This window comes from Pseudoalteromonas sp. H71 (genome assembly GCF_001468485.1).
Lineage (GTDB): Bacteria > Pseudomonadota > Gammaproteobacteria > Enterobacterales > Alteromonadaceae > Pseudoalteromonas.
Map to the genome: position 1 here is coordinate 46,566 of NZ_LODI01000001.1, position 57,671 is coordinate 104,236.

A 57,671-nucleotide genomic window follows, 5' to 3' on the forward strand; every position below is an offset into this window, starting at 1 on the left:
TTTCCGATTTAACTTCAACACAATGGCAACAACAATTAAATAGCTCGGCTGTTACGTTAAAAAAACGTGGCTTTAGTGGGTTGTTTTTAGACACCCTTGATAGCTATCAATTATTAGACAACGCACGCTACAACAAATCAGCGCAGCAGGCTGGATTAGTTTCAATAATAAAAGATCTTTCTTTAGTATTTAACAAGCAATTAGTGCTCAATCGTGGCTTTGAGTTACTTCCTAGCCTACAAAACCTTGCAACCGATTTAGTCGCTGAGGGGTTATTTAGCCATTTTAATCCGCTTGATAATAGCTACAAATTTACCACTGAGAGCGATCAAGCATGGTTAGCTGCCCAACTTAAAAAAGCGCAAAGTTTAGGCTTTAACGTGCAAGTTATTGATTATGCAAAACCTGATAAACGTCTTGTAATGGCTGAAAAAATTATTGCTTCAGGGTTTAATGCTTGGGTGACCGATGGGCATTTACAAACCTGGGGAACATCAGCTATTAGCCCCGTACCTAGGCGTGTGCTTATTCCGTACAATAGTGACTTAAAACCTCTAATTTATTCTACGGTTCACTTAAAGCTGGCCACTCTGATTGAGTATCTAGGTTATATTCCTGACTATATTGATATGGCCAAGCGAGATCTGCCATTAGTTGACCCAAGTTTACATGCTGGAATTATTTCGTGGACCAACATGGCCGGCTTCTACTCTGCGACGGTTATAAACTGGCTTGAGAGCAACTTAGGCGTTGTGCCTCAATTAATTGTTGGTGAGCTACCACAATCAGCTAAATTATTAGCAGCATTAGGCGTGCAAACGCTGAACAGCTCCCCCCCTGGCCCTTATAAACTTAACTATTTAACACCATGGTTAGAAGGTGAGTCAGGTTCTTCGCCTGCCATTACCAAACCTTATTTATTAAAATTAGCGCCAGAAGCCACCACCCTTATTGATATAACAGCAACTGATGGCAGCACAATTGTACAAAGTGCCAAAACCAAATATGGTGCAGTTATTGTCGCCCCATGGCTAATTGATACGCTACCAATGGAAGGCAGTAACTGGGTTGTTGACCCACTTACACTGCTTACAAAAGCAATGGGATTACCCGCTATACTAGCACCCGATACAACGACCGAAAGTGGCAGACGAATGCTTACTATGCATATAGATGGTGATGGCTTTACCAGCATTGCACACTTTGAAGGAAGTCCTTATGCCGCAGAGGTCATTCGCGATGACATTATTAAACCTTATAAACTTCCCATAACATCTTCCATTATTCAGGCTGATATTGAGCCTGGAGGAATTCATGCTAAACACAGTAATAAACTAGAAAAAATTGCGCGCAGTATTTTTGAACTCCCCTATGTAGAAGTGGCTTCGCATACTTATAGTCACCCTTACTTTTGGACCGCGCTTTCGGGCCGAAAAGAGATTGACGAAGAAGATACAGACTATGGGTTTCATTTAGATGTACCTGGCTATGACACAATTAGCTTAGAAAAAGAAATTACCGGCACCATTAATTACATTAACGAAAGGCTAGTACCTAAAGGAAAAAAAACAGTACTTATGTTGTGGTCGGGCGATGCTACACCCGGTCCAGACGCATTAAAAATAGCGCGTAATGCTGGTGTACTAAATGTAAATGGCGGCAATACTGATGTAAATAGTGATAACCCTAGCCTTTCACATATATCGCCGATTGCGCGCCCTGAGGGTGATTTACTGTATCAAATTTACGCGCCAATACTGAACGAAAACGTATACACTAATTTATGGCATGGTCCGTATTACGGATTTAAGCGACTAACAGAAACCTTTGAAATAACCGAAAAGCCATACAGGTTAAAGCCCTATACTATTTACTATCATTTTTATTCTGGCGAAGTTCCTGCAGGGCTTGACGCCCTAAAGCATAATATTGACTATGCATTAGAAAGACCTAATACACCGGTGTACTTAAGCCATTATGCAAAAATTGCGAAAGATTTTTACTTTTCTGCTTTAGCTAAAAATAGTAAAGGCGACTGGTTGTTTAGTTCAAAAAACATTCGCACCCTTCGCATACCCAGCGACTTTGATATTGCAAACATATCACAAAGCGATGGGCTGCTAGGGGTAACGCAACAAGGCAACTACGTACACACTATTGAGGGTATCTCGCGTATTAGTTTTGACCACAGCAAAAAAAATAATACCCCTTATTTAGCCTCTGCCAATGTAGTAATAGATACATGGCAAGTAAATGGTGCGGTTAGTTTTAAAGCGTGGATACCTGCAACACTTGATTTAGTGAATGCCCGCTCATGCCAATTTATATCTCACATGGGAAAAAGGTATAAAGGTATCACTCGCGGAAAAATAACCCACTTTAAACTGCCTGCAGGTGATTTTTTTGGTTATTTGAACTGCACAGGGGTTGCTAAGTAATGAATACCAAAAAGCGCCCTCATTTAGTTTCAATAAAAACAATTTTAACAATACTCGCTGTTAGCTGTTTTTCGTTGTATGCGCTATTTCCGCACACCTTATTTTTTGAAGACGATGCACTTTCACAAGACTACACATTCGAAAAGTCATACTTACACGCTGCACTTAATACTGACCCAAACAATGAAAAACTGCGCGCTAAATTAGTTGAACTGCATATTGCATTGAGTGAATATTCAAACGCAACTAGTGAGCTAGAAAGACTAACAAAAAGTCGGCGTAAAACAGAACTTGAAATAAAATTACTTTACTCATTATGGCTTGCAAGTGGTGCCAATGAAGATGATCGATTTGAAGAGCTTTCATTAAAGGTTAGTGCCTATAAACCATGGAACGAAGACGTTCTTAGCATCGCTAAGGCACTCGGTTTGAATGTTAAGCTTGCACATTATTATCAAACACACAAAAAGCCGTTAATTGCCGCTGATTATTGGCTAACCGCAGGCGAGCCTGCAAAAGCGCTGCTGCTTTACAAAAATAACATGAGCGAAACAATAGCTGAAAAAGCCATTGAAACCGCTCTCGGGGCAAACGAAGCGGTGCAAGCTTATGCGTGGTGGAAGCAATATGGGGATCAATCAAACATAAAGCGCACACTTTATCTCGCTGACTTAGCAGGCAATAAAGAAGATGCAATTACTGCAGCTACAAAACTGCTGCGCGAAGAACCTAACAATAATAAATACTTAACACAGTCAATGCAGCTTCACTTAGCTAATGGCGATGCTAATGGCGCTGAAATATTGCTTTCAAAACTACTAAAACAAAAGCCTAACGATAAAGAGCTTCATTTACTTAACTGGAAAGTAAAGCGCTGGCTTAATAAGCCAAAAGAAGCACTTAAAGAATTTAAATGGTTAATGATAAATAAAGCTGTTACCGCATCAATGCTTACAGACAGTATTAACGATGCAACGGCTTTATACTTGTACCAAGACGCTAACGACATTTACGCTTATAAAGCTAAAAATAGGCAACTAAAAGGCAATGGCTTTACTAAATGGATGCAAACTAACGAATTTATTGGCGATGCCAAACAAGAGCTCAGACACATAGAGCGTTTTGAAAGCATAAACGGTAAAAGCGTATTATCGCAATATTGGAAAGCAAAAGTATTACATGACACAGGCAACTTAAACGGTTTACGTAATTTGTGGCCTATTTATCAGGGTCCCAAAAACGAAGAAGATTTAATGTGGCTAGCTCGCGCGTTTTGGTTAAAAAACGACTTTAACACGGCACTAACTATTTTAAAGCAAAAGCAGCAAAGTACCGATGACGAGTTTTGGAGTGCCCGCGTTGACATGGCGCTCAGGGTAAAAAATAAAAAAGAACAGCTTCATGCCCTTGAGCAACTCAAAGCACTGGGTAAATTAGGCGCAGGCGATTTATTGCAGTACCAGCAACTTAGATTTGAAGGCAACCCACATGAATTATTGACGTATTTGTGGCAGCAACCTTCACTGAGCGAAAGTCAGCTAATTGACATTGCTAACTTAAGTACGCAAATAAACGATTCAAACGCCGTTGAACGAATCCACAATGAACTAAACAAGCAGCGCTACAACAAGGCGCTCTACCCTGCTTGGTTAATTATTTCTAACTGGTATCAAAATCAAAGCGATTTGAATTCAGCTTATACAACACTTAACCGTGCCGCAAAACTGAGCGAATACAGCCCCGATGTGGTGCTTACACAAGGCTGGTTAGCACTGCAAATGCATGACAGTATTATGATTTCACGTATTTTAAATAACTATGCAGACAACGACCCAACGTATGCGTGGGGTCAGCTTTTGGCAAGTTTATCAATTTATGAAAAGTCATATAACAGTGCTTATTTTTACCTACGAAAACTAGCGATAGCTGAGCCCAGTGACTTAACCACATTAGTAAATTTAGCCGATGTAATGAGACAACTTGGCTATTACGCTAACGCCACAGAGCTTAATCATTATCTTCTTCAGCATTTACCGAAAGATAAATACGCATACCGAGGACTTATGTTTCGCTGGGCTGGCGCTATGGCTATGCCTCATTTAATGCAGCTAAACACACTCGATGAGTTAGCCCCTGAAACCATAGGCACAGCACAAGCAAATTGGTGGTTATCGCGCCGTGCGGCGCAAAAACTTGAGCCTTGGCAAACACTCCAGTTGTACATGACCCAAGGTGAATTTATTAAAATTAAACAATTAGTTGACACAAATACGCTTAGCGAAAACGATCAATTAAGCGCGCTTTTATACCTAAATCAACCTTATGCAACTATGCAACGTTGGTATGAAGAGCTAATTAACGAACCAAACGAAGCTCAACTAGGCTTTTTAAGAAACACGCGAACAGCTTATTTTCGCGCACTTGAAGTAAACCTATCACCGCAAGCTGGGCTCAATAGTACGCAATACGACATAAATGTGTATTTCCCTTATGCAAAAGGTCAGTGGAAACTTAGCCTTAGCGATCAGCAAAACCTTGGGAATAACGGACTGCTATTCGCAATAGAAAATACCATGACGTTTGGCCGTTGGGCTTTAAATGCAAAAGTTGATACACATCAGGGCGATATTGTTAGCCGACAAGGCTTGAGTTTAGATTCTCGTTATCAGTGGGATGCGCGTACTCAAGTTGGCGTAAACTTACACTACAACGCCGAAAACCGCCAATCTGAAGTGTTACTCAGCTATGCGCAACTTAATAAAGCCACGGCTTATATAAATTATAATATTGATAACAGACAAAGCATGCAGCTATCAGCAGCTGCTATGTCGTTCACGCGTAGAGACAACAACAGCACACTCGTTAATGGACAAGAGTATAACGCACGCTACCAATACAGTATTTTAAAAGATCGCCCTATTTGGAACGCCTACTTTAGTGCGCAATGGCAAGACTTTGAACGAGTAAATACTGCGATTAATACAGACAGAAGACCCAGACGAATAGTTATTGAGCCGTTTAGGCGCTTTGCCCTAGGTACTTCATTTGCATCAACAGGCTCATTAACGCCCCCATACTTGGGTGCCAGTCCGTCTTGGCTATTTGACATAAGTACAGGCTATCAAACACTGAACGATACAATAGATGTGTCTGTTTCCAGTGGGGCCGGGTGGTCTGTCCTTGGTGATGATTTATTTAAATTACAGCTCGGTTACCAAAGTAGTAATAAAGTCGGTAACTCAGATACACAGTTACAATTAGGATATTACATACATTTTTAATGTTAGGAGAGAATATGTTTCGCTTAGTTTTACTTAGTTTAGTTTTGCTCTTATCAGCTTGTACAACAAGCCGAATTGCTGATGACATCGAAATTAGCCCATCAACAACCGTGGCTTTATTACCGCTTGTTAATCATGCACAAACACCACTGGCAGGTGAACGCGCTGAAGATATTTTAGCGAGTATTTGGCAACAAAATAAGCTACCTAAGTTACTTCGTGCGCCAAGAAATAGCAGTAAAGACCTCCCACCTTTAGACGATCAATACCGTTTAAACAATGCAATGCAATGGCTCAATACTCAACAAGCTGACTATGTACTTAGTGGCAGTATTGAAGAATGGCGTTATAAAGCAGGTCTTGATGGAGAGCCTGTGGTTGCACTTACTTTATCGCTTACAAAAAACGGGGAAACAACACCAATTTGGACCGGCACCATTGCAAAGAGCGGTTGGGGACGCGATAGCATTGCAGCAACGGCGCAAGATGTCATTGCCGATTTAGTGTCTTACATTGAGGTTAGTGAGTGAAAACACATTTCTTACGCCCAAGAGACGTTCCTGAGCTACAGATATGGGCTGAGGTATGTTTTTTTACCGCTTTAGCTTTAGGGCTGCCTGTTCTATTTAACGCTGAGGATCCCTATTGGACGCAAGGAGGGTTTTCTTGGCCGGTATTAGGACCGCTACTTGTGGCTCTTCGCTATGGGTTCTCAAAAGGTTTTATTAGTATTTTAACCTTACTCGTAGGGCAATTATTGCTAATACAAAGCACTATATTAGACCCTCAAAGTGAGTTTAATATTAACGCTATGATTGGCTACATTATTGTGGTTATGGTGGCAGGTGAATTTAGAGATGTATGGGAGCGCACTAATCAACAGCAAAGTATTCAACTTGCATATGTATCTGATCGACTTGAAAAATTTACGCGCCAATATCATTTAATTAGCTCATCACATGACCGCATTGAACAAATGCTTGCTGGACATACGCTTAGTTTACGTGAGTCATTACAAGCCGTACGCGAATCAATTGGAAAGTTAAAAGAAAGGCGCTTAGACAGTGCCGCAGAGGTTATTTTAAATTTATTTATAGAATATGGTTCGATTGAAAAAGCAGGCTTGTATAAAGTAGAAAACAATAAAATACGAGAGCCTGCACTAGCTTCTATAGGTAAAATGAGCGAGCCATCTAATTCAGACCCGTTAATAGCTGCCATGTTTGACGAAAAAGAACTGGTGTCACTTAAAAACCCAAAAGCTTCATCGGGTGATAGCAAGTATCATATTGCCATTCCATTGATTGATGTTAACGACACAATTTATGGGGCTATTTTAGTTGAAAAAGTGAAGTTTTTTGCTCTCAAAGAAAACACCCTTACTTTACTTGCAGTCATGGCCGGACACATTGGTGATTTATTGCGTCACGAAATCACTAACCCAATAATGACACGTGAAGAGTCGCCCTACTTTAAGCGCCAAGTTAAACACGCAAACAAGGAAGCAAAGCGTTATAAAATACCTTCATACTTTTTAAAGGTAAACGCGCTAAGTATTAACGATGAATCTCGAAGGCTAATGGAGTATTTAACCGAAGCTCGCCGAGGGTTAGACATTTATTTATACGATAATGAAAAACAAGTTTTATTAATCCTGATGCCGCTTGCCGATGAACTTGAAAAAGACGGTTTTGTAATGCGAATGAACAGCTGGTGTAAAGAGCGTACCGGTAAAATCTTAACAGAACTCGATATTATTATTGAGAAAGAAGTCGCATTTCCGGTCAATAAGGATGAATTATCTAAACTGGTAACCCTGCATGATTAAAGTAGTGATAGCCGCCTTAGTTGCATTTTTATGTGAATATTTTGCACTGCGAGAGATTCTAGACACACCAAACTGGCTTATTGTTATTTTACTGCATTGCATTGCAAGCATACTTTTTACCTTTGTAAGCTACGTTTTTATTCCTAAAAAATATAAAACAACGCTTATAAATGGCTCGCTATTATTCTTCTTGTTACTGTTTAGCCTACCTGTTTTTGGTCTTTTAGGTGTCGTGCTGGCGCTTACGTTCGCGCTATGTAAGCCACTTAAAAATGACGATACTGAAATAATAGAACATGAAATTCCAGAGCTCCCCTTTGAAGTTCGCGATATTTCAATAAACCCTACTTATTCAATTGGTGGCGTAAAAGCTATTTTAAAGTATGCAACAGAGCCCAATAAACGCTTAACCGCGGTAATGGCTGCTCGGCACATGCGCGACAGCCAAGCAATCCCAATTTTAAAACTAGCCCTCAAAGATTTAGAAGACGATATACGCTTACTGGCTTACTCAACACTTGACGCTAAAGAAACAAAATTAAACGAAAAAATTAGTGTTTATCAGCAACAAATAGCCAGCACCACAAAACAACCTGAGCTGAGTAATTTACAGCAACAATTAGCCCAAGTGTATTGGGAGCTTAGTTATTTAGGGCTTGCACAAGGCGCTCTAAAAACATATGTATTAGAAAAAGCTGAAGCGCTCAGTTTACAAAGTATTGAGTACGCGCAAAAACCAGCTAATTATGTATTTTTAGGGCGTGTTTATTTAGCGCTGGGTCATTACGAACGTGCGCTTGATTTTCTTGTACAAGCAACTGAATTAGGTATGGCGCGTCGCCATGTTTTACCCTACAAAGCCGAAGTTGCCTTTTGTATGAGTAAATATGATGACTGTAAACGCTACTTAAGTGAGCTACCTGAACAACCTAAAGGAAGCGAGCTTCGCCAATTACAGGAGTATTGGAATGCCTAAACCCAATGCTGATATATTATTATTGTTAGAAGGTACTTATCCCTATGTGCGTGGGGGCGTATCAAGTTGGGTTCATCAAATTATTGAAGGGCTACCTCATTATAACTTTGAGCTTATTTTTTTAGGCGGTGCTTCTGAGCATTATGGCGACATTAAATATACACTTCCAAAAAATGTCACAAAATTGCATGTTCACTATTTAGTAGAGCAAAATAATACTGATATAAAAGCAAAGCACGGCGTTAAATATAAAAAAGAGTTATTTGAATTTTGGCAGCAACTACAACGTTACTTTAGGGACTCAAAAGAGCCTATTCCTACTGAATTACTTAAATTTGCATTTGAACAACTTGGGCAAAAAAATGGCATAAACGAGGCTGATTTTTTATATAGTGAGTCATCTTGGCAAGTATTAGCAGATTACTATTTAACATTTTGCGACGAATCATCTTTTATTGATTTTTTTTGGTCGTATCGTAACTTGTATAAACCTTTATTTAAAATTGCAGATATTGCCCGCCAATTACCAAAAGTTAAACTCATACACTCTATTTCGACAGGTTATGCCGGTTTTTTAGGTGCTGGTGCAAGTGTAATTAATAACACGCCTTACCTCTTAACTGAGCATGGTATTTATACAAAAGAGCGAAAAATAGACTTAATTCAAGCCGATTGGATAAAAGAGTCTGAAGCAATTTTAGGTAAAAATTTAAATACCGAAATGGGCTTTATTCGCCGAATGTGGATCACTTTCTTTGAACAAGTAGGCCGCACAAGTTATCACCAAGCCGATAAAATCATTTCACTTTACGAAGGCAATAGGCAACGCCAAATTAAAGATGGAGCCTGTGAGGAGCGTGCGTTAGTCGTACCTAACGGTATTAAAACCGCTCATTATGCCAAAGCACTAGCTGCACGTTCTAAAACTATTCCATTAACCGTCGGATTAATTGGCCGCGTAGTACCAATAAAGGATATTAAAACCTTTATTCGTGCCATCAAAGAAGTGCAATCAAGCATGCCCACAATAGAGGGGTGGATCATAGGCCCTTTTGAAGAAGACCCTAAATACTACAAGGAGTGTCAATTATTGGTGGGAAGCCTTGATTTAGAACACCATGTTAAATTTTTAGGTATGCAAAATATTGCCGAAATACTCCCTAAATTAGGCCTTGTTGCTTTAACATCTATTTCTGAAGCGCAACCCTTAGTATTACTAGAAGCAATGGCAGCAGGCGTTCCTGCACTGGCCAGTGATGTGGGTTCATGCCGAGAAATTATTGAAGGTTCAACAGAGCAAGACAAAGCACTGGGTAAAGCTGGTGAAGTCGTCTCAATTGCATCTCCTAGCGAAACTGCATTACAAATAGCAAACATACTAAAGAACAATGAAAAATGGCATGAGTATCAAACCAGTGGTTTAAAACGTGTAAAAACGTTTTATGACGAAAGCCACATGTTTGCCCGATACAACAAGCTGTATAAGGATACAATGTCATGGCCGGAATAGGTTTTGAGATACGGAAAATTCTCAAAAAAAATACCCTCCTCTCTGTTTTTGAAGCCTATAGCTACGCAGGTTTAATTGGCTCGGGCCCTTGGTTATTATCAATTATTGCACTGATGCTGATTGGTATTTTAAGCCTTGGGATTGTACTACCTAAATTACTGATTATTCAGTTTTTAACGCTTATCACTTACATGATGGCGGCCTCGTTAATATTAACTGGCGGCTTACAGCTAATGCTTACGCGGTTTGTTGCTGATTTATTTTTTACAAAAGATGATGACTCGGTACTACCCAATTTACTTGGTGCGCAACTTATTACGACGATAGGTGCATTACTGGTTGGGTTTGCTGTGTGGCCATTTTTGCCTTTACCCGTTGTAACTAAAATTATTATTTTAGGTGGTTTTGTTAGCCTATGTAATCAATGGCTAGGTGCTATATTTTTATCGGGTATGAAGGAGTACCGCCTTATATTAATTACCATGCTCAGCGGCTACGCGTTCATGGTACTACTCGCATTTTTACTACGAGATTGGCAGCTAGATGGACTATTTTTTGCTTTTTTTGCTGGTGAAGCGCTGCTGTTTTTTAGTTTTTTATTCATGATTATTCGCCGCTATCCAGGCAATAAGCTAATCAGCTTTGACTTTCTTAGTCGAAAAAAAGTCTATTACATGCTGTTTTTTTGCGGGTTATTTTACAATATTGGCGTATGGGCTGACAAAATTTTGTTTTGGTTTTCACCAAGCACATCTATTCATATCATAGGTCCCCTGAGGGCTAGCCCAATTTACGATCTTCCCATATTTCTGGCTTATTTATCGATTATCCCCGGGATGGCTGTATTTTTAGTAAGAATGGAAACCGACTTTGTAGAGCAATATGACCGTTTTTATTCTGCAATTAGGGGGGGCTCCTCACTCGAAGAGATATACTTTTTAAAAGATAACATGATCACGACAGCACGAGGCGGCTTGTACGACATATTTAAAATTCAAGGCATTACCGTTGCGTGTTTATTATTATGGGGCGAGCAAATCCTTACCTATATTGGCATTGATCCTAACTATAAAACACTCCTTTTTATTGATGTAGTGGGCGTAGGCGTGCAGGTAATATTTTTATCTATTCTCAATATATTGTTCTATCTTGATAAGCGCTTTACTGTGTTAGTGCTCTCGGGCCTATTTTTAGCATTAAACATTGTGCTTACGTATTTATCTATTGCACTTGGGCCACAGTTTTATGGCTACGGGTTTGCTCTCTCTACAATAATTACCTCTGTAGTAGGCTTGTTTTGGCTATCAAAGCAGTTTGAAGACCTAGAATACGAAACGTTTATGTTGCAATAAAGACACTTACACCTGATAAAAAGGCGTCAATATATTCCTTATTTATCAGGTGTAAACTTTATTTACTTACCCAGCGGGCTTTAAAGCCACGTGTATCAACATGAATAAATGCCCCTCGGTGCGCTTTAGGGCCATAAACGCCCAAACCACCTAATAAGCCTTTAAATGATTCGCGCCTGGCTAACGACTCTACAATATTTGCCATCACTTTTGCGTCTTCAATAGTATATTTGGCATCTTTATTTATATCATCCATACGGTAATTTCCATCGTTATCGATAAAAATATCCGCAGCGTCTCCAAACACATGACGGCTTAGTTTCACATTCCCAATGGCTCTATTGTAATAAGGTGTTCGGTAACCACTCATCACCACCATGTTACTAACTGGAATGCCTTCTAAAATTAGTTCCTTACGAATTATTTCTAGCTTAAGCAGCAGTTTGCTTTGCAAAAAGAGATACTTGGGATGATTACTTTTTTGCTTACTCACAAATTCTTTTAAAGAAAAGTGAGGCGATAATTTGGTACTTTCATTCTCAGGAGTCACTTCAACAAACCCATTAGGCACAATATAATGTTTTGAATCTTTGATTTGCGATGGCTTCGGGTAGTGCCCTATTTGGTAATATTTTAACTTACCCCCCTCTACTTTATCGGCAGGTACTTTTACAAACACATTTATTACCATACGTTGTTTTTTATTTGGCGATTCAATTATTACCGATGTTAAACCGGGAGTATCCGGGGCCTGCCATTGCCAACGATTAGTATCAGTTAGCATGGGCTTTTGATCGCTAATTAATGTGTAGGCGTCAGGTGATTGCGCATAGAGCACTTCAAATTCAACCTGCTCATTGGGCATTACAAACACCGAAAAAAGCGAGTATGGCATGACAATATCGTTAATTTTTAAACTAAATTCTGCGTCCTCAAAAGCAGGCCTGTTTTGTATATCAACAACCTGATGAGCCGTTTTAGCAGGCTGAGAGGCAAATAAATGCGTACTAAGCAGAGTAGCCAACATACTGATTAATAAAAAACCGATTAATTTCATATTACTTCTCATTATTTACTTTCTAATAATGCCGCAATAACCGACTGGTTATCATTTTTAAGGCGTGCTTTTTGATCGCGATTGTAGATATCATCTCTAAAGTTAACGAGCTTATTTTCATCCACCCACGCAGTCCAATAAACTAAATGAATGGGTAATGGCTCGTCCAAATAAAATGTTTGTGTGCTGTCTTCACTGCGTGCATCGTTAACTTGTGCCAATGCATGTTCTTCACCTTGGTGTTTAATTATTTCTTGTGCAAGTGAAAAAGGGTCTTCAATTCTTATACAGCCATGCGATAGCGCACGTCTTGTTTGGCTAAAGCGCTGCTTTGCAGGTGTATCATGTACATAAATTGCCTCAGGGTTAGGGAACAAATATTTTACTTCACCAAGGGGATTTTTTTCACCCGCACGTTTCACTAAAAAATGATCAAACTGATAAGGCTTAATTGAATCCCAATCAATATTACTGGGGTTAACTGTTTGTGAGTCTATGTAGCTGTTTTTTCTGATTTCAATATTGTTTTTAACAAGGTAATCAGGATCTTCTGCTACTTTAGGAGCTATTTCTCTAGTAGCAATTGAAATAGGTATGCGCCACTCAGGGTTAACTACAAATTTTTCTATTTCGTCACTAAACGACGGTGTTTCCCAACTAGGTTTACCAACAATCACGTTGTTTTGAAGCTTTACATCGCCTACCTTTACATAACGCAGTTGATACTCAGGAATGTTTACAAACACGTAGTGCTCATCGCTCGAACCGGCAAAGTTAGTAATTCTATAAAAGTTTAACTTTAATTTATTGAGCTTTTGCTCAGCTGAAATATTAAGCTTGGCAAACGTGTTCTGGCCTACTCGCCCATCAACGTTTAAGCCATGACGATATTGAAACTGCTTTACAGCAAGCTCAATATGTTTATCAAAAAGGCATGGCGATTCACCGCATACGTTAGTGTGTAAATCTTGTTCTTGAAATAAACGCATTGCTAATAAACTCACAGCTCTACTGTTACTGCCTAGTTCTAGCAACTCGCTGGCTGGTAAAGGAATAAACCCACCACGATTCACTATTTCTTGGTACCAATTAATCGCTTTTTCAGTACGCTTTATTAATTGGGCTGAATATTGATCAAAGTAATAACTATCACTTGTTTGCGTGTAATGCTGTGAGCTGTATGTGGTCAGTGAAGTGCTGGCAAGTAAAGCACCGTCTAGATCATCACTCGCTAGTATGGGTGAAGCAAACATACTTACTAAACTCACAAGCAAAGCCCCCTTAAAAGTAGCTTTGTTTGTTTTAGTAAAACATTTTTTTATAGATAGTCCCTTCACGTTGTACCCCTCGCTAAATAGTGTTGATAAATAAATTTGTACTTGCCGTTAATTTATCAACTAAGGGTGCAACGTCAGTGCCAATAACAAAAAATACAGTAAACCGCTGATATTACTTAATTTTAAAAATAAAATTTAATTCATCTACGTTATAATACAACCTGTTTGTGTAATTAATATACTCAAGTGTGTAAAGTTGCTATCCCGATTAATCATTTAAAAATGCTAAAAAACCACGTTCGTAACGGCTTAAATATTTTGTCTTTCGAGGTAAAGTAAGTGACTCACGCCACGCATTTTGTGCTGCTTCATCTTTTTTACATAGGGTAATTAAAGCCGGATGAACGTAAGATTTGCGCGCTATTGCTGGGGTATTGCCTAATTGTTGAGACACACAATCGAGCATGCTTTTTAAGGTAAGTGCGCCTTTGGCCTTAGCGAGCTGCTTAAATGCAATTACGCTTGCTCGCCAAGTTCTAAAATGTTTTGCACTAAACTCCTCTCCCATTATTCGCTGTATGTATTGGTTTATTTCGCTCGATGTTACGTTAGTACGCTCACCTTCACTTATGTACTGAAATAAATGCTGGCCAGGCAAATCTTGTAAGTCTTTAATTACATGGCTTAGCACTCTGTCAGTAATATTAACCTCACGTTCTTTTCCCGATTTTGCCCGGTATTTTAACTGAATATTTTTACCTGTCAGTTTTGCGTGTCGTGTGCGTAACGTTGTAGCGCCAAAGCTTTTATTTTGTTTTACGTTTCGCTCATTGCCAACTCTTAGCGCTCCTAAATCCATAAGCCTAACTACCGCAGCTAATGTTCGCCCTATATTTAGCTCGCTACCTTGTAAATCTGATTCTAAACGGGCTCTCAATAAAGGAAGTTTGTGGCCAAACACACCACAAGCTTGGTATTTTTTAGCCTCTTGCTGTGCTCTAAACTCTGGGTGGTATCGGTATTGTTTTCTTCCTTTACTATCAAAACCTGTGGCTAAAATATGTCCGTTTTCTTCGGGGCAAAACCATGCACTTTTGTAAGCAGGCGGAAATGCTAAGCCATTCAAACGCTCAATAACCGCTTCATCTTTTATTAATTTGCCAATGGGATCGAAATACTGCCATTGCTTATTTTTAAGCTTTCGAGTGATACCTGGTAAATTATCATCCACATAGATTAACTTCATAAGCACTGCACTCCGATTTGATCATGACAACCATAAAAGATTTAAACTAACATATTCAAATAACCTTAAACTGAACAATATTATTGATATACAATCAAAAATTAAGCAATAATGTTTAAAGTGCATACGTTATTGTAACTCTGCTGATATTCCCTTTTTAGGGTATGCTATTTATAAGGAGCATTTAATGGCTTTTGATTACGGATCAATCGATCTTGGACTAAAGAACCCTTTTAAACTGGAGGGAAAAGTAAAGGCCGTAAGAGGACTTATTGAGTCTATTGTTGGTGTCGGCCTTTTGGTCACCGCATCTGGCTCAGTAAAAGAAGATGCAACCGCAGGTTGGATTTTAATGATATTTGGCATGCTGATACTCGCACTCGGTATTCGTACCTTATCGGGCGGCATTTACGCCACACTTAAGTACTTTGTAGGCAGGAACCACCCTACATCGCTGGCATTTAACTTTAGTAAATCACAAACATCGACTGCACAAGAAGAAAAAAACGAAGTAGCCTACACGGCACAAACACTAGAAGAAATGCTTGTTGGGCGCAAAAACAGTACCTTCAAAGAGCCAAATGGCTTTTTATCTCGCTTACTGCACAGCTTAATACCAAAACTATTATTTTTGCCCTATCCAATACGTAATGTTGCACAACGTTTATTTGGCTCATGGGTTAGTACGCTGGTTGCACTTATTGCTTATGCATTAGTTGCGTTTGTGTCATTATCAGGCTTTACAGGCGAAGCAGGAGAACTCGCTTTTCCAATATATAGCGCTATTTTGATGTTTTATGTGCTGTTTTCTTGGCGTTCGTCTGGCAAACCTATTTCTCGTAATGCAGAAAAAAACATTGAAGCATTGGGCACGGGTGCGCTTGCTAAGATCATTTCTTTATCGTTTATATTACCCATTGCTATAGGCCTTTCTATGTCGTGGCTAATGCAGGAGCAACGCATTAGTAAACAACAAATAGACAACTGGCTAGAACAATTACCCAGCCTCAATGCAGGGCTGTATTTAACAGCCATTATTATACTAGCCGCACTGAGTTGTGCTCTTGTATTTGTAATGATTAAAGCACGTTTAAACGTAGTGACCCCCAGTGCAGAAGTATCAGAACTTCGAGAAAACTGGCAAGAGTCTGTTCACCCTGACGAAATTTTTATAAACCTTGATAATTTAGTGATGGCAAACCGTCGTTACAAAGAAGTGCCGAATAGGGTTTACCGTGAATTAGACCCTAAGCTACAAGAGCAAATTGAAGGTAAAGGCGGATTTAAAGGTGAAATGATTCAAGAAATTCAACCTAAACTGCACACTATGGATTTAGGTAGACAGTTTAGCCTTTCGCGTTTAATTGCGTTAATTAGCGGTAACTTGCTCTACATTGCAGCGCTTAGCTTTACCGTATTACTTGCTTATTCATTTATTAATATTTACCACTATATTGAAGCTGCAAATATAAACACCATTGAACAAGCGTTTAATAATCAAAATATTATAGAGTTTAGTGAGCTATTAATGGCAAGTGTTCACTTATTACTGATTGGTGTATTAATTAAAGCTTTTGCACAGCTGTTAAGTAACAGTGCCCATTTGTTTTTTGCCGAAATGCAATTTGAATCTTTACTGGTGTATTTTAAATGTGAAGGCACATTTACAGAGTCCAAAATATCAACAGGTACTGGGATTCACGACAGCACACGCTCAGAAAACACCCTAGTACGCAGCAGCATAACGCCTTGGGTTATTGTTTCACGTATTGTTTCGACAACCTTTGCCGCAACAGGTATGAAAAACCTTGAACATCCTCGCCATATTATGGAAATGCACAAAGATGAAGGTCAATTACAAGCAATCAAAAAAGATGTAATCGCCTTTTTGAAAGACCGCGAATCAATTGCGTCAATAACGAGTGAACGCGATTTAGGTAATGCCTCTCAACTGCATCAGCTAAATCAGCAAACTCGCGCAATGCCTATGCAACCTGCTTTAACTAAAGACGATGAAGAAGCCGCTGGCTTTTTACGCCAAGAGGACGACTTGGCATCTAAGCCAAAAACCTAGCATTTTCAAATAAGTGCCACCTGTGTATTTGGGTGGCATTTTTTATTTACCTCAATATGCCCCACCGCTATGTAACGTCTAAATTAAACTAAAAGCTTGTAATAACATGATTAATATTTGATTAGCCCACAAAGCCCTTGCTTTATGTGCTAAAACACAAATAATGGAACATTAATCACAGGGTAAGAATGAGGAAAATGAGTTACATACTAACCACCCAATGTGCCGATGATGTGGGCTTAATTGCTAAAATTACCGGGCTTTGTCATAAAAATAACTTGAACATTACACGTAATAACGAATTTGTAGATAAAGACGCGAAACGTTTTTTTATGCGCACTGAACTGACGGGGCAACCACAAAGTGACTTTTTAGAGCAGCTACGCGCTTTATTACCTGAAGGCGCCAAGCTTGCACTGCACGACGAAGCAAAAACTAAAGTAGTGTTGCTTGCCACCAAAGAAGCACACTGCTTAGGTGGTATGCTATTAAAACAGTTTGAACAAACACTTAATATTGAAGTGCTAGCTGTTATTGCTAACTACCCTGATTTAGAACCACTTGCGAAAGGATTTGGTGTGCCATTTCATGTGGTATCGCATGTTGGGCTAAGCCGAAGTGAACATGACCAACAAGTAGGTGATTTAATTGCTAGTTATAACCCAGATATAATTGGTTTAGCCAAATATATGCGTATTTTAAGCCCTGAATTTGTAGGCCGGTTTGACGGTAAAATCATTAATATACACCACTCTTTTTTACCTGCATTTATTGGTGCAAAGCCGTACCACCAGGCATTTGAGCGCGGCGTAAAAATTATTGGTGCAACGGCTCACTTCGTAAATAATGAATTAGATGAAGGCCCAATTATTTTACAAGACGTGACAAGTGTGACTCACGCTAACACAGCTGAAATGATGGCAAAAATGGGTAAAGACGTTGAAAAAACAGTTTTTTGTAAAGCGTTGCAACTTGCTTCAGAGCACAAGCTATTTATAAATGGTAATAAAACCGTGGTGTTTAGCTAACGCGTATAAGCCTTTGTAGTTACCCCGCGTTAATTTTATAAAAAAAGCCAGCTTAGCTGGCTTTTTATTGTTCGCATATAATAAGTAATTATGGCGTGTAATATGTTGGAGACTCAGGCCCTACCGGCATGCCAAGTAAAAATACCCACACATAAAACAAAATGACCCAGCCAATAAAAAATATAATGCTGTATGGTAGCATGGTGGCAACTAGAGTACCTATCCCCATATCTTTTTTGTACTTAACAGCCACAGCAAGGATTAAACCAAAATAACTCATCATTGGAGTTATTAAGTTTGTTACCGAGTCACCAATACGGTAAGCCGCTTGAATAGTTTCTGGCGCGTACCCGATTAGCATAAGCATAGGAACAAAAATAGGCGCTGTAATCGCCCATTGCGCTGACGACGAGCCTAAGCTTAGGTTTACTAGTGCACACATTAAAATAAACAATACAAATACTTCAGGGCCTGTCAGGTTTAAAGCTTGTAAAAGCGCCGCACCATTTATAGCTAAAATAGTGCCTAAATTAGTCCACTTGAAGAATGCTACAAACTGAGCCGCAAAAAATACCAAAACAATATATAACCCCATCGAGCTCATACTTTTACTCATGGCGTTAATAACATCTTTATCGTTTTTCATAGTGCCAACAACACGACCATATACAAAACCAGGAATACTAAATGTCACAAAAATAATAACCACAATCCCTTTTAAAAAAGGAGAGCCCGCGACTTCACCCGTTGCAGGATTTCGTAAAATGCCATCGTCAGGAACGATGGTCCATGCAAGTAATAAAGAAACTGCGAGTAAAGAAATGCCAGCCCACTTTAAACCTGACTTTTCTTTTTGAGTAAGGGTATCGATGCTATTTTGCGACAGGTCAATACTGGCTTCATCTGGATTATATTTGCCTAGGCGTGGCTCAACTATTTTTTCAGTTACTAAAGTACCCAGCACTGAAATTAAAAGCACCGATATCATCATGAAATACCAGTTTGCCTCTGCGCCAACAACATAGGTTGGATCGATCATTTGAGCTGCAGGAGTTGTAATACCTGCAAGGAGCGGATCAATAGTACCTAATAATAAGTTAGCACTATAGCCCCCCGACACACCTGCAAATGCAGCAGCAAGGCCAGCTAATGGGTGACGCCCTAAGCTATGAAAAATCATCGCTGCGAGCGGAATTAAAACCACATAGCCAAGCTCTGAAGCCGTATTTGACATAATAGCGGCAAACACGACCATAAACGTAACTAAACGTTTAGAGGCGCCCATTACCATGCCTCGCATAGCCGCAGAGAGCAAACCCGAGTGCTCAGCAACGCTCACACCCAATAATGCAACCAACACGGTACCTAGGGGAGCAAACCCTGTGAAATTGGTAACGAGCCCAGCCATAATGCGTTGTAAACCTTCAGCGCTTAATAAGCTTACGACTTCAATAACGCCGTCAGCGGCGCGCCCTGGAGCGCCTACCGGGCGAGGGTCTATTGCACTTAATCCAAACCAATCTGCAATGCCGCTAAACACAACAATCGCCACTGCAAATATTGCAAATAGTGTAATTGGATGAGGCAGCATATTGCCTAAAAATTCGACGGTGGCTAAAAACCGATTAAATAACCCCTTATTTGGGTTGTTGCTAGGTGAGTGTGTGGAGTCTGTCATACCCTGCTCTTAAAGTTATAAAATTGCCGTAACCTAGCATTATTTGTAATTTAGATCATGTTTAAAAGGTGAATGGTTTATGAGTAAAGTCAAATAACACAAAAGGAGGAATAGGTATTAAGTGTGTTTTTTTCATCAGTAAAAGATAAAAAAACATTAATACTAAGCAGACGCTGCCTAGAGGAGTTAACCTACGCCTGCTCTAAATTTAGCGAGTTTCAAAACATAACCCTCAATATGCGCTTGCGCAAAAATACCAATTCAAAATAGCGGGTAAAATATAACGGTAATAAATCGCTTCAAAACCCTTAAAACTATTATTGAGCTGGCTCAATAGGCTCTAGTTGTAATTTAGCAGCGATAAGTACGGCTTGAGTGCGGTTATATACACCGAGTTTTCTAAAAATTGCGGTAATGTGTGCTTTTACTGTTGCTTCTGAAATATGCAACTCATAAGCAATTTGTTTATTGAGTAATCCTTCATGTAAATACTGTAAAACGCGGTATTGCTGAGGTGTAAGCGAAGCGACTTGCGCTGCAATTTCTCTGTCTTCACCTTCAATCTCGGCTACTTTATTTTTAAGCTCTTTTGGCAGCCACGTATCGCCTTCAAGTATTTGGTTTATAGCACTGGCAATATCGTCAGATGGTGATGATTTGGGAATAAATCCCATAGCGCCATAACCCATTACTTTAGAAACAATATTAACGTCTTCACTGCCTGAAACCACAGCAATGGGTAAGCTTGGGTGCTCTTCTCGGATACGAATAAGACCATACAAATCGCCATTTCCTGGCATGTGAAGGTCTAGCAGTAATATATCAAGATCTTCTTGTTCGCTTAACACCTGCAATGTGCTGTCAAAATCTGACGACTCGAATACTTCAAGCCCTTCAAATTTAGAGCTCAATGCGCCCTTTAGTGCTTCACGAAATAACGGATGATCGTCCGCTATTAAAAACTGACTCATGGTTCACTCCTAAATATTCGGCTGATACTTATTCCTAAGTAACAGCCGATATACTACGTTTAGAATTAACTTGTAATCAAGCTTTTAACGCGTATTTAACGATTTAATCGATTTTCAATAAGCTCATCCACAACCGACGGATCGGCAAGTGTTGACGTATCACCTAGCTGCTGGTGCTCATTAGCAGCAATTTTACGCAATATACGACGCATTATTTTACCTGAGCGTGTTTTAGGCAAACCCGGCGACCATTGAATCATATCTGGTGAGGCTATTGGGCTAAGTTCTTTACGAACCCAATTTCGAACCTCTTTTGTAAGCTCGTCACTCACCGTGACCCCTTCGTTGGGCGTAATGTAAACATAAATACCCTGGCCTTTAATATTATGTGGATAACCGACTACGGCGGCTTCGGCTACAGCTTCGTGCGCAACTAAGGCGCTTTCAATTTCGGCAGTACCCAAGCGATGCCCAGATACATTGAGGACATCATCAACACGCCCTGTGATCCAGTAATAGTCATCTTCATCACGACGACAGCCATCACCTGTAAAGTAGACTCCAGGGTATGCGCTAAAGTAAGTTTGCTCAAAACGCTCATGATCGCCATAAACAGTTCGCGCTTGTGATGGCCAGCTATCTAAAATAACCAAATTACCGTCAACCGCACCTTCTAGTGTATTTCCTTCAGCATCATAAAGTGCCGGTGCAATTCCAAAAAACGGATGTGTTGCAGATCCGGGTTTTGTATCTGTTGCACCCGGTAATGGCGTGATCATAATACCGCCCGTTTCTGTTTGCCACCAAGTATCGACAATTGGGCAATTAGACTTTCCTATGCTTTCGTAATACCAGTTCCATGCTTCTGGGTTAATTGGTTCTCCTACAGAACCCAAAATGCGTAAACTATCGCGGTTTGAAGTTGCTGTGGGTTCATCACCTTTAGCCATTAATGCGCGAATCGCTGTCGGCGCGGTATATAAAATAGTGACACCATGTTTATCGACCACTTCACCCATTCTTCCTGCCGTTGGGTATGTTGGTACGCCTTCAAATACAACTTGTGTACAACCGTTGACTAGCGGTCCATATGCAATATAACTGTGCCCTGTGATCCAACCTACATCGGCGCTACACCAATATACATCGTCGTCTTGCAAATCAAACACGTACTCATGGGTCATTGACGCATAAACTAAATAACCGCCAGTTGTATGAACAACACCCTTAGGTTGGCCTGTTGAACCTGATGTATACAAAATAAATAGCGGATCTTCTGCATTCATTGGCTCCGGTTCACACTGTGCTGGTAAGTCAGCAACTAATTCGTGCCACCAAATATCGTGATCATGCCAATCAACTTCACCTTTGGTCAGCTGGTGGACAATCACATGCTCAATAGTGGTTACAGAATCTTGTAACACAGCTTCATCAACATTCGCTTTTAATGGCACGCAGTTACCTGCACGTCGACCTTCGTCTGACGTTATTACCACTTTTGCGCCTGAATCTTTTATGCGATCTGCAATTGCTGATGGTGAGAAACCACCAAAAACAACCGAGTGAATGGCGCCAATTCGTGCACACGCTTGCATGGCATAAATAGCCTGTGGAGTCATAGGCATATAAATAGCAACTCGGTCACCTTTTTTCACGCCTAGCTTTTTTAAACCATTAGCAAATTTGGCAACCTCGTCATGTAATTGTTGGTATGTGATGTTTTCACTTTGTGACGGATCATCCCCTTCCCAAATAAGCGCGACTTTATCGGCTTTGGTTTTTAAATGGCGATCGATACAATTGTAAGATGCATTTAAATAACCATCTTCATACCATTTTATACTGATGTGGCCCTTATCGAACGATGTATTTTTTACAATTGAATAAGGAGTAGACCAGTCGAGGCGTTGCCCATGCTCTTTCCAAAAGCTTTCAGGGTCGTTAATTGACTGCTGGTACATCGAATTATATTTATTTTTATCAACAAGTGTTGTGTCTTTTATATGCTTAGGAACTGGATAGATACTTTGTGACATCTTAGTCTCCGTTTTAATTACTTGCCTTGGGCTCTTAACAAGGATTACTCAGCAGTGCTTTATTAAGTATTAGACCTTAGTTGTACTCACCTACTTATTGCGTGTTTGTACTATATAATTAATAAACTTAAATATTTTTACGTAAACAATACAGGGTGTTAAATAAAGGTAACAAGAAGCTACCTAATTGTTAAACCTTAGTCTTATAGACCAATAGGTAATTGAGTAAACACTACACATAACTAAAGTATTTGTGGTGAACAATTAAGCAAACAAACCTATTGCATGCATTGTTTAAAAATTACAAAAATATTTATAAACACTAAACACTAAACACACTGACAACATTTATTTTTATTCGTAATTTGTACCTGTAGCAAATATTGAGCAAAAACGAGTGAAAAATAATAAACAACAAGTAGCCTAAACAAGGGATACCAGTATGAAATTTACTCCATTAAAAACACTCGCAGCAAGCGCTGTTTTATGTGCACTATCAAGCACTTCTTATGCAGCGACGGCTGCAAAAATCGGTGACACTGAGTTCACTTACGGCGGATATATTAAACTCGACACAATGTGGAGTGATTATTCAGCGGGTGCCTCTGCTGGTACAAGTGTTGGTCGTGATTTTTATGTGCCAAGCACACTAACAGTAGGTGATGATGACAGCTCGGATGCAGTATTTGATATGCATGCACGTCAATCGCGTTTTAATTTTGGTACGTCGACTTTACTCGATAACGGCAAAAAAATTAATAGCAAAATTGAAATCGATTTTCTTGCATCAGCAGCGGGTGGTAATGAACGCGTATCAAACTCCTTCGCACCACGTATTCGCCATGCTTTTATCACCTATGACGGATGGTTATTTGGTCAAACATGGTCAAACTTTCAAAACGTGGGTGCCCTTCCTGAAACGCTAGACTTTGTAGGCCCTGCTGAAGGAACTGTATTCGTTCGCCAAGCTCAAATTAAATACACAACTGGCGCATGGTCTTTTTCATTAGAAAACCCTGAAAGCACGATTACAACAGCAGGTGGATCACGTGTTGCAACAGATGATGCGTCACTTCCTGACTTTACTGCACGATATACCCACAAAGCGGATTGGGGTAATCTTGTCGTTACCGCGCTAGCTCGCCAATTAACATATAAAGTAGGTAGTATTGATGCCGATGAAACGTCATTTGGTATTAGTGCATCGGGTATGTTTAAAGTAAGCGACGACAACATTAAATTTATGCTTACACAAGGTAAAGGGTTAGGTCGGTATGTGGGTTTAAATGTTGCTCATGGTGCCGTACTTAATGGGGATGAACTAGACGCCATTGACTCAACATCAGGCTTTGTGGCTTATCAGCATAAATGGAACAGCCAATGGCGCTCAACATTCCTTTACTCGTTCTTTTCTGCAGATAATAACACCGACTTGCTAAATGTTTCTGGGGATCCAACCGAATCGACTCAAAGTTACAGCGCTAATATCTTATACTCGCCAGTTAAACGCCTAACGTTTGGTGCAGAGTTAAAACATGCTGAACGAGAAACCCAAAGTGGTGTTGATGGTGATTTAGACCGCCTGCAATTCTCTGTTAAATACGCTTTTTAACTTTAAAGTTTATTCAATAAATTAAGCGGCCTAGGCCGCTTTTTTATGTATTTAACCTACGTCTTTATAGCAAGCGTCTACATAACAGTTTAAGTGATTTATAAAGGGTTAAAGCGATTACAGCCTATTTATTTTTAAGGATTAGCATCCTTATTTACTCATATACCAAACAGGCTGCTGTAAATTAAACCTCAAAGCATAAGCCCCCCGCCTGGTTAAATAAAATTGAACTTGTACCAACCCGCAATACGAGTTAATCACTTTAAAGGGCTAAACGTGTCGCTACCTAGATTAATAAATTTTCATTTACGACTGCATGAATGCAGAAGGTAGAGCAATACAGGAGCAATTACCGAGAACAACTAAATAGAGAGTTTTTTGCCTAGCTATCTAGCATATCTCTCCGCCTCGCTCAAAATAGCCACTAAATTAAGTAAATTAGTATCAATAAAAAATAGCAATTAACGTAATTGCAAATCAATATCATTTAGATTAACATGAATTCCAATTTAAACTCACTGGAACCACTATGTCGTCCCCTACTATTTTACGTTTGTCAAAATTAAGCCTTGTTACCTCTTTAATTTTGTCTGGTTATACATTTGCTGATGAAGAAAATACAAAAGGTGACCCGCTAGAAAAGATAGCTGTATACGGTCAACATCATAAAAATTACATTACCGAAGAAGCACAGTCTGCAACAAAATTAGGCCTTTCAATCAAAGAAACACCACAAAGCATATCTGTTGTATCACGTGCATTAATGGACGACTTTTCACTAGACAACATTAACGCTGTGCTTGAAAGTACACCGGGTGTCACAGTAGAACAAATAGAAACAGACCGAACTTACTTCAAAGCTCGTGGTTTTGAAATAACTAACTTTCAGGTAGATGGTTTAGGTATTCCACAAAGCTCAGGTTCAATTCAAGGGACTTTAGATACGTCTATATACGACCGTGTAGAAATAGTTCGTGGTGCCAACGGCTTAATGACGGGAGCAGGAAACCCGTCCGCAACCGTTAATATGGTACTTAAAAAGCCAACTTACATAACACAAGCTCATGCATCTGCATCTTATGGTTCTTGGAATAACAAGCGTTTAGAGCTTGATGTTTCAACACCTATAAACGATGAGCACGCTGTACGCGCTGTATTTACTAAGCAACAAGCCGAGTCATACTTAGATCGTTACGAAACAGATAAAACAATTGGTTATTTAGCCTACGAAGGCAAAATAACAAATGACACAACGCTTAGCCTTAACTACGTTAATCAACAAAAAGATGCCGACAGCCCACTTTGGGGAGCATTACCACTTTATTATACTGATGGCTCAGCCACAGATTACGATTCATCTACCAGCACCGCTTCTGACTGGTCATACTGGGACAATAGCGCTGAGCAAGTTTATGTAACCCTTGAACAAAATTTGTCGACTACATGGGTTGCAACTGCTCGTTATGCACACATTAAAAACGAGCAGGACTCAGAGCTTTTTTATGTATACGGTACACCAGATAAAGAAACAGGACTTGGCTTAACGGGTTACGCTAGTCGTTATGATTACGAAGATAAACACGATCTGTTTGATTTATACGCCAGTGGTAAGTTTGATTTATTTGGCTTAGAGCACGACCTATCGTTTGGGGTAAGCCAAGCCAATATGGATTATACCGAACAGTCACTCTACGATTATACTACAGGCAATGGCTTTCCTGCCATGCCGTCACTTGATTCATGGGATGGAGTAGCCCCAGAGGCAACACTTGCAGACGGTTTAAACGGTAGTGACATTGAAAACAAACAACAATCAGCTTATGTCTCAACTCGTATAAAACTAAGTGCACCACTAAGTATACTTGCGGGCGTTCGTTATACAGACTGGGAAACAAAAGGCACAGCATATGGTGTAGCGCAAACACGTGATGACAGCGAAGTAATCCCTTATGTTGGTGCTGTTTACGACTTTACTGAGTCACTTTCGGCTTATGCAAGCTACACCGAAACGTTCGTGCCACAAAACGAACTTGATATAAACGCAGAACAACTTGCGCCAATTACAGGTAAAAGTAGTGAAATAGGTTTAAAAGCACAGCTTTTAGACGATCAAGTGTTTTTAACTTTAGCGTATTTTGATGCTAAGCAAGAAGGGCTTGCAGTCGCACTTCCTGATTCACTACCAAGTGATACACGCTACTACGGTGCCGAAGGTATTAACAGCGACGGCTTTGAAATAGAACTAAGTGGGAAACTTACCGAAGACTTAAGTGCAAGCATAAGCTTTAGTAACCTGAGTATTGAAGGTGATGATCTAGTAAAAGACTACACCCCAGAGAACCAATTAAAGGTGGCCGCTACTTACCAAGTACCGCTTGTTGAGGGTTTAACATTTGGCGCAAACTACCGCTGGCAAGATTCCGTTAGCCGAGTGCAAGTATCAGATCCAACGGGGGCAGCGCTTGTAACAACAAACCAAGGTGCTTACGGTATTCTTGATTTAATGGCTAACTACAAAATCACTCAAAACGTAGGGATTACTTTTAACATTAATAACACCACTGACGAAAAATACTTACATAGCCTATATTGGGCGCAAGGTTACTATGGCGCGCCACGCAACTACGCCCTATCGGTTAATTGGCAGTTATAAAGCAAATTAAACGTCTTTTTATAACTTAATTTAAACGACACATACTCTGTGTCGTTTTTTTTAATTTGTAATAGCACCCGCAATAATAATTTAAGAAATCAACCTGATGCTATTTGGACTTCCTTTCACAAACATAGCTCAGCTAGTTAAACGAATCGTTATTATTCATTTAATAGATGTTTAAACATAAAAAAACGCTAACCATTACTGGTTAGCGTTTTTATAAAGCTCGGGTCAAATCAAGCTTAGAGAACATTGTAAAGCTTAAAGGTCGCCTTCATCACCTAGCACATCTTCACCGTCTTCTGGCTCAATTGTCGCTTTAAGCAATAACATATCGCGTAGTTTGCCTTCAATTTCGTTCGCAATTTCTACATTTTCTTTTAGGAATTTGATCGAATTATTTTTACCTTGGCCTACCTTGTTGCCATTGTAACTGTACCAAGCACCTGCTTTTTCAACAATTTTGTGCTTAACACCTAAATCAATTAGTTCACCTTGCTTAGAAATACCTTCACCATACATGATGATAAATTCGGCTTGTTTAAACGGAGGCGCTACCTTATTTTTAACAATTTTAACACGCGTTTCATTACCAACAACTTCATCGCCTTCCTTTACAGAACCAATTCTGCGTATATCAATACGAACTGACGCGTAAAACTTAAGTGCGTTACCACCGGTTGTTGTTTCAGGGTTACCGAACATTACACCAATTTTCATACGAATTTGGTTGATGAAAATACATAACGTATTAGAACGTTTAATGTTACCCGTAAGCTTACGTAATGCTTGCGACATTAAACGTGCTTGTAAGCCCATGTGCGAGTCGCCCATGTCGCCTTCAATTTCAGCTTTTGGTGTAAGTGCAGCAACAGAATCGACAATAACCACGTCAACCGCACTTGAACGTACTAACATGTCACAAATTTCTAGCGCTTGCTCACCCGTATCTGGTTGAGATACTAAAAGCTCATCAATGTTAACACCTAGTTTTTGTGCATATACTGGATCTAGAGCATGCTCAGCATCAACAAAGGCACATGTTTTGCCTTCTTTTTGAGCCTGTGCGATAACTTGCAAAGTCAGCGTAGTTTTACCTGATGATTCAGGACCGTACACTTCTACAATACGACCCATTGGTAAACCGCCTATGCCTAAAGCAATGTCGATCCCTAGTGAACCTGTAGATACGGCGTCAATATTTAGGGCTTTGTTGTCACCCAACTTCATGATTGATCCTTTACCAAATTGACGCTCAATTTGTGATAGGGCTGCATCTAACGCTTTTTGTTTATTATCGTTCATTTTGTTCTCCAAATCCGGCTAATGCGAACAAGTATACTGTATGAAATCACAGTATCAAGCAAAATTTATAACTTTATCTTTTCAATCGCAATTTTTAATGAAAATTCAATAGCTTGAGCTCTTACACTTGCCCTGTCGCCACTAAATATATGCTTAAATGTAAATTGTTTATCTGCAATTTGTAGGCAAAACCATACAAAACCTACAGGTTTATCTTGTGTTGCTCCACCCGGCCCAGCTATACCCGATATAGCAATAGCAACGTCAGCATTAGCGATATTTTTTGCACCCAGCGCCATTTCTTTTACTGTTTGCTCGCTCACAGCACCATATTGCTCTAACGTATTCGTCGCTACATTGAGTAATTCGTGCTTCGCTTCATTACTATATGTGACAAATGCGCGCCCTAAATATCCAGAGCTACCGGGGGTATCTGTGAGGGCATAACTGACCCCTCCCCCCGTACATGATTCAGCAGTAGTGATCCATAAGCATTTATCCGTTAAAATAGCACCTAATTGCGCAGCAAGTGTTTTAATCTCTTGATGTAATTCCATATTCAGCCTTTGGGTAAATACATGTCGTTTGATCTTTTTGCACCACACACTATAAAACAACAAACCCCTATGATGCAGCAGTATCTAAAAATAAAATCAGAGCATCGCGATATTTTATTGTTTTATCGTATGGGTGATTTTTATGAGCTTTTCTTTGACGACGCAAAACGTGCAGCGCAATTACTCGATATTTCGCAAACCCAGCGCGGCAAAGCCGGTGGCGACCCAATTCCTATGGCAGGTGTGCCTTATCATGCCGTAGAAAACTACCTAGCTCGTTTAGTACAAATGGGCGAATCTGTTGCTATTTGTGAACAAGTTGGCGACCCCGCAACCAGTAAAGGTCCTGTTGAGCGAAAAGTAGTGCGTATTGTAACACCGGGCACCATTTCGGATGAAGCGCTGCTACAAGAGCGACAAGACAATCTACTGACCAGTGTTTGGCAAAATAAAAAGGGCCAATACGGAATCGCTTACCTTGATATAAATTCTGGTCGTTTTAACATTGTAGAGGTAAGTACCGATGAGGCATTTTGTTCAACTCTACAGCGTTTGTCACCAGCAGAACTTTTATATAGCGAAAGCTTTGAAAACACCCATTTGATTGAGCATATCAAAGGCGCTCGTCGCCGCCCTGAATGGGAGTTCGACTTAGATACGGCCCAGCACTTATTATGCGATCAATTTGGTACAAAAGATTTAGTCGGCTTTGGTGTAGATAAAGCACATACTGCACTCGTAGCCGCCGGCTGTTTAATGCAATACGTAAAAGATACACAACGAATTGCTTTACCTCACATTCGCGCCATTACGCTTGAACATAACGAGCATGCTGTTATTTTAGATGCCGCAACCCGTAAAAACTTAGAGCTTACTGTTAACCTATCTGGCGGGTTTGAAAATACGCTTGCCCAAGTACTTGATAAAACCGCTACAGCAATGGGATCGCGCTTATTAAAACGCCGAATCCATACGCCAGTTCGTAATAAAAATGAGCTTAATTCTCGCTTAAATGCCATTAGCGCAATTTTAGACGTACAGCTTTGCGGCGAATTACATGAATCATTAAAAGATATTGGTGATATAGAGCGTGTAATAGCGCGTTTAGCACTATGCACTGCACGCCCAAGAGATTTAACACGCTTGCGCAGTGCACTACAGGCACTTGCACCACTACATAACTTATTAAATGATGCGAGCGACCCGCGCATAGCGAGTATTATCAAACACTCGCCAGAACTACCTGAATTACAAGCATTACTAGAGCGTGCTGTTATTGATAATCCACCAGTACTTATTCGTGATGGGGGCGTAATTGCACCTGGTTATAATAGTGAATTAGATGAGTGGCGTAACCTGAGTAAAGGTGCCACAGATGTACTTGAGCAGCTTGAACAACGCGAGCGTGAACGCACAGGTATTAGCACATTAAAAATTGGCTATAACCGAGTGCACGGTTTTTTTATAGAAGTAAGCCGTGCTAATTCTCATTTAGTACCAGCTGATTACATTCGTCGCCAGACGCTTAAAAATAATGAGCGCTATATTATTCCTGAGCTTAAAGAGCATGAAGACAAAGTACTTGGCAGCCAATCAAAAGCACTCGCGCTTGAAAAACTACTATACGAAGAGTTATTTGAATTTATAGCCCCTCACATTGAACAGCTGCAAATAATGGCCGCATCGCTTGCTGACTTAGATGTGCTAAACAACTTAGCAGAGCGCGCCTTTGCGCTTAATTATGCTAAACCAGAGTTATGCGACAACGACAACATTAGCATTAAACAAGGCCGTCACCCCGTTGTAGAGCAAGTAATGAAAGAACCCTTCATTGCAAATCCTGTAGAGCTTAATAGCCAGCGCAAAATGTTGATTATTACAGGTCCAAATATGGGTGGTAAATCAACCTATATGCGCCAAACAGCGCTTATTGTACTCATGGCACACATTGGCAGTTATGTGCCTGCAGATAGCGCGAAAATAGGTAATATAGACCGTATATTTACGCGTATTGGTGCAAGTGATGATTTAGCCTCTGGCCGCTCAACCTTCATGGTTGAAATGACCNAAACCGCCACTATTTTAAATAATGCGACAGCGCAGTCGTTAGTGTTAATGGATGAAATTGGGCGAGGAACAAGCACCTACGACGGGCTTTCGCTTGCGTATGCCACGGCCGATCATTTAGCATCAAAAATTTCAGCTAAAACACTATTTGCAACACACTACTTTGAACTTACAGAGCTTGCAGAGCAAACTCAAGGCCTTGTAAACGTTCACCTAGATGCAATAGAGCATAATGACACAATCGCATTTATGCATACCGTGCTAGACGGTGCAGCAAGCAAAAGCTTTGGTCTACAAGTCGCCGCTCTTGCAGGCGTACCTAAAGCTGTAATTGCGCAAGCTAAACAAAAACTTAAGCTACTCGAAAACCATCAAAGTGTAACGGCGCCTAATACAGAACAACAAACATTTTCATTTAATAACGAAGCGATTATTGAGCCTTCACAAGTGGAAGAACAGTTAAAGTCAATTGATCCAGATAACTTAACACCCAGACAAGCTCACGAATTGCTTTATAAATTAAAAACATTGCTTTAAGTTTGCCTTGTAAAAAACATAAAAAAGCCGAAGATTAATTTTTTCGGCTTTTTTATTCCAGCCCAGTAAGGCCTTACATTTACTATTAAGAAAATTGGTTAAATAAGCTATCAGTGCTTAACCCTTCTTGTTGCAAAATATCTTTTAAACGACGTAGTGCTTCGACTTGTATTTGTCTTACTCGCTCTCGTGTTAGGCCTATTTCCCGGCCTACATCTTCAAGTGTAGATGGCTCGTAGCCGAGTAACCCAAACCTGCGAGCGAGCACTTCACGTTGCTTGAGGTTTAACTCTCCTAACCAATCAACAATGTGCTTATTAATTTCGTTGTCTTGTACTTCACCTTCTGGACCATTGCCTTTTTCGTCAGGTAAAATATCTAGCAGAACGCTATCGTTTTCGCCACCAATAGGCATATCAACCGAGGCTATTTTTTCGTTTAAACGTAGCATTTTGGTTACGTCTTCAACTGGCTTATCTAAGCACTCAGCTATTTCTTCAGCAGTTGGTTCATGGTCGAGCTTTTGGGTTAGCTCTCGTGCTGTACGTAAGTAAACATTAAGCTCTTTCACTACATGGATAGGCAAACGAATGGTGCGTGTTTGGTTCATAATGGCACGTTCAATTGTTTGACGTATCCACCATGTTGCATAAGTTGAAAATCTAAAGCCGCGCTCAGGGTCAAACTTTTCAACAGCGCGAATTAACCCTAAGTTACCTTCTTCAATTAAATCGAGTAGTGCAAGTCCACGGTTATTGTATCTACGGGCAATTTTAACAACTAAACGTAAATTGCTTTCAATCATGCGTTTACGAGAGGCTTCGCAGCCTTTTAAAGATTTGCGAGCAAAAAATACTTCTTCTTCTGCGCTTAATAATGGAGAGAAACCTATTTCACCTAAGTAAAGTTGTGTGGCATCAAGGTTTTTAGTAACTTCTTCTTTTGCAAATATGTCTTCGTCATCTACTTTTTCAAGTAACGGTGTTGCTTCTTCAACGGTGTTTTCATCAAACTTGTCGTCATTGCTAATATTTTTTTCAATTTTTGCTGCATTAGCCATAAGCCTTCTCCAGAGCAATTATCAATACCTAAAATCTAAGGAAGGTATTTAGCAGGGTTGACAGCTTTCCCCCGGTAACGAATTTCAAAGCGAAGCGCGGTAACCGAAGACTCTGAATTTCCAATTTCTGCTATTTTTTGTCCTGCCTTAACTTTTTGCTTTTCTTTTACAAGTAATTTCGAGTTATGTGCATAAGCACTTAGATAATCATCATTATGTTTCAAAATGATTAAATTACCGTACCCTCGAAGCGCGTTACCCGCATACACCACCGTTCCTTGTGCAGCGGCTAAAACTGAAGCCCCCATTTTATTAGTAATTTGTAAGCCTTTATAGCCGTTTTCCTTATTAGAAAAGCGTTTGGTAATTTTGCCCTTTGCTGGCCAAAACCACGCTAATTTACCGCTCGATAACTGCTTTTGGTTACTAACTTTATTACTGGCTTGTTTTTGAACATACTCTCGTTTTTTTGGCTGATCAAGTCCTTTCTTTAATTTTTTGTTATTATTTTGTGTGTTTTTTCTAGACTTTTTACTCAAATTCGTATAATTTTTTGAGCCTTTTATTTTTTTGCTCGTGGATATCAGGGATATTGACTGGCCGGGGTATATAACATAAGGGCTTGAAATTAAATTATTTTCAGCAATTTCTCTAAAATCCTTCCCTGCGCTAAACGCGATAGAATAAAGCGTATCGCCTTTTTGTACTGTGTATTTGCCACCCGCAATGTTAATTAAATGATTTGAGCCATTAACATTATTATTTAAACTACTAACAGGAGCCGGAACGTGGCGAGATGAACAACCAAAGAGAAAAACACTAATGAACAAAGCAACATAAAGTATAAATTGTTTATTCATCGTACTTTTCTCCATGTTTAAATAACGCTATTTTATGTAGCTTAACGCAATAAAAAGTACGCAACAGCAATTAATACCACTAATGCCCAGCCAAGCACTTCAATATATTGACGTAATTTTTTCTCCATTTGCGCTCCACCCCATTTCATAAGCGCTGCAACCAGAAAAAATCGGGCGCCGCGCCCAATTGCTGAAGCGATTAAAAAAGGGAAAAATGCCATCTGTAAAACGCCAGCACCAATTGTAAATACTTTATAAGGTATGGGTGAAAAGCCAGCTAAAAATACCACCCAAACGCCATACTCTTTAAACCAATTTAACGCTACATCAAACTTTTCTTGCCAATGCATTTGTGCAATTAGCGGCTCTACAACAGGTTCAAAAAGCCAAAACCCAAGTAAATAACCAATTACACCGCCCAAGACAGAAGCAATGGTAGTAAAGCTTGCAAAACGCCACGCCTTGCTAGGTTGTGCCAGCGACATTGGCGCTAACATTACATCTGGTGGGATTGGAAAAAAAACAGACTCAGCAAAACTCATTCCTGCTAAATAACGCTCCGCATGACGGTGCTTTGCCCATACTAGGGCCATATCGTACAACTTAGTAAACAACTTCAAAGTGAATTCCTATTCAATATCACCAGGTACCAAAGGTACAAATCTTACTGGTGCAATAACATGTTCTGTAAAGCTTTCGCCCTTTCGAATAACCATTGTTAACTTTTGCTCAACTTCACCAATCGGCGCTAATAATACACCGCCATCGGCTAATTGACTTAACAAGTCCTGAGGTAAGGTAGCAGCCGCAGCCGTAACAATAATACCGTTAAATGGTGCTTGAGATTGCCAACCTTGCCAGCCATCTCCATGTTTCATTGTTACATTGTATAAATCAAGCTGCTGCAAGCGACGTTTTGCTTGCCATTGCAGTGCTTTTATACGCTCTACCGAGTAAACCTTAGTAAACGTTTTAGCAAGCACCGCTGTTTGATAGCCAGAGCCCGTGCCAATTTCTAATACTTTATCGCGCACACCCGCAAGTCTTAGTAGCTCAGTCATACGGGCAACAATATAGGGCTGTGAAATAGTTTGTCCTTGCCCTATAGGTAGCGCAGTATTTTCATAAGCTTTATGTTGCAACACATCATCAATAAATAAATGACGCGGTATATTTGCAATAGCATCAAGTACACCTTGATCCTCAACGCCTTCACGTTTAAGTAAATCTGATAATACTTTTGCGCTGCGTGTGTAATTAGCAAGCACGGTTTATTTCCAAATCAGATAACCAGTTTCCAAGGGCATTTATGCTGTCGTGCGCTGTCATATCAACGCTTAAAGGTGTTACAGATGCAAAGCCATTATTAATGGCATAAAAGTCTGTTCCTTCGCCTGCATCACTCTCTGTGCCAAGCGAGCCATACCAATAGATACTTCGTCCCCATGGATCGGTTTGCTTGGTCATGGTTTCGGCTTTATGCCGAGCACCTAAACGCGTAACCTGCACACCTTTTAACTCGCTTAGCGGAACATCAGGCACGTTAATATTAATGATTTGATCTTTTGGTAATGGGTGCGATGCAAGCTCTTTAATAATATTGACTGTGACCGCTGCAGCTGTTTCGAAGTGCTCGCCATGGTGTGAGCAAAGGGAAACCGCAATTGCAGGCAACCCTAAATGACGCCCCTCAGTAGCAGCGGCAACGGTGCCAGAGTAAAGCGTATCGTCACCTAAGTTGGCACCATGGTTAATACCTGCCACTACTAAATCTGGTTTTTCTGAAACCAATTGATTAACACCTAAATGCACACAATCGGTAGGTGTGCCATTGACCGATATGAATCCGTTTTCTAGCGGTGTTGCCCGCAATGGGTTCATTAATGTTAGCGAGTTACTCGCACCACTGCAATTACGGTCTGGTGCCACCAAAGTGACGTCTGCAATTTGCGTAAGTGCGTTATATAAAACCGCTATGCCTTTAGCATTAACGCCATCATCGTTACTTAACAGTATTTTCATTTATGCCATCATCCTTTTCTTTTCGCTCTTTGGGACTTGCATCTTTATAGTCCACCAGCTCACGTAATAACGCGGTGGCAAAACACCCTTTGGGTAAACCAAAACTGAGCTTAAGAGTCGTGTCATCTAGCGTTTCTACAGCTAAACTATCAGGAATCAAACGCAACATTCTGCGCTCATTTTTAAGCCCTAACTCACCTAAGCCATCGCACCATGCTTGATACGGTTTAAGCCATATTTTTTCTTGCTCAGTTAACCCTTTATCACTTTTACCAGCCATTGGTGCCGACATAACTATATCGCCAGAAGCTAAACGTTCTATGTTTTCGTCATTAATCGCATCTTCAAAAAACGCATTACTACCACTGAGCATAAACACTTCGCGATGCATCGTTTTAGCCAGACCGTGCTCTTTTACACGTAAACTTACAAGCTGATTAAAAATATGTGAACGCGCAGCTGAAATAATAATACCGCGTAACTTCTTATCGCGAATACGCTCGCCAGCAAACATTTTTTCGGCCATCACTAAATTATGACCATCGCGACCAAAACGCTGCTCGCCAAAATAATTAGGTACACCTGCGCGAACCGCGTTTATGCGGCATAATATATCAAGCGGCTCGGTTACATTACGAAGGGTAATGGTAAATTTATTGCCTTTGTGGCAACCCGTTCGTAGCTTTCGCTCATGGCGCTGCTGAGATACTACAAAAATACTCTCGCTGTTCAGCTCTGTAAAATCTATGTGCTTTTTAATTGGCACTTTTACACTAAACCATTGGCTACACACACCATGGCGATCTTTCATGCCTGCATAACTTACTTCACGGGGCGATACCCCGGCCTTTTGAGCGATAATTTTAGCCACGTATTGTGTATTTTCGCCCTTTTTAACCACCTGCAAGCATACATGCTCACCACTACCAGTAAACTCAATACCCAGCTCTTCATCCACCATAAAGTCTTCAGCAATGGTTTTAAAATCAGCTTTAGAAAGTGGCGCACCGTATAAATAATTTAAGTCGCTCATGCGTTTGTTGTACTCGTAGGTTCTTTACTCATAATAACCACTGCATGACTAGAAATACCCTCTTTGCGCCCTTCAAAACCGAGCTTTTCGGTTGTGGTAGCTTTAACATTTATTTGGCTAAGATCGCAGTTTAAATCGCTGGCTAAATTTACGCGCATAGCCTGTATGTGCGGTAGCATTTTTGGTGCTTGTGCCACAATAGTTACATCGCCATTACCTAAAACATAACCTTGGTTTTTAGCTAATTTAACAACATGACGAAGCAAAATACGGCTGTCTATATTTTCATATTCGCTCGCTGTATCAGGAAAGTGCTTACCAATATCCCCCATAGCAAGTGAACCTAAAATAGCATCACATAATGCATGAATAGCTACATCGCCATCAGAATGTGCTAAAAAGCCTTGCGGGTAATCAATTTTTTCACCACAAATAGTTAACGGGCCTTCGCCGCCAAATTTATGAACGTCAAAACCATGGCCAATTCGTATCATACTGCGCTCTCGTTTTGTTGTTTATTTAATAAAAACCCCGCCAAAGCTAAGTCTTCTGGCGTGGTTATTTTAATATTATCGCTACGACCCGCTATCAGTTTTACCGGTTTGTTTACCCACTCAATAGCACTGGCTTCGTCAGTAATAGTTGCGCCATTTTGTAACGCATTTTGTAGCGCATCTTTAAGATCATTGTACTTAAAAAATTGAGGCGTGAGCGCTTGCCATAAGTCATCTCTTGGTACGGTTTGCTTTGAGTGTGTACCGCCACGTTTAATGGTATCTTTTACTTTACTGGCTAAAATCCCGCCTTCATTTGCACTAAGGCACTCATTAATCAGGCGCTCTATATCTGTTATATCTACCAGCGGGCGCGCTGCATCGTGCACTAATACCCAATCTGGTGGGTTAGGTGCTAAAAATAACAAACTATTTAGCACTGAGTCAGCTCGCTCTTTTCCACCAGTAGCTCGGACAATACGAGCATCTGTTAGTGGTAAGTCGTCAAAGTATGGATCTGTATCACTGAGGGCAACAACAATAGCTTGTAGTTGTGGTAATTGAGATAGTTTAGTTAGGGTGTGTTCTAAAATTGTTTTACCCGCTAACTGTATATATTGTTTAGGTGCATTGTGCTGCATTCTGCTGCCTACACCCGCTGCGGGTACAATCGCGACTATGGTTTGTTTATTTCTCATATTGGTTACCCGGTAAAACACGAATAAATGTTTCGTCCGGTTTAATCATTCCTAATTCGTTGCGAGCACGTTCTTCAATGCCTTCAAGGCCAAGTTTTAAATCTTCTATATCGGCTTTAAGCACTTTATTACGTTTTATTAGCTTTTCGTTCGTGTCTTGGTGGGTTGCCACCGCGCCTTTTAAGCGCGAGTAGTCTTGCACACCATTTTGACCAAACCATAACCTGTATTGAACAAACAGTGCTAAGCACAGTAAGCAAACTTGAAAAACACGCATTTAACACTCCTTATTTAATAATTTAAAAATTTTAGCTTAACTAAGCTAATGGGCGTTTTATATTGCGCCAATTAATATTCCCTGCCAGTAGCATTTCACGTAATGATAATACACGCGGAATACTGCGCTTTGAAAACTGCCATTGGTGGCCACAACATGCTGCTGCTAAACTTATTTTACTCGGTTTAATTAATTGCGCATTTTGTTCTTCAAGGCTCTCACCTAAAAAATCAAACCACCCTAGTTCGTTGCAATGCAACTTATTTTCAGACACCTGATCAATGCTGTCTATTCTAAGAAGCAACTTGTCATACTGGTTTACCACAACAGGAACAATCAGCCCCACTTTGGCATGTGCATGAAAAAAAAGTTCATTGGCTTGTTTATTTACATCGGGTGGTGTTGCTTTTTGTTTTTCAAGCCACGAGCCATTTTGTGCATCAAGCGTAAAAGGTGAATGCCCGTTTACTACAAGCGATGCAGCTCGTTCAATGTAATAAGGCAAACTTTTTAACTGCCTACGCAGCTTATCGGCATTAGGCTCAGCAACTAAGCGCTGAACTTCTCGCTGATAAAATGCATTGCACAACTGCGCATAAAGCGCTTTTTGCGCATCAGTTTGCCAAATTTCAACTTGCTGCTGTTCACCAAGTGACTGATTTTTCGCGACCAATTGTTCTACTCAAAAACATTCAGATAACTGTTTTATAACACAGTACTGAATAGTTTTTAAGCATGCATAATAAATTAAGCGCTTGGCTTTTCACCTAACTTAGCTTTACCCGACTCTAAAAATTGCACAACACTGTTGCGCTTTTTACCAATCAGTAAACTGCCATCGGCTAAAAACATAAAATTTTGCCAATTACGTTTAAATACATCAAACGACGTCTCAATAATATTGTCGCGTGCCATACAAAAATACACCGTGGTATTTGCTTCCCATCCTAAAAATTCTAAAATTTCTTGAGGTGGTAAAGCATCGCCATTTTCCCAAGCAGCTTCCCAGTTAACTTCACCACTAAAGCTTTTATCTTGGCCGCACCACATGCTGTCATCAAAAAAATCGGGGTGGTCAAACTCCCGGCTTACCATTGTGCTCCAAAGCACAGCCGCGCGCTCGTCGCTCATTGGTTTTATTTTAGCTGCGTCATCACTTGATACCGGAATGTCTTTATGGCGAAAAACCCACGCCTTTTTGTAATCATCTAACGAAATATAGTTCATAATATTGGCAAATTAGTTAGCATTCAAAGTGCAAACGCAAATTATACAAGAGATCAAAACATGACTACAGCAATAAAACCAATTTCACTCAAATCAGGTTTATATCAACACTACAAAGGCCCGCAGTACAAAGTTTTATATCAAGCAACCCATAGCGAAACAGACGAGCAGCTAGTTATTTACCAGGCCTTGTACGGTGAATTTGGTATTTGGGCACGGCCACTTAGTATGTTTTTAGAAACCGTTGAAAAAGAGGGTAAAACTATACCTCGTTTTGCCTACCTTGGACCTGCAGATTAACTGTGGCATTATAAGCCCATTCAATACTGCTCAGACCAGACAAGGGTAAACCGTGCAATTTAATTCTACTGACAATTACATCGCAAGCAGCTCGCTAAAACAGGCTGTAAATGCCGCCATTATGCTCGAAAAACCATTATTAATTAAAGGTGAACCAGGCACGGGTAAAACCATGCTGGCCGAAGAGCTTGCAAAAAGTTTAGATACCGAGCTTATTCAGTGGCACATTAAATCGACCACCAAAGCGCAGCAAGGTTTGTACGAATACGATGCCGTATCGCGCCTACGCGACAGCCAACTCGGTGACGAACGCGTACACAACATTGGCAACTACATTGTTAAAGGTAAACTGTGGCAAGCGTTTACCTATGCCGAGCTTAATGGTAAGCGCCCTGTACTTTTAATTGATGAAATAGATAAAGCCGATATTGAGTTTCCAAACGATTTACTACTTGAACTCGATAAAATGGAGTTTCATGTTTACGAAACCAACGAGCGCATTGTAGCCAAAGAGCGCCCTATTGTGATCATCACTTCAAACAATGAAAAAGAATTGCCAGATGCCTTTTTACGCCGCTGCTTTTTTCATTATATTGATTTTCCAAGTAGTGACGAAATGCAGCAAATTATTGACGTACACTACCCCAATGTTAAACAAGATTTAGTACGCCAAGCGCTAGAGGTATTTTTTAACTTACGTGAAGCCAATGGCCTGAAAAAGAAGCCCTCCACCAGCGAATTACTCGATTGGTTAAAGCTTTTAATGGCAGAAGACATAGACGCAAAAACACTGCACGACAAAGCACAAAAAGGCGGTTTAATGCCAATGTTTGGCGCGCTACTTAAAAACGAGCAAGACATAAGCCTAATCGAAAAACTCGCGTTTATGAGCCGTCGCTAACATGCTAGTACAGTTTTTTTTCAAACTGCGTGAATACCGCTTACCGGTAAGCCTGCGTGAACTGCTCGATTTAATTAACGCCTTAAAAAAAGGCGTTATATTTGCCGACGTAGACGCCTTTTACCATTTAGCGCGCACTATAATGGTAAAAGACGAAACCCATTTTGATAGGTTCGATAAAGCCTTTAGCGACTACTTTAGCGGTATTGCCGACTTAGACCTACTCGAGAGCTTAAAGCAGCAACACAACCTACCTGAAGATTGGTTGCGTAAAGAGTTTGAAAAGCACCTAAGCGATGAAGAAAAAGCCCAACTAAAAGCCATGGGCGGGCTCGACGAGCTCATGAAAACCCTAAAAGAGCGTTTACAAGAGCAACAAAAACGCCATGCTGGCGGCAATAAGTGGGTCGGCACTGGCGGCACATCGCCTTTTGGTGCCTACGGCTATAACCCAGAAGGCGTGCGTATAGGGCAAGACGGTAACCGCAACCGTCAAGCAGTAAAAGTGTGGGATAAACGCGAATACCGAAACCTCGATACCGACAGAGAAATTGGCTCGCGCACTATTAAACTCGCCCTTAAAAAACTACGTAAATTTGCCCGTACTGGCGCAAGCGACACCCTAGATTTAAACGAGACCATTCGCGCGACAGCAAAGCAAGGCGGCATGCTAGATGTAAAAATGGCACCCGAACGCCATAATGCCGTAAAAGTATTGATGCTATTTGATATTGGCGGCTCAATGGATGACTACATTCATACCTGCGAAGAGCTATTTAGCGCCGCCCACGGTGAATTTAAACACCTAGAGTTTTACTACTTTCATAACTGTTTATACGAACACGTTTGGCAAGACAATGCGCGCCGCCATTCAAACGTTGTTGACACCATGACGCTGATTAATAAATTTACCAGCGACTATAAAGTAATATTTGTGGGTGATGCCACTATGGGCCCATACGAAATAGCCTACCCGGGCGGCTCGGTAGAGCATTACAACGAAGAGCCCGGCAGTGCATGGTTGCAACGTATAACAAATCACTTTGATAAAGTCGCCTGGCTCAACCCACAACCCGTTGAACACTGGCCGTATTATCAATCAATTGGCTTTATAAAAGAGTTAATGAACAACCGCATGTACGCCCTGAGTTTAGACGGGATAAGCAGAGCAATAAAAGAGCTGAGCTAGATATTAATTTACCTCGGCTCAGCGCTGGCAGCAGAGCTTCGGGCGTGAGCCTATAACATTGTTGAGTGGCGACTTCGGCTTAACCAACCTTTTCAACGTTACTTTAGGCGTAAGTTGGATAAGTGACGAAGCCACACCATCCGACAGTAAATGATAAATTTATTAGAAACAAGCCGACTTACCGAGTTAAGGTAGGTTTATTTTTGTGTCGGGTTTATTTTTGTGTCGGGTTTATTTTTGTGTCGGGTTTATTTTTCCTGACTTAACTTTATCAAGTTGTCTGAATATACGCTTCAATTCTTTTTTTGTTTGTTGTGATTCAAAACTATCTCTTTTGATAGTCCACCTTAATGCCAATAGGCTAAAGTCAGAATAAAGAGAAATATTTTTCTTTTGGCGTGCTCTAATAAACGGTCTTAAGTGTAGGCTAAGATCTATAACAGAAGATTTATGTGAGGAGTACAAAAATTCTTCATCATACAACTTATGCCTAATAGCATTTGCCGCTTGTTCCCAAGTATTTAAAACATAACGTATAGACATAACCCTAGAGTCATTAGAGTTTTCAGGCTTTGCAAGCTCTAAGAGTGTCTGCTTTCTTTCAAGGCTATGTATTATTCCACCTAATACAACCACATGCGCTAAATAATCTTTATCATCTTTAAGCTTTTGTTGAAAATCTAATGTATTTTTTTCTTTCGCTGTTTGGCGTTGGTAAAACATTCCTGCTAATGCTGCTGATAAGCCCAGTAAAGCAGAGAGCAAAACAGCTCCGCTTGGAAAGAGTTTAGGGTCCATCTTTGATATAAAGTAAATTCCTGCAACAGGAGCCACTATAAACCAAAGAATAAAAATACTTTTCATTGAATCACGCTTACTCACTTATTCATTCCTTAGAACAAAAAAAGAGCCATTTAGGCTCTTTTCTTTAAAACTAGTGAAAGGCTATATTGGCCAATCTTCTTCATTGTATGTAATCATATTACGTCTCCTGGCGTGGAAAAGTAGTAGTATTGCTTTACTACCAAGCGGTATCCAAATGTACAAATGTTAATTTGTTTAAATATTTACCGTGTAAAAGAATATAACCGACCGTTACAACAGTTACAACAATACCGTTCCTGCGAATAACCTTGGATCTCAGTGAATAGCCTTGCACCTCTCTAAAAACGTACTTTAGAACTATTTGCTATATAAACATAAGTTTTTAATATTAAAATGAATTTGAGAGTTTTTAGCATTTTATAGAACAGGATAACGGAACGACATTGTTTGTATCTGTACAAGCTCCCAGCTTTCAGTTATTGGATACAGATTAATCTATGAACCTTATTGATAAGAGGAGAACATAGAAGCAAAACTGCTTATTTAAAGCTTAATTTTATCAACCCATAAGCTATAAAAGGTTACATCGAGTTGAGTGAGTTTACTCACATCAAGTGCATGTACGCTCTCAACAGGTGAGTGCTTTAGCATATCGTTATGATGCGCTTGTAGTAACTTTATAACGTGTGGGTTTGAAAGCTCACCTGTTCTAATATCCATTTATGCCTCATTTAAATTTTATGCTTTAGGGCTTTAACTAATGCACTTAAGTAAAGCCCTTAAGTAAATAGCGAAATTTAAGCTGCTAGTTTCCACACAACAAACGCAGCAGCAAAACCGACTAAATACACTAGCCCTAACCACGTTAAGCTGCGTAATAGCACGCTGTGTTTAATGGCGGGCTCTGAGCGTACAAGGCTAAAGTTAAGCCATGCAAAAACGGGGGTGGTTACAAAAGCAAGTGTCATGGCAAAGGTAAGCATGGGGCCAAGGGCTGATTTAAAAAATAAAATAACGGCCATGCCAGCTAGTGCTTGTAGTACAAGCCAACTATTTAAGCTGTGTTTTGATTGCTTAAAACCAAGTAATTTGTGTGATTCGTTAAGTGTGCGTGCGTAGCCGTCAAGCACGGTGAGTGTGGTGCCAAACATACATAAAAAGGCAATAGCTGATACAAGCGGCCTTGCCCACTCGCCTATTGTGAGTGCGTACATATCAATGAGCTGTTTAGCAAAAGCAACACCGCCAAGTTCTATATTGCTGCTTTGCCCGTATTGCACAAGGACTCCTAAACTAAAAAATACTAATGCTAAGCACGCTGTTAACCAATACCCTACGTTAAAATCAAACAAGCCTTGGCTTTTAGTGACTGTTAGCTGGGCTTGTTTTTCTTTTAGCCAAAGCGAGCTAAGCGCCGATATTTCTATTGGTGCTGGCATCCAGCCCATTAACGCGACCATAAAGCTTAGCATAGCCAGCTCGTAAGGTGATGGGCCAACATAATCAGCTGGCGCCATTGGGCCATTACTAAACGCAATAACCAGTGCAATAACTGTAGCTAACGTTAATAGCCCCATTATGCCTTTAGCAACGCTGTCGAGCGCTTTAAAGTGCCCTAACAATAATATGACTAAGCAAACACCGAGCAATATCCAACACAGTAGCGTTACTTCTATCACTATTGGCAACGCATAATGCAGTAAACTTGCTGTGAGTAGTAATACACCAGCGGTATTTACTATGGCAGCAAGTATGTTAAGCCCTATAAAGCTATAAAAATAAACGGGCCCTTTGTTTTTATAGCCTTCTACTAAGCTATTCTTAGTGGTTAAGGTGTATTCCATACCAAAACGAAAAAAAGGGTATTTTAATACGTTTACCGCCAATATAAGCCAAAAAAGTTGCCAACCAAATAATGCGCCTGCTTGAGTTGATGCAACTAAGTGTGAGCCTCCAATTGCGGCGGTGGCCATTAAAATACCCGGGCCAAGGGCGCCTATGCGAGATTTCCATATTGCTTGTGTTTGTTGCATTAATTTCTCAAATTGTGTGTGTTATGCGCTCTTTTTACTAATTTATTCAATTAATAATCTGCAAGAGCGAATAACTTACCTAAATTACAGGCAATAAAAAAGAGCCTAAAGGCTCTTTTTTATGTAACATTTTGACCGTTTATTTAAGATCCATCTCTTGGATGATCTCATGTGCTATTTCTGGTGTTGTACTAACAGGCTTTTCGTGTAAGTTTGCTTTTATTTGGCCTTTTCGATGTTTTAGTGCTGCATCGAGTTTTTTAGCTGCGCTTGCAATAGCTGGGTACATTACTTCGTTTTCCCCTTTTACTGATATTCGCGCACCTTCGTAATTAGTGCTAATTTCTGCTTGGATTTTATGATGCTCTTTAGACAAGATCATATCGAGAGAAATAAGTGATGGAAAATGGCTCTCAATTTTAGAAAATTTTTCGTTGATGTGCTCTCTAATAGAGTCAGTAACTTCAACATGGTGACCAGAAAGATTAATTTTCATAGGGTATCCTTTTATTTGTTACCTCATAAATAGTATTGGGGGCTATTTAGATTAACACAAGGAAAAAAGAGAGATTTTTGAGGTTTATTTACTCGTTTATCTGATTTAAATCATAGGTTGCGCAAACTTTATGCAAAGCCCATAAAGTATGGGCTTTCAGACGTCTAACGTTTAGTCTGTGTAAGAGCAGCAGTAATCGGCAAAGTCTGTTACTTTTACTTTAAAGCTTACGTTAGCATCTACATTAAACGATTCGCCCGCGTTAAATGTTTTCCACTCACTCTCGCCTGGTAATAAAATATCCCACTGACCACCTAACAACTCCATGAGTTCTTTTTTACTGGTATCAAATACAAATTCACCCGGCTGCATAAAGCCTAATGTTTTAGTTGTTCCATCGCTAAACACAACCGTACGGCTCGATACTTTACCGTCAAAATACACGTTTGCTTTTTTAACTACACTTACATTTTCAAACTGAGACATTTTAGCTCCTGCTATTAATTTAAATATTATGATTCATAAATTTTATCGCACTACCTTGCCTGATAGCTCACTTTCTTGCAAGAAAAGCGATACGGGGTAAGGTGAAGTTGTTTCATATAAGGCATAAAAAAACCCGCAAATATATGCGGGTTCTTAAATTGCTTAACTTACTTAATCAAAACGATTAAAAAAGTGCCTTTGCTTTACTTACAATGTTTTCTACTGTGAAGCCAAAGTGCTCAAATAGCTCGTTAGCTGGTGCAGACTCACCAAAAGTAGTCATACCCACTACTGCGCCATTTAAGCCTACGTATTTATACCAGTAATCTGCAATACCCGCTTCTACCGCTACGCGGCGTGAAACGCTTGCTGGTAATACGCTTTCTTTGTACTCAGGCGATTGATCTTCAAACGCATCAGTACATGGCATAGATACAACACGTACCTTTTTACCTTGGCTGCGTAATTCAGTAGCTGAATCTTGTGCCAATTGCACTTCAGAGCCTGTTGCAATAATAATTAGCTCAGGGTTGCCATCACAGCTTAGAATGTAACCACCCTTTTTAACATCGCTTAATTGTTGTGCGTCACGCGCTTGTTGCTCTAAGCCTTGGCGTGTAAATATTAACGATGTAGGACCGTCTTTACGTTCAATAGCTTGTTGCCATGCAATTGCCGACTCAACTTGGTCACATGGGCGCCAATTGTATAAGTTAGGCGTTAAACGCATGCTGGCAATTTGCTCTACTGGTTGGTGAGTTGGACCATCTTCACCCAAACCAATAGAATCGTGCGTGTATACAAAAATGCTTGGTTGCTTCATTAATGCAGCCATACGCACTGCGTTGCGTGCGTACTCCATAAACATTAAGAACGTTGCACCATATGGAATAAACCCTTTATGAAGCGCAATACCATTCATAATGGCCGACATACCAAACTCACGCACACCGTAGTAAACGTAGTTTCCGCTTGCATCGTCAGCAGTTAGGCCTTTAGAGCCATCCCAAATTGTTAAGTTTGAGCCGGCTAAATCGGCAGAGCCCCCCATAAATTCTGGTAATAATGGGCCAAATGCATTTAATGCATTTTGTGACGCTTTGCGTGACGCTGGGTTCGCTGGGTTTGCTTGTAACTCTTCAATGTACGCTTGAGACTTTTCAGCCCAATCCGCAGGTAAATCTGAATTTGTACGGCGTTTGTATTCAGCGGCAAGCTCTGGGTGTGCTTTTGCATAGGCTGCAAACTTTTCGTCCCAGCTTGATTCAAGCTCTTGACCTTTGGCCTTTCCATCCCACTGTGCGTAAATGTCTTCAGGAATTTCAAAGGCATCGCCTGTCCAACCTAAAAACTCACGAGACGCTTTAATTTCGTCATCGCCAAGTGGTGCACCGTGACAGTCGTGGCTACCTGATTTATTAGGTGAACCGTAACCAATAATTGTTTTACAACAAATTAGCGTTGGTTTATCAGTAACGCTTTTTGCTTCTGCTATCGCAGCACTTACCGCATCGCTGTCGTGACCATCAACGCCGCTTATTACGTGCCAACCGTACGCTTTAAAACGTGCTGGTGTGTCATCGCTAAACCAACCTTCAACTTCACCATCAATAGAAATACCGTTGTCGTCCCAAAAAGCAACTAGCTTACCTAGGCCTAATGTGCCGGCAAGTGAACAGGCTTCATGCGAAATACCTTCCATTAAACAACCGTCGCCCATAAATGCGTAGGTATGGTGATCGACAATGTCGTGTCCTTCACGGTTAAATTGTGCCGCAAGCGCTTTTTCAGCAATTGCCATACCTACCGCATTTGTGATCCCTTGACCTAATGGGCCCGTAGTAGTCTCGATACCTGGCGCATAACCATATTCTGGGTGACCTGGTGTTTTAGAGTGCATTTGACGGAAGTTTTTAATTTCGTCCAGCGGTAAATCATAACCACTTAAGTGCAATAAAGAATAGATAAGCATTGAACCGTGGCCGTTTGAAAGAATAAATCGATCTCGGTCTGCCCACTCTGGATTTGATGGATTATGTTTTAGATAATCGCGCCATAATACTTCTGCGATATCAGCCATGCCCATAGGGGCTCCAGGGTGACCAGATTTGGCCTTTTGTACTGCGTCCATTGACAAGACGCGAATAGCATTTGCAAGTTCTTTGCGAGATGGCATGAATTCTCCTACCTTATATATGTATTTGCGCGGGTATTTATGTGTTCGTTTATGTACTCAAATTATATGAGCACTGTTATTGCGACCATTCTTACTTATTGTGGGGGCTGTGTGCAATTAAAAACCCTATAAAAATGAGGTATTATGAATATTTTTTAAGACCATAATGTCATAACTAATTTTATTTAGACGTCTAGGCGTAAAAACACTATGCAAGATGTTTTGTTTTAGATAAAATACGCCCCTTAATTTTTTAGCGCTAATACCGACGTTTGTGAAGCGCAATATTTGTGAGCAGAAATACAATGGCAAAACATTTATTTACTTCTGAATCTGTTTCTGAAGGTCATCCGGATAAAATCGCCGACCAAATCTCTGATGCGGTTCTTGATGCTATCCTAGAGCAAGACTCTCATGCCCGCGTTGCGTGCGAAACATACGTGAAAACTGGTATGGTTATGGTTGGTGGTGAAATCACGACTAGCGCATGGGTTGATATAGAAGAGATTACACGTAAAACAGTACGTGAAATTGGCTACACGCATTCAGACATGGGTTTTGATGCAGACTCGTGTGCAATTTTAAACACAATTGGTAAACAGTCTCCTGATATTAACCAAGGCGTTGACCGCACTAGCCCAGAAGAACAAGGCGCTGGTGACCAAGGTTTAATGTTTGGTTACGCATGTAACGAAACAGAAGTATTAATGCCTGCACCTATCACGTATTCTCACCGTTTAGTTCAACGTCAAGCGCAAGTACGTAAAAGCGGCGAGCTTAACTGGTTACGTCCAGATGCAAAATCTCAAGTTACTTTTGCATACGAAAATGGCAAGCCAGTTGGTATTGACGCAGTTGTTCTGTCAACTCAGCACAGCGAAGATATCTCACAAAATGACTTAGTTGAAGCAGTGATGGAAACAATCATCAAGCCAGTACTTCCTGCTGAATTAATCACAAGCGCAACTAAATTTTTCATTAACCCAACAGGTCGCTTTGTAATTGGTGGCCCAATGGGTGACTGTGGTTTAACTGGTCGTAAAATCATCGTAGATACCTACGGTGGTATGGCACGTCACGGTGGTGGTGCTTTCTCTGGTAAAGATCCATCAAAAGTTGACCGCTCAGCTGCATACGCTGCACGTTACGTGGCTAAAAACGTAGTGGCTGCTGGCCTTGCTGACAAGTGTGAATTACAAGTATCTTACGCAATTGGTGTTGCAGAGCCTACTTCAATCAGTGTTGAAACGTTTGGAACTGGTAAGTTAGAAGAAGCACGTTTAATCGAACTAATTCGTGAACATTTTGACTTACGCCCATACGGCTTAATTCAAATGCTTGATTTAGAGCGCCCTATCTACCTTCCTACTGCAGCTTACGGCCATTTTGGCCGTGACGAATTCCCGTGGGAACGCACAGATAAAGCTGAAGCACTTCGCGCAGCTTCAGGTCTTTAAGACCAAAGCAATAAAAAAACGGTCCTTTTAAGGGCCGTTTTTTATAGCTTCTTATTTTGTTTAACACTGCTAATTTATGGTTATACAAATAACTATTAATTGGTCCTCGAACTTTTTTATACTTTAGGTATATACTCATTAAATTATAAAGCTTTAGGGATATTTAAATGACCGATAATTTTCGCGTTATGTTTGCTGGACTCGCTGATAACGTTGACACAAAAACAGCGTGTACAAACCTAGCGGCAAAACTAAAGATCTCAGAAGAAAAAGTAGCCTTATTTTTTAATGGTAAGCCTTTATTTGCGCCTAGCGATAAAAACAAAGCGTTAAAACAAGCTAAGCTACTTGTGGGTTTGGGCATTAAAAGTAAACTTCAAGCGGTATCAACAAGTACAGAAAAAGCCACTCAAACGGTAAGTGATAGCCAGCGAGATGAACGCATTTTTGATGCGTTAGACTACATAACTAGCAGCTTAATTAGGTTAGAAGAAAAACTCGAAGACTTAGAACAGCGCCTACCCGAAAACCAAACAAAAAACCCTGAAGTAGATGAAGACGAATGGCAAAACGAAGAGCTATTGCTTGAAGATGAGCTAATAGCTCAGCCTAAAAAGCGCAGTAATGCATTGCTTTATTCGTTAATTGCTACGGTTGTTACGTTGCTTATTATACTTGCGGTGTACTTGGCATTTCCTGATCTGGTTTCTTTTTAACTAAGTGGTAAGTTTACAAAATGAGCGAATCACGCGCCCAAATAAGAAAATCCATTCGCGAATTACGTAATAATTTGTCTAGTAAACAGCAAAATTTAGCATCTCAATCATTAAGTATGAATTTTATTCAATACTTAAAATCAAAAAAAACAGCTGAAAGTCAGCATATCGCCATTTATTTAAGTAATGACGGAGAACTTGATACCTCCTTGTTAATTAAAGAATTATGGAACTTAAATCACGTTATTTACTTACCAGTAATACACCCATTTAATGGCGCCACCTTATTGTTTCAGCGCTATGAGAAAAACTCACCCATGAGGGCAAATCGCTATGGTATCTTTGAACCTAAGCTAAATTGCAGTCAAATATGCCCTTTACTCAAGCTTGACTACTTACTTATGCCGTTAGTTGCATTCGATAACCAAGGTAATCGCTTAGGAATGGGAGGTGGGTTTTACGATAGAACGTTGGCTCGTTTACACAATGAAAACTGGCAAAAACCGCAACTTATAGGCCTTGCACATGAGTGCCAAAAAGTTGATTTATTACCAGTAGAATCTTGGGACGTACCACTTAAAACTATAATAACACCGAGCAAAAATTACTGCTGGTGATGTGATTATTCACATGCTTACAGCACACGTTTGACATACAAGAGCACAAAATAATGACACAAGATGAATTAAAAAAAGCAGCCGCATGGGCTGCACTCGAGTTTGTAAAAGAAAACACCATAGTAGGTGTAGGCACAGGCTCAACCGTTAATCACTTTATTGATGCCCTGGGCACCGTTAAAGATACCTTGGTAGGCGCTGTATCAAGCTCTGAAGCCTCAACTGCACGTTTAAAAGAACTAGGCATTGAAGTATTTGAGCTAAACGAGGTAGATACACTCGATGTTTACGTCGATGGCGCAGATGAAATTAACGCCCTAAACGAAATGATCAAAGGCGGTGGTGCAGCACTTACCCGTGAAAAAATTGTGGCTGCAGTTGCTAAGCAGTTTGTGTGTATTGTTGACGACACAAAACTAGTAGACACATTGGGTGACTTCCCACTTCCAGTTGAAGTTATTCCAATGGCGCGCAGTTACGTAGCACGTGAATTATTGAAATTAGGCGGCGATCCAGTCTATCGCCAAGGTGTAGTTACCGATAACGGTAACGTTATTTTAGACGTATATAATTTAAATATTACCAATGCTAAACAACTTGAAACAGATATAAATCAAATTGTTGGCGTAGTTACCAATGGCCTATTTGCGATGCGTGGTGCTGATAAAGTAATTATCGGCACTAAAAATGGGCCTCAAATTAAATAGGATGAGGTTATGAGTAAGGTATCGTTAGCAAAAGACAAAATTAAAATTCTCTTGCTTGAAGGTGTGCACCAAAGCGCAGTTGAAACGCTAAAACGAAATGGTTACAGCAATATAGACTACGTTAAAACATCGTTGCCTGAAGACGAGCTAAAAGAGCGTATAAAAGATGCGCACTTTGTAGGTCTGCGTTCTCGTACTCATATTAATGAAGCTGTTTTAAATGCAGCGGAAAAGCTAATTGCTATAGGCTGTTTTTGTATTGGTACTAACCAAGTTGACTTAAATAGTGCTCGCCAGCGTGGTATTGCAGTATTTAACGCCCCATTTTCTAATACTCGCTCTGTTGCAGAGCTAGTACTTGGCGAAATTTTGCTTTTACTACGCGGGATCCCTGAGCGCAATGCTGCTGCCCACCGTGGTGAGTGGTTAAAAACAGCAACAGGCTCGTTTGAAGCTCGTGGTAAAACCTTGGGTATTATTGGCTATGGCCACATTGGAACGCAACTCGGTATCATGGCTGAAAACATTGGTATGAACGTCGAGTTTTACGACATTGAAGATAAGCTAACACTCGGTAATGCAAAACAAGTGCATAACTTGACTCAGCTACTTCAGCGATCTGATGTAATTAGTTTGCATGTGCCAGAAACACCGCAAACTAAAAACTTAATTGGTTCAGCTGAACTTGCTGTAATGAAACAAGGCGCTATTTTAATTAACGCCTCGCGCGGCACGGTAGTTGATATTGACGCCCTTGCAGAAGCACTTACTGAGAAAAAGCTAAGCGGTGCAGCAATCGATGTTTTCCCTGTTGAACCTAAATCTAACGATGAAGAATTTATCTCGCCACTACGCGACTTCGATAACGTTATTTTAACCCCGCATATTGGTGGTTCAACTCAAGAAGCTCAAGAAAATATTGGTATTGAAGTGGCAGGTAAATTAGCTAAATATTCAGATAACGGCTCAACAATTACGGCTGTTAACTTCCCTGAGGTATCTCTGCCAGAGCTTGCTAACCGCAGCCGCTTATTACACGTTCATCACAACCGCCCTGGTGTACTTACGCAAATTAACCAAGCGTTTGCGCAGCACGGTATCAATATAGCGGCTCAGTACTTACAAACTGATGAAGCAATTGGCTATGTGGTTATTGACGTTGATACCGACCACTCTGAAGTAGCACTAAAAGAGCTAAGTGCGGTTGAGGGAACAATTAGAGCGCGTATTCTTCACTAAACATTATCTATAATAAAAGCCGCATTTGATTAAACAAGTGCGGCTTTTTAAATTATGATTTAACAACTTATCGTGATTAGTCGCCCTTAACTTCTAAATTTATAAACTTAACCAGTTCTTCTGGCTTACCAGCTAGCATCATTAATTGCTGGTTAACTTCCATCATAGTTTGGCCTTCAGGTAGCTTTGCTGAAACAGTTAACGAATTTAAACCGCTGGCAAAGCTTGTTAACGCACTAGCAATTTCTTCAGTAATAGGTGCTTGCTCTAACTGCTGGGCTAGCATTGTTTGCATTTGCTCAATAGTCATACCTTGCTTTGAAAGCTCACTTTCTAATAACTCTTTAAGTTTACCTTGGTTATTTATGACAAAGCTTGCGTTACGTGGTTCAAGTTTGCTCATTGCTTGCATCATACGTGTTTGTTGTTGCAGCTGCTGCTCATAAGTTAGAGGGGTATCGCCCGCTTGCTTTTGCTCTTTGCTCATAGCAAGCGACGTATCCATAAGCGGTTTAGAATTAGCTAATCCTATATCCATATTAAAACTAATCACATCTTTAGCATTGAGCTTAACAACCATATCGCTCTCACCCGACTCTTCATTATAATCTAAAGATGAATGCAGGTTGTAACTTGCTGACGCTAATATTGCGTTTGTGTCAGCTGGCAGTGTGGCAATAAAGTCTTTACTCAGTGTCAGATTTTTTACATCAAGCGATGTATGCGGTGAAATTTTATCAGTTTCGTAGCCTTTAACTTCAATACTTTGAACGTTGGCAACACTCTCGCCCTCAGGGCTTATTACTTCCATGTTTGTAATTTCAACAGTTTTTGAAATAACACTTGCTGATAAGCCAGCATATTTAAATGTTGCACCCGTTTGCTCACTCACCATGGCCAGCTGCTTGTCTACTTCAGCACGAACCTCTTGGGTTGCAACATAGTTAGCATAGCTAACGCCGCCAACACCTGCGGCAATAATCGCTGCTGCTATTATTAATTTTTTCATGTTATTTCCTTATTTTATTTTTTATAAAAATTGTACTTGCTTAAGAGTAACATTGCATAGCAACCGCTGTAAGCGTTAATTAATTAGGCTCAATAACTCATGTACCGTTTTTACTGGAGTTATTTTAGCGCCTAAGCCTTCCATTGATTTATGGTAATTACGAAACGGGATAAATATTTCTGTAAAGCCATGCTGCGCAGCTTCTTTGACTCGAGGTACACCGCTGTCTATTGGGCGGACATCGCCATTTAAGCTAAGCTCGCCCATAATACACGTTGTGCGTGGTACAACAAATTCATTCAAGCTACTAAGCAGTGCGGTAACGAGCGCTAAATCGATGCAAGTTTCTGACTCATCAATTTTTAAACCACCTACAATATTAAAAAAGGTGTCATGAAATATTTTAGTTTTTGTATGCTTGCGTAAAATACCGGTAAGCATTTTTATTCGGTTCATATTTAAACCCACACAGACGCGCTGTGGAAATTCAGCTTCGGTTTCTGTTGTTAAGCATTGTATTTCTAGTAATAAATTACGATTACCTTTACGGATACAGGTAATAGACGAACCCGGAGAGTCAGTTGTCGACCCCGACAAAAATATCTCACTTGGGTTGTCTACACTTAACATTCCGCGTTCACACATTTTAAAAATACCGACCGTATCAATATCACCAAAACGGTTTTTATTGGCACGTAAGGTACGAATTTGTCCATCATTAGTGTCTATGTGTAATAGCGCGTCAACAATGTGTACTAAGGTTTGCGGGCCTGCTATTTCATTGTTTTTATTCACATGAGCAATAATAAACATAGTCACGTCATTTTGCTTACAATACTGGGTAAGCGCTTGAGCTGCGCTTTTAACTTGTGAAGGTGAGCCCGGACTACCATTTGCTGTATCGGTAACAACAGCCTGAATAGAGTCAATAACTGCAAACTTAATTTTATTTTTATCGAGCTCTTCAATAATGGTTTCAACGCTAGTTTCTGAGAGTAAATAAAGCTCGTCGGCGTCATAGTCTAGCTTTAAGCGGTTAACGCGATTTTTAAACTGCGACAAAGACTCTTCTGCTGTACAGTATAGAGATGGCATACGCTTTGACATTCTTGCGACTAAGTCAGATAAAAGCGTTGTTTTACCCGCACCCGGATCGCCCGAAATAATATTTACCGAGCCCGTAGTAACACCACCACTTAACACTCGATCCAGCTCGCCTATATCAGTGAGTTGTTTTTCGGCTTCAACGGTCGCAATATCATTAATTTTTTTAGAACCACCACCAACTCCGCCGGCATAGCCGCCAACACTTGCTCTTGCTGCAGTTTTTTTGCTTTGCCCTGCTGAGGGTTTAAATTCAGCTAATGTGTTCCAAGCACCGCAGCGACATTGTCCCTGCCAACGTTGGTAATTCATGCCACACTCTGTACAAACAAACTCTACTTTTGCCGCTTTAGCCATTAATAACCTTATTTATTAATCATTGAATTTAAAAATACGTATTGTTTTGTTGTTATTTTGCCATTTCACCTATTTACATAGCAACATAGCTTGCCTGTGGAAATTTCTTAAGCCACAATCATTACCTAATTAACTGTTTTGCTTTTATATATCTTAGGGCACAGTTTTTGCTTTAAAATTGAATAAAAGTAACTTGCCAATAAAATGGCGCATAACACATAATAACAAAGACTAAATTGTAGTTACTCAAAAAATCGTACCTATATTAATAACATAGCATGATTTACGTTTATTGAATTTCTAATAAATGGATTTAATAGTATACCTACTTTTCAAAGAGACGGTGATGGTTTTATAAATGGCTGATGACATCATGCTCAAACACGAGTCCCTCGTGAATGAGCTAAAACAATATTTAGGCAACGCTAAGTTTGACCTAATTTTTAAATCAAAAACAGCAGAGCTTACAAAGCCTGAGCAGTTTTTGATTAAAATGGAAATGTCGCGCCTTTCTCAGCCTGTTGCGCGCTTTATCGATCTACGTGGTTTAGTTACAGGGCAAGTAAAACCTTACGAACACAACGGTAAACAGCACTTTATGGATGAAACGGCTATTGAAGTGTTTGAAAATGCTCTAAAACAGCATGGCGAATACACGCTTGCTGTCTATGAAGCGGTTATGAATACGGAAAATAATCACCGTGTAATGCAAAAAGAAGCCGCCGAAAAAGGGAATAAGCAAGAGCAAGAAGATTTACTAAATACCAATGTAATAAAGTTTGCATCTTACGAAAGCCGCGCAGAAGAAAGAATGAATTATTCAATTAAAGTAACAATTGAATATAACGATAACAAAAATATTAAGGCAAGTACCTCTGATATCTCTTTGAGTGGCTGTAAAATTAAGCTTGCAAAGCGAAATATAATTAGAAAAGGCCAACTAATAGCAATGCGTTTGGTGGGCTTAGAACAAGACTTTGAACTAGGCTTAAAAAATGGTATTCAATATGAAGTGGTTGCCGTTGAGAATATTTCACGTGAATTCAACCATATTCGCTTAAAGCGAACTTATGTTGAGAATAATGCAGCCTTTGATAACTTTTTAGAAAGCTTTATCCACGGAAATAAACGCCGCTACAAAGTTAATTTAGATAACACGCTTGATGCCGTTGTATCTAAGGGGTATGAGCAATATTACATACCTCGCGTTACTTCGTTGTATGTGTTTTTAAGTAAAAAAGATGACCTGTATTATCCTAGCTTAAGCTTAACCACCGAAAACAATATTTTTATTCAACGTTATTTTACCGATGAAAAAAGTGTACCTTGTTTACATAACATACTTAACCACAAACGTGTGTCGGAACTATTAACACAAACAACCGCAGTAAAAGAAGATTACCTGTATACATTTACTCATGTTTCATCAGGTAAAGTTTATTTTTACTCTGCAACACGAACCGAACTTAATAAAAATCCAAAACTTCGTGATTTATTCTTGGGATTTGGTAGCCAAAAAGAAAGCTGGCAGTGTTTTAAAATTCAAATAATGCCAAGTCATCCTGATGATGCATACATACCGCTTTCACTGCCTAACTCTGCGGGCAGTAATATTGAAAAACTCAATAAGCCGCCCTCCCCACGTGTTGAAGGACTAGTAAAAGACGTAAAATATATTGTGGTGCTAACCAGTATAGGTAACAGTGTTGAGCAAGCTCATTATAAAGCGCGAACTTACGATAAGGCACTTGTTAATCAGCTCAAGCTTTTTGGTCATGCAAAGCATAAAACAGCTCCCTATTTAGACATTGTTGCGCTCGAGTATGTAAATTTACGTTCTCATAAGCGTTATTTATATAAAACCGACGTCAAATTGCATATAAATGATACGGTGCTTAACGGGCATACTCGTGACTTTTCAGTTATGGGACTGCAGCTAGAGTGCGATCAGCCTGTTAACTTTAAAAAAGGCGATATCGTCCTTTTAACATTTCCTGAGTTACAAAAAATAACTAAAAAACATAAATTGGGCGAGCTCAAGTATGAAGTTATGGCCATTAGTAAATCACTGACCACCGTTAATTTAAAAGCAAATAGAGTGGCTGATTTACCTCATGCAGGCGTTAGCTTTTTTACGCAGTTAATTGAAAATAACAAAAATAAATTAAAAGTAAGCGAAGAAGCGCCTAAAATAGAAGGGCTTTCAACCGCATTAAGAAACATGGTCACTAAAAGTGTTTGCCAATTCCCGCTGTATTTACATAAAGAAGCGGCACATTTTAAAGTGGGCGCAATTGGCTACGGTCTTTATTCAAACCCGCTGCATGTACTTTTGCAAAACTTTGGCTTACTTAGTAATAAAACAGATGTATCGAGTATATTAACAGACGAGCAAATTTTAAATGTGATCACGCCAAATATAAAAGATCGCAGCAGGCAAGACCCACCGCTTGCGTTTACTCTCGCAATCAATTTTGATCCCCGTAAAGATAAAGCCACCGATGCAATCCAAAGTCAGTGCATACTCGGTGAAGATTACAGCAGTTTTAACGAACAAATTAGCAAAGGGATTAAATCCGAAATTATATTTGTTATGCGTTTATATATTTCACGTACCGGTCGCCCAGATACAGACTACCTCTCTAACGAGCTTAGCTATGTTAGCCAATACGCTCTGCATAAAGCCAAAGAGTTAGAAGAAGCTTTATGGTCTGTAACAGGTGTAGGTGATGTGGTTGATATTACCGAAGAAGCGTTGAGCCATTTTGAGTTCGATCAACAAAAGGTTGACCAAATGGGACGCAGGAAACTGATTTGGTTAAACCGCTCTCGCTAAGCGGTTTAACAGTCACTATTACTTTTTACCTAGCGGAATAGCTAACATATAAAGTAACTGTAATAA

Annotated in this window: 47 protein-coding genes and 3 pseudogenes (1 of these 50 only partly in view); 22 read left to right on the forward strand and 28 right to left on the reverse strand. The window is 40.0% G+C overall.

Going from position 1 to position 57,671, the window contains the following annotated elements; translation table 11 throughout:
- The 7 genes and pseudogenes from ATS71_RS00240 to pelG form a co-directional block, all read left to right on the forward strand.
- Positions 1–2,438 (forward strand): annotated as a pseudogene (locus ATS71_RS00240) (endo alpha-1,4 polygalactosaminidase); the annotation flags it as partial.
- Complete coding sequence (locus ATS71_RS00245; RefSeq protein ID WP_058403004.1) at positions 2,438–5,719, forward strand: tetratricopeptide repeat protein; 3,282 nt, start codon at positions 2,438–2,440, stop codon at positions 5,717–5,719. The pseudogene ATS71_RS00240 and the gene ATS71_RS00245, both read left to right, overlap by 1 nt.
- Positions 5,720–5,733: 14 nt before the next feature.
- A complete protein-coding gene (locus ATS71_RS00250; protein ID WP_058403005.1) occupies positions 5,734–6,249 on the forward strand; it encodes a hypothetical protein in 516 nt (171 codons plus the stop codon).
- A complete protein-coding gene (locus ATS71_RS00255) occupies positions 6,246–7,547 on the forward strand; it encodes a PelD GGDEF domain-containing protein (RefSeq protein WP_058403006.1) in 1,302 nt (433 codons plus the stop codon). The genes ATS71_RS00250 and ATS71_RS00255 overlap by 4 nt, the downstream gene beginning before the upstream one ends.
- A complete protein-coding gene (locus tag ATS71_RS00260; protein WP_058403007.1) occupies positions 7,540–8,523 on the forward strand; it encodes a tetratricopeptide repeat protein in 984 nt (327 codons plus the stop codon). The genes ATS71_RS00255 and ATS71_RS00260 overlap by 8 nt, the downstream gene beginning before the upstream one ends.
- Positions 8,516–10,033 (forward strand): GT4 family glycosyltransferase PelF, encoded by a 1,518-nt coding sequence (gene pelF, locus ATS71_RS00265; protein ID WP_058403008.1) that lies wholly within the window; start codon positions 8,516–8,518, stop codon positions 10,031–10,033. Before ATS71_RS00260 ends, pelF begins: the two co-directional genes overlap by 8 nt.
- The gene (gene pelG, locus ATS71_RS00270) at positions 10,021–11,385 is read left to right on the forward strand and encodes an exopolysaccharide Pel transporter PelG (protein ID WP_058403009.1); all 1,365 of its coding nucleotides are present in this window, start codon (positions 10,021–10,023) and stop codon (positions 11,383–11,385) included. The genes pelF and pelG overlap by 13 nt, the downstream gene beginning before the upstream one ends.
- Before the next feature lie 58 nt (positions 11,386–11,443).
- Here the strand turns inward: pelG and ATS71_RS00275 are convergent, their stop codons facing one another.
- The 3 genes from ATS71_RS00275 to ATS71_RS00285 all read right to left on the reverse strand — a co-directional run bounded on the left by ATS71_RS00275 (position 11,444) and on the right by ATS71_RS00285 (position 14,965).
- A complete protein-coding gene (locus tag ATS71_RS00275) occupies positions 11,444–12,442 on the reverse strand; it encodes a D-Ala-D-Ala carboxypeptidase family metallohydrolase (RefSeq protein ID WP_058403322.1) in 999 nt (332 codons plus the stop codon).
- Positions 12,443–12,453: 11 nt separating this feature from the next.
- Entirely contained in the window at positions 12,454–13,710 is a 1,257-nt protein-coding gene (locus tag ATS71_RS00280) for a L,D-transpeptidase family protein (protein WP_235591381.1), read from the reverse strand.
- Between the two features lie 277 nt (positions 13,711–13,987).
- Complete coding sequence (locus ATS71_RS00285; RefSeq protein ID WP_058403011.1) at positions 13,988–14,965, reverse strand: DNA topoisomerase IB; 978 nt, start codon at positions 14,963–14,965, stop codon at positions 13,988–13,990.
- Between the two features lie 187 nt (positions 14,966–15,152).
- Here ATS71_RS00285 and ATS71_RS00290 point away from each other — a divergent pair, with 187 nt between their 5' ends.
- Positions 15,153–17,039: a hypothetical protein gene (locus ATS71_RS00290; protein WP_058403012.1), complete on the forward strand. Its 1,887-nt coding sequence runs from the start codon at positions 15,153–15,155 to the stop codon at positions 17,037–17,039.
- A gap of 197 nt (positions 17,040–17,236) precedes the next feature.
- Positions 17,237–18,067: a formyltetrahydrofolate deformylase gene (purU, locus tag ATS71_RS00295; protein WP_058403013.1), complete on the forward strand. Its 831-nt coding sequence runs from the start codon at positions 17,237–17,239 to the stop codon at positions 18,065–18,067.
- Between the two features lie 88 nt (positions 18,068–18,155).
- On the opposite strand, the gene ATS71_RS00300 is transcribed toward purU, so the two are convergent.
- From ATS71_RS00300 to acs, 3 genes are all read right to left on the reverse strand, one after another.
- Positions 18,156–19,745, reverse strand: coding sequence for an AbgT family transporter (locus ATS71_RS00300; RefSeq protein WP_058403014.1), 1,590 nt, complete (start codon positions 19,743–19,745; stop codon positions 18,156–18,158).
- 317 nt (positions 19,746–20,062) lie between these two features.
- Entirely contained in the window at positions 20,063–20,716 is a 654-nt protein-coding gene (locus ATS71_RS00305; RefSeq protein WP_058403015.1) for a response regulator transcription factor, read from the reverse strand.
- 95 nt (positions 20,717–20,811) lie between these two features.
- Positions 20,812–22,752 (reverse strand): acetate--CoA ligase, encoded by a 1,941-nt coding sequence (gene acs, locus ATS71_RS00310; RefSeq protein WP_058403016.1) that lies wholly within the window; start codon positions 22,750–22,752, stop codon positions 20,812–20,814.
- Between the two features lie 442 nt (positions 22,753–23,194).
- Here acs and ATS71_RS00315 point away from each other — a divergent pair, with 442 nt between their 5' ends.
- Positions 23,195–24,364 (forward strand): DcaP family trimeric outer membrane transporter, encoded by a 1,170-nt coding sequence (locus tag ATS71_RS00315; protein WP_058403017.1) that lies wholly within the window; start codon positions 23,195–23,197, stop codon positions 24,362–24,364.
- 529 nt (positions 24,365–24,893) lie between these two features.
- On the forward strand, positions 24,894–27,017 hold the full coding sequence (locus ATS71_RS00320) for a TonB-dependent siderophore receptor (RefSeq protein WP_058403018.1): 2,124 nt from the start codon (positions 24,894–24,896) through the stop codon (positions 27,015–27,017).
- Between the two features lie 264 nt (positions 27,018–27,281).
- On the opposite strand, the gene recA is transcribed toward ATS71_RS00320, so the two are convergent.
- Together recA and ATS71_RS00330 are read right to left on the reverse strand one after the other, a co-directional pair.
- Complete coding sequence (gene recA / locus ATS71_RS00325; protein ID WP_058403019.1) at positions 27,282–28,325, reverse strand: recombinase RecA; 1,044 nt, start codon at positions 28,323–28,325, stop codon at positions 27,282–27,284.
- Between the two features lie 65 nt (positions 28,326–28,390).
- Positions 28,391–28,882 carry a CinA family protein gene (locus ATS71_RS00330; RefSeq protein WP_058403020.1) on the reverse strand — a complete coding sequence of 164 codons (492 nt, stop codon included), beginning with the start codon at positions 28,880–28,882 and terminating at the stop codon, positions 28,391–28,393.
- Between the two features lie 21 nt (positions 28,883–28,903).
- On the opposite strand from ATS71_RS00330, the gene mutS reads away from it, so the two are divergent.
- The coding region (mutS, locus tag ATS71_RS00335; protein ID WP_235591382.1) for a DNA mismatch repair protein MutS at positions 28,904–30,949 on the forward strand (2,046 nt) is incomplete at its 3' end.
- A gap of 1 nt (position 30,950) precedes the next feature.
- A pseudogene (locus ATS71_RS18730) lies at positions 30,951–31,486 on the forward strand (MutS-related protein); the annotation flags it as partial.
- An 85-nt stretch (positions 31,487–31,571) separates the two neighbouring features.
- On the opposite strand, the gene rpoS reads toward ATS71_RS18730, so the two are convergent.
- From rpoS to ATS71_RS00390, 11 genes are all read right to left on the reverse strand, one after another.
- Complete coding sequence (gene rpoS / locus ATS71_RS00340) at positions 31,572–32,546, reverse strand: RNA polymerase sigma factor RpoS (protein WP_058403022.1); 975 nt, start codon at positions 32,544–32,546, stop codon at positions 31,572–31,574.
- 35 nt (positions 32,547–32,581) lie between these two features.
- Entirely contained in the window at positions 32,582–33,406 is an 825-nt protein-coding gene (locus ATS71_RS00345; protein WP_058403023.1) for a peptidoglycan DD-metalloendopeptidase family protein, read from the reverse strand.
- Between the two features lie 41 nt (positions 33,407–33,447).
- The gene (locus ATS71_RS00350) at positions 33,448–34,026 is read right to left on the reverse strand and encodes a YqaA family protein (RefSeq protein ID WP_058403024.1); all 579 of its coding nucleotides are present in this window, start codon (positions 34,024–34,026) and stop codon (positions 33,448–33,450) included.
- Positions 34,027–34,035: 9 nt separating this feature from the next.
- The gene (locus ATS71_RS00355; protein WP_058403025.1) at positions 34,036–34,674 is read right to left on the reverse strand and encodes a protein-L-isoaspartate(D-aspartate) O-methyltransferase; all 639 of its coding nucleotides are present in this window, start codon (positions 34,672–34,674) and stop codon (positions 34,036–34,038) included.
- Complete coding sequence (gene surE / locus ATS71_RS00360; protein WP_058403026.1) at positions 34,664–35,428, reverse strand: 5'/3'-nucleotidase SurE; 765 nt, start codon at positions 35,426–35,428, stop codon at positions 34,664–34,666. The genes ATS71_RS00355 and surE overlap by 11 nt, the downstream gene beginning before the upstream one ends.
- Positions 35,409–36,461, reverse strand: a complete 1,053-nt coding sequence (gene truD / locus ATS71_RS00365) for a tRNA pseudouridine(13) synthase TruD (protein ID WP_058403027.1) — start codon at positions 36,459–36,461, stop codon at positions 35,409–35,411. Before truD ends, surE begins: the two co-directional genes overlap by 20 nt.
- On the reverse strand, positions 36,458–36,955 hold the full coding sequence (gene ispF / locus ATS71_RS00370) for a 2-C-methyl-D-erythritol 2,4-cyclodiphosphate synthase (RefSeq protein ID WP_058403028.1): 498 nt from the start codon (positions 36,953–36,955) through the stop codon (positions 36,458–36,460). Before ispF ends, truD begins: the two co-directional genes overlap by 4 nt.
- Positions 36,952–37,653, reverse strand: coding sequence for a 2-C-methyl-D-erythritol 4-phosphate cytidylyltransferase (ispD, locus tag ATS71_RS00375; RefSeq protein ID WP_058403029.1), 702 nt, complete (start codon positions 37,651–37,653; stop codon positions 36,952–36,954). Before ispD ends, ispF begins: the two co-directional genes overlap by 4 nt.
- Entirely contained in the window at positions 37,643–37,930 is a 288-nt protein-coding gene (gene ftsB / locus ATS71_RS00380) for a cell division protein FtsB (protein ID WP_006791955.1), read from the reverse strand. The genes ispD and ftsB overlap by 11 nt, the downstream gene beginning before the upstream one ends.
- A 40-nt stretch (positions 37,931–37,970) precedes the next feature.
- Entirely contained in the window at positions 37,971–38,603 is a 633-nt protein-coding gene (locus ATS71_RS00385) for a hypothetical protein (RefSeq protein WP_058403030.1), read from the reverse strand.
- A gap of 74 nt (positions 38,604–38,677) precedes the next feature.
- Positions 38,678–39,157, reverse strand: a complete 480-nt coding sequence (locus ATS71_RS00390; RefSeq protein ID WP_058403031.1) for a DUF2947 domain-containing protein — start codon at positions 39,155–39,157, stop codon at positions 38,678–38,680.
- A 60-nt stretch (positions 39,158–39,217) separates the two neighbouring features.
- On the opposite strand from ATS71_RS00390, the gene ATS71_RS00395 reads away from it, so the two are divergent.
- The 3 genes from ATS71_RS00395 to ATS71_RS00405 are packed head-to-tail and all read left to right on the forward strand — an operon-like array spanning position 39,218 to position 41,547.
- Positions 39,218–39,457 carry a DUF1653 domain-containing protein gene (locus ATS71_RS00395; RefSeq protein ID WP_058403032.1) on the forward strand — a complete coding sequence of 80 codons (240 nt, stop codon included), beginning with the start codon at positions 39,218–39,220 and terminating at the stop codon, positions 39,455–39,457.
- A 52-nt stretch (positions 39,458–39,509) separates the two neighbouring features.
- A complete protein-coding gene (locus tag ATS71_RS00400) occupies positions 39,510–40,358 on the forward strand; it encodes an AAA family ATPase (protein WP_058403033.1) in 849 nt (282 codons plus the stop codon).
- Between the two features lies 1 nt (position 40,359).
- Positions 40,360–41,547, forward strand: coding sequence for a vWA domain-containing protein (locus ATS71_RS00405; protein WP_058403034.1), 1,188 nt, complete (start codon positions 40,360–40,362; stop codon positions 41,545–41,547).
- A gap of 231 nt (positions 41,548–41,778) precedes the next feature.
- Here ATS71_RS00405 and ATS71_RS00410 read toward each other — a convergent pair whose 3' ends face one another.
- The 6 genes and pseudogenes from ATS71_RS00410 to tkt form a co-directional block, all read right to left on the reverse strand.
- Positions 41,779–42,429: a DUF4760 domain-containing protein gene (locus tag ATS71_RS00410; RefSeq protein WP_058403035.1), complete on the reverse strand. Its 651-nt coding sequence runs from the start codon at positions 42,427–42,429 to the stop codon at positions 41,779–41,781.
- A 501-nt stretch (positions 42,430–42,930) separates the two neighbouring features.
- A pseudogene (locus tag ATS71_RS00415) lies at positions 42,931–43,092 on the reverse strand (GNAT family N-acetyltransferase); the annotation flags it as partial.
- Between the two features lie 77 nt (positions 43,093–43,169).
- Entirely contained in the window at positions 43,170–44,405 is a 1,236-nt protein-coding gene (locus ATS71_RS00420) for an NRAMP family divalent metal transporter (RefSeq protein ID WP_058403036.1), read from the reverse strand.
- A gap of 139 nt (positions 44,406–44,544) precedes the next feature.
- Positions 44,545–44,901: a ribosome hibernation-promoting factor, HPF/YfiA family gene (gene hpf / locus ATS71_RS00425; protein ID WP_058403037.1), complete on the reverse strand. Its 357-nt coding sequence runs from the start codon at positions 44,899–44,901 to the stop codon at positions 44,545–44,547.
- A 171-nt stretch (positions 44,902–45,072) separates the two neighbouring features.
- On the reverse strand, positions 45,073–45,387 hold the full coding sequence (gene ppnP / locus ATS71_RS00430; protein ID WP_058403038.1) for a pyrimidine/purine nucleoside phosphorylase: 315 nt from the start codon (positions 45,385–45,387) through the stop codon (positions 45,073–45,075).
- A 184-nt stretch (positions 45,388–45,571) separates the two neighbouring features.
- Positions 45,572–47,563, reverse strand: coding sequence for a transketolase (gene tkt / locus ATS71_RS00435; protein ID WP_058403039.1), 1,992 nt, complete (start codon positions 47,561–47,563; stop codon positions 45,572–45,574).
- A gap of 305 nt (positions 47,564–47,868) precedes the next feature.
- Between tkt and metK the strand changes: the two genes are divergently transcribed.
- The 5 genes from metK (at position 47,869) to serA (ending at position 52,299) form a co-directional block, all read left to right on the forward strand.
- Complete coding sequence (gene metK, locus ATS71_RS00440; protein ID WP_058403040.1) at positions 47,869–49,020, forward strand: methionine adenosyltransferase; 1,152 nt, start codon at positions 47,869–47,871, stop codon at positions 49,018–49,020.
- A 167-nt stretch (positions 49,021–49,187) separates the two neighbouring features.
- Positions 49,188–49,736 carry a hypothetical protein gene (locus tag ATS71_RS00445; protein ID WP_058403041.1) on the forward strand — a complete coding sequence of 183 codons (549 nt, stop codon included), beginning with the start codon at positions 49,188–49,190 and terminating at the stop codon, positions 49,734–49,736.
- A gap of 20 nt (positions 49,737–49,756) precedes the next feature.
- The gene (locus ATS71_RS00450; RefSeq protein WP_058403042.1) at positions 49,757–50,353 is read left to right on the forward strand and encodes a 5-formyltetrahydrofolate cyclo-ligase; all 597 of its coding nucleotides are present in this window, start codon (positions 49,757–49,759) and stop codon (positions 50,351–50,353) included.
- Between the two features lie 53 nt (positions 50,354–50,406).
- On the forward strand, positions 50,407–51,060 hold the full coding sequence (rpiA, locus tag ATS71_RS00455) for a ribose-5-phosphate isomerase RpiA (protein WP_058403043.1): 654 nt from the start codon (positions 50,407–50,409) through the stop codon (positions 51,058–51,060).
- 9 nt (positions 51,061–51,069) lie between these two features.
- Positions 51,070–52,299, forward strand: a complete 1,230-nt coding sequence (serA, locus tag ATS71_RS00460) for a phosphoglycerate dehydrogenase (protein ID WP_058403044.1) — start codon at positions 51,070–51,072, stop codon at positions 52,297–52,299.
- Positions 52,300–52,375: 76 nt separating this feature from the next.
- On the opposite strand, the gene ATS71_RS00465 is transcribed toward serA, so the two are convergent.
- Both ATS71_RS00465 and radA read right to left on the reverse strand, forming a co-directional pair.
- Positions 52,376–53,308, reverse strand: coding sequence for a hypothetical protein (locus ATS71_RS00465; RefSeq protein ID WP_058403045.1), 933 nt, complete (start codon positions 53,306–53,308; stop codon positions 52,376–52,378).
- 75 nt (positions 53,309–53,383) lie between these two features.
- Positions 53,384–54,769: a DNA repair protein RadA gene (radA, locus tag ATS71_RS00470; protein ID WP_058403046.1), complete on the reverse strand. Its 1,386-nt coding sequence runs from the start codon at positions 54,767–54,769 to the stop codon at positions 53,384–53,386.
- 358 nt (positions 54,770–55,127) lie between these two features.
- On the opposite strand from radA, the gene ATS71_RS00475 reads away from it, so the two are divergent.
- Positions 55,128–57,605, forward strand: coding sequence for a PilZ domain-containing protein (locus ATS71_RS00475; protein ID WP_058403047.1), 2,478 nt, complete (start codon positions 55,128–55,130; stop codon positions 57,603–57,605).
- A gap of 18 nt (positions 57,606–57,623) precedes the next feature.
- On the opposite strand, the gene serB is transcribed toward ATS71_RS00475, so the two are convergent.
- Positions 57,624–57,671, reverse strand: the final stretch of a protein-coding gene (gene serB, locus ATS71_RS00480) for a phosphoserine phosphatase SerB (RefSeq protein WP_058403048.1). 972 nt of this gene lie beyond the right edge of the window; 48 of the gene's 1,020 nt are visible here — the last part of the coding sequence; its start codon lies beyond the right edge, outside the window — the gene reads right to left on this strand; the stop codon is at positions 57,624–57,626.

What these genes read in the sequence shown, in the direction of transcription:
- rpoS (WP_058403022.1), bottom strand. Translation starts at nt 32,546, where the DNA reads ATGGCTAATGCAGCAAAAATTGAAAAAAATATTAGCAATGACGACAAG.
- rpiA (WP_058403043.1), top strand. Translation starts at nt 50,407, where the DNA reads ATGACACAAGATGAATTAAAAAAAGCAGCCGCATGGGCTGCACTCGAG.
- surE (WP_058403026.1), bottom strand. Translation starts at nt 35,428, where the DNA reads ATGAAAATACTGTTAAGTAACGATGATGGCGTTAATGCTAAAGGCATA.
- ATS71_RS00285 (WP_058403011.1), bottom strand. Translation starts at nt 14,965, where the DNA reads ATGAAGTTAATCTATGTGGATGATAATTTACCAGGTATCACTCGAAAG.
- ATS71_RS00250 (WP_058403005.1), top strand. Translation starts at nt 5,734, where the DNA reads ATGTTTCGCTTAGTTTTACTTAGTTTAGTTTTGCTCTTATCAGCTTGT.
- ATS71_RS00390 (WP_058403031.1), bottom strand. Translation starts at nt 39,157, where the DNA reads ATGAACTATATTTCGTTAGATGATTACAAAAAGGCGTGGGTTTTTCGC.
- radA (WP_058403046.1), bottom strand. Translation starts at nt 54,769, where the DNA reads ATGGCTAAAGCGGCAAAAGTAGAGTTTGTTTGTACAGAGTGTGGCATG.
- ATS71_RS00450 (WP_058403042.1), top strand. Translation starts at nt 49,757, where the DNA reads ATGAGCGAATCACGCGCCCAAATAAGAAAATCCATTCGCGAATTACGT.
- metK (WP_058403040.1), top strand. Translation starts at nt 47,869, where the DNA reads ATGGCAAAACATTTATTTACTTCTGAATCTGTTTCTGAAGGTCATCCG.
- acs (WP_058403016.1), bottom strand. Translation starts at nt 22,752, where the DNA reads ATGTCACAAAGTATCTATCCAGTTCCTAAGCATATAAAAGACACAACA.
- serA (WP_058403044.1), top strand. Translation starts at nt 51,070, where the DNA reads ATGAGTAAGGTATCGTTAGCAAAAGACAAAATTAAAATTCTCTTGCTT.
- ATS71_RS00260 (WP_058403007.1), top strand. Translation starts at nt 7,540, where the DNA reads ATGATTAAAGTAGTGATAGCCGCCTTAGTTGCATTTTTATGTGAATAT.
- ATS71_RS00420 (WP_058403036.1), bottom strand. Translation starts at nt 44,405, where the DNA reads ATGCAACAAACACAAGCAATATGGAAATCTCGCATAGGCGCCCTTGGC.
- ATS71_RS00315 (WP_058403017.1), top strand. Translation starts at nt 23,195, where the DNA reads ATGAAATTTACTCCATTAAAAACACTCGCAGCAAGCGCTGTTTTATGT.
- ispD (WP_058403029.1), bottom strand. Translation starts at nt 37,653, where the DNA reads ATGAGAAATAAACAAACCATAGTCGCGATTGTACCCGCAGCGGGTGTA.
- ATS71_RS00245 (WP_058403004.1), top strand. Translation starts at nt 2,438, where the DNA reads ATGAATACCAAAAAGCGCCCTCATTTAGTTTCAATAAAAACAATTTTA.
- ATS71_RS00320 (WP_058403018.1), top strand. Translation starts at nt 24,894, where the DNA reads ATGTCGTCCCCTACTATTTTACGTTTGTCAAAATTAAGCCTTGTTACC.
- recA (WP_058403019.1), bottom strand. Translation starts at nt 28,325, where the DNA reads ATGAACGATAATAAACAAAAAGCGTTAGATGCAGCCCTATCACAAATT.
- ATS71_RS00405 (WP_058403034.1), top strand. Translation starts at nt 40,360, where the DNA reads ATGCTAGTACAGTTTTTTTTCAAACTGCGTGAATACCGCTTACCGGTA.
- ppnP (WP_058403038.1), bottom strand. Translation starts at nt 45,387, where the DNA reads ATGTCTCAGTTTGAAAATGTAAGTGTAGTTAAAAAAGCAAACGTGTAT.
- ATS71_RS00465 (WP_058403045.1), bottom strand. Translation starts at nt 53,308, where the DNA reads ATGAAAAAATTAATAATAGCAGCAGCGATTATTGCCGCAGGTGTTGGC.
- ATS71_RS00445 (WP_058403041.1), top strand. Translation starts at nt 49,188, where the DNA reads ATGACCGATAATTTTCGCGTTATGTTTGCTGGACTCGCTGATAACGTT.
- ATS71_RS00345 (WP_058403023.1), bottom strand. Translation starts at nt 33,406, where the DNA reads ATGAATAAACAATTTATACTTTATGTTGCTTTGTTCATTAGTGTTTTT.
- ftsB (WP_006791955.1), bottom strand. Translation starts at nt 37,930, where the DNA reads ATGCGTGTTTTTCAAGTTTGCTTACTGTGCTTAGCACTGTTTGTTCAA.
- ATS71_RS00300 (WP_058403014.1), bottom strand. Translation starts at nt 19,745, where the DNA reads ATGACAGACTCCACACACTCACCTAGCAACAACCCAAATAAGGGGTTA.
- ATS71_RS00330 (WP_058403020.1), bottom strand. Translation starts at nt 28,882, where the DNA reads ATGGAATTACATCAAGAGATTAAAACACTTGCTGCGCAATTAGGTGCT.
- hpf (WP_058403037.1), bottom strand. Translation starts at nt 44,901, where the DNA reads ATGAAAATTAATCTTTCTGGTCACCATGTTGAAGTTACTGACTCTATT.
- pelG (WP_058403009.1), top strand. Translation starts at nt 10,021, where the DNA reads ATGGCCGGAATAGGTTTTGAGATACGGAAAATTCTCAAAAAAAATACC.
- ATS71_RS00290 (WP_058403012.1), top strand. Translation starts at nt 15,153, where the DNA reads ATGGCTTTTGATTACGGATCAATCGATCTTGGACTAAAGAACCCTTTT.
- ATS71_RS00395 (WP_058403032.1), top strand. Translation starts at nt 39,218, where the DNA reads ATGACTACAGCAATAAAACCAATTTCACTCAAATCAGGTTTATATCAA.
- tkt (WP_058403039.1), bottom strand. Translation starts at nt 47,563, where the DNA reads ATGCCATCTCGCAAAGAACTTGCAAATGCTATTCGCGTCTTGTCAATG.
- ATS71_RS00475 (WP_058403047.1), top strand. Translation starts at nt 55,128, where the DNA reads ATGGCTGATGACATCATGCTCAAACACGAGTCCCTCGTGAATGAGCTA.
- ATS71_RS00305 (WP_058403015.1), bottom strand. Translation starts at nt 20,716, where the DNA reads ATGAGTCAGTTTTTAATAGCGGACGATCATCCGTTATTTCGTGAAGCA.
- purU (WP_058403013.1), top strand. Translation starts at nt 17,237, where the DNA reads ATGAGTTACATACTAACCACCCAATGTGCCGATGATGTGGGCTTAATT.
- pelF (WP_058403008.1), top strand. Translation starts at nt 8,516, where the DNA reads ATGCCTAAACCCAATGCTGATATATTATTATTGTTAGAAGGTACTTAT.
- truD (WP_058403027.1), bottom strand. Translation starts at nt 36,461, where the DNA reads ATGAGCGACTTAAATTATTTATACGGTGCGCCACTTTCTAAAGCTGAT.
- ispF (WP_058403028.1), bottom strand. Translation starts at nt 36,955, where the DNA reads ATGATACGAATTGGCCATGGTTTTGACGTTCATAAATTTGGCGGCGAA.
- ATS71_RS00275 (WP_058403322.1), bottom strand. Translation starts at nt 12,442, where the DNA reads ATGAAATTAATCGGTTTTTTATTAATCAGTATGTTGGCTACTCTGCTT.